Here is a 45,284-nt window from a genome sequence, read left to right as displayed (position 1 = left end):
CTATCTAACCTAATTAGTTTTGGCTCATTTGATTTGAAACCTAAGGATTGTTTTGATGTACAAACAGTAAAACTATTATCAGAAAACTGCATTAAACTGCTTATTTTTTTGCCTTTATCTGCTTCTACTTTATATTCAGTTGTTTGAGAAAAAGTAAATGAGGTTATTAGTATTAGTATTAAGGCTGATTTTTTCATGTTTAAATTTTTAGTAAAAATATCATTTATATAATTAATCTAAACTTGATGATTATAAAATGAATACTCTATATAGTTTATCTAAAACAAATATTAATTTCATATATTTGGGTAGAGTGTGATTAGAAATTGTTAATAAAAACGCAAAATTTCTATAGCATTCTTATTTTTTGTTCAAATATTAATAAAATTAATCTGATAAGCTGATTATGAATGTAAGCGAAACACTTTCCGAAGTAAAAAATTATATAGACGGTAAATTTGAAAGAAATGGTCAAAATTCTATGGATGTTTTAAGTCCTTTAGATGGTAGTAAAATTTCTTCTATTCCATTATCTACAACTCAAGATGTAGATGCTGCTGTACAAGCCGCAAAAAAAGCATTTCCGCAATGGTCAGGAATGACCTTTAAAGAACGTGTTCAAATATTCTTTAGGTATCGAAACCTTTTAGAAAAAAACATGGATGAACTCACTAAATTAGTGCAGTTAGAAAATGGTAAGACCTACGGTGAAGCAAAAGCAGAAGTCGAGAAGAGTATGGAGCTTTGTGAGTTTGCTGTATCAATGCCTCAAATAGTAGTTAATGAGGTCCAAGAAGTAAGTAAAGGTGTAGAATGTAGAATAGAACGAAAACCTCTTGGTGTAGTTGCTTCAATAACACCTTTTAATTTTCCAAACATGGTACCACATTGGACGTTGCCTAATGCTTTAGTGCTTGGAAATACTATGGTAATGAAACCTTCAGAATTGGTGCCACTCAGTACAGTTCGGATGGCTGAGTTGCTAAAAGAGGCTGGTCTCCCTAATGGAGTTTTTAATATTGTTAATGGTGGCAAAGAAGTAGTAGAAGCCATTTGTGATCATCCAAATATTGAAGCCGTATCATTTGTAGGCTCTACTAAAGTAGCGAAGATTGTATATAAAAGAGCAACGTCTAATTTAAAGCGATGTGTCGCATTAGGTGGTGCAAAAAATCATTTAATTGTTTTACCAGATGCTAACTTAGAAATGACAGCATCTAATGTTGTTGCTTCTATGGCTGGTTGTGCTGGTCAACGTTGTATGGCAGCATCAGTAATGGTGGGTGTGGATAAAGTACAACACATTATAGATCGTATGGTTGAAGATGCTAAGGCTATTGTTCCTGGAGATAATTTGGGTTCTGTTATTACTGCTGAATCTAAAGAACGAATTGAAAGGTATATTGATGAAGCTGAAAGAAATGGGGCGAAGATTTTATTAGATGGCAGAAACACAACTGTTCCTGGTAAGGAAGGCGGTTATTATGTTGGGCCAACAATTATAGATCATGTTACTACAGATATGTCTGTTGCTAGAGAAGAAATTTTCGGACCAGTTATTTCTATTATTCGTGCTAAAGATTTAGATGAAGCCATTGAAATTGAAAATGGTTCAAACTATGGAAATGCAGCTGCAGTATTCACGCAAAGTGGAGGCTTGGCCAAACAAGTAATGGAACGTGCAAGTGCCGGAATGATTGGAGTTAATATCGGAGTTCCTGTACCTAGAGAACCTTTTTCATTTGGAGGTTGGAACGAATCAAAATTTGGTGTTGGTGATATTACAGGTCGTAGTTCTATAGAGTTTTGGACTCAAAACAAGAAGACTACTGCCAAGTGGAATCCTGAAGCACAGACCAATTGGATGAGTTAATTAAATAGTTAGGTAAGGTGATTTAACTAATTAAAAATCAATATTTTATATTCAATGAATAATCAACAAATTGTAAAAGATAATTTAGACTATACGCTATTCTCTTGGGCAAAACAAGGTGGTCTTAATCCAATAAACGCATCATATGCTAAAGGTTCATATATTTATGATAGAGATGGGAAAAAATACTTAGATTTTTCTTCTCAACTCATGAATGTAAATATTGGTCATGGTGATCAACGGATTACTGATGCGGTTGCAAAGCAAATGCAAGAAGTCAGTTATGTATATCCTGGAATGGCAACTGATGTTCGTGGAAAATTAGGAAAGAAGATTGCAGAAATCACACCTGGAAACCTATCCAAAACATTTTTTACTTTAGGTGGAGCAGAGGCCATTGAGAACGCTATTAAGTTGTCAAGAATGTATACAGGCCGTCATAAAATTATTACTCATTATAGAGCATATCATGGCGCAACTTATGGCGCTATGACAGCAGGAGGTGATCCTCGACGGTTTCCAGTAGATAGCCAAGCGATGCCAAATGTGGTTCATGTAGAAAATCCTTATGCATATCGCTGTCCATGGAATTCATCATCTATAAAAGAATGTGGTGAACGTGCCTTAGCACATTTAGAACGTGTTGTTCAATTTGAAAATCCCGATAGTGTTGCCGCTATTTTGTTTGAAGGAGAATCTGGTTCTTCAGGATGTTTAAAATATCCTCCAATGTATTTAAAGCGTGTGCGAGAACTATGCGACAAATACGGAATTATGATGATTGATGATGAGGTAATGAGTGGTTTTGGGCGCACAGGGAAAATGTTTGGTATAGATCATCATGATGTAACACCAGATATTATGTGTTTAGCTAAAGGGCTAACCTCTGGTTACTTACCACTTGGTGGAGTTGTGGTAACTGATAAAATAGCAGAGCATTTTAATGATAATCCAATGGTTATTGGGTTAACATATTCAGCACATCCAACCTTATGTGCAGCAGCTTTAGAAAACGTTCGTATTATTCAAGACGAGAATTTAGTAGAACGCGCAGCAGAAATGGGATTATATATTGAAGCTGAAGTAGAAAAATTAAAAGCAAAGCATCCTTCTATTGGTGACTTTAGAAACACAGGGTTGCTAGGATGTATTGAGCTTGTAAAAAATAGAGAAACAAAAGAACCAACAGTGCCTTGGAATGCAAAACCTCATGAAATGGAGGCTACAGGAAGAATGGCTGCTAAAATTAGAGAATTAGGTATGTTTACTTTTGTAAGGTGGAATTGGATTTTTATTGCACCTCCTTTAAATGTGACTAAAGAAGAAGTTGACGAAGGCTTAAAAATCGTTTCACAAGCTATTGCTATTGCTGATGAATACTGTAATTAATATATGAATAAAGATATTGTAGAATTACAAGAAGACGTTTCCGCTTCACCTTTATATAGTGAGGATTTAGCGCCTGTACCTTCAAGTCAAAGGACATGGAGTAAGTGGCATTTAGCAGCGATTTGGGTTGGTATGGCAGTTTGTATTCCTACGTATCTCTTGGCTTCATACATGATTAAAACAGGATTGAATTGGTATGAAGCACTCATTATTATTGGGCTTGCTAATTTAATTATTACCATTCCTATGGTGCTTAATGGTCATGCAGGTGTTAAATATGGTATTCCATTTCCCGTTATTGGTCGTGCAGCATTTGGAACAAAAGGTGTGCATTTAGCTTCAGTCACTAGAGGTATTATTGCTTGTGGTTGGTTTGGAGTGCAAACTTGGATTGGGGGTTTGGCTATTTATGCCATTTTTAATGCAATTACTGGCTCTACAGGAGAATTAGGACTTTCAATTGGGAAATTTGTGAGCTTCGGAATTTTCTGGTTCATTAATATGTATTTTATTTGGAAAGGCACAGAAAGCATTAAATGGCTCGAAACCTATTCAGCACCTATTCTTGTTATTATGGGTATTGCTCTTATTTATTGGAGTTATGCTAAAGCGGAAGGTTTTTCGGTTGTATTAGATCAAAGTGTTCAGCTTGAAAAAACGGCTGCTACAATTACAGAAAAGGATGATAAATTTTATCTCAATCTTAATGTTTTAAAAAGCAAAGAAGGTCAACTAAAAGCTACCGAATATAATATTGTTTCTGATGAAGGTACAAATTGGACTTCTTTTACATCAGAACCAATTCAAATTGAAAACACTGAAAATGTGCAAGTACAATTCAGGAATAAAGATGTCGAGTCAAGCATTGTAAGTGCAAGCCTTATAAATACGGATGGGAATTCAGAAAGTAAACTATGGAGCTATTTATTATGGTTAACAGCTATGGTTGGCTTTTGGGCAACGATGTCCATTAGCATTGCAGATATTACGCGCTATGCTGCCACTCAAAAAGACCAAATCGCTGGTCAATTTATTGGATTACCAGCCACAATGATGTTGTATTCTTTTGTTGGCATATTTGTAACATGTGCAGCGATTATTAACTTTAAAGATATATTGATTGCAGATGATGCTCCATGGGATCCAGTGTCATTAATTGCTAAATTTAAAAACCCTGTCGTAGTTATTGTAGCTCAAATATTTATGATTATTGCGACGCTGAGTACTAATATTGCAGCTAATGTCATTGCGCCATCAAATGCGTTTTCAAATTTATGGCCTAAAAAAATCAGTTTTAAAAAGGGAGGAACTATTACAGGAATTATAGGTATCTTAATTATGCCTTGGTGGCTGTTAAACGAAATTTCAGGGTTTCTGATTTTTGTAAGTGGTTTATTAGGTCCAGTGCTCGGAATTTTAATAGCCGATTATTATTTAGTTAGAAATAAGAAACTAGAATTAGCCGAACTTTATAAAGAGGATGGTATTTACTCATATAACAAAACAGGATTCAACAAAGCAGCAATGATTGCACTATTTATTGGTGTTATTGCAGCTTTAATTGGGTATTGGGTGCCAGTCTTAAGCTTCTTGTATTCCTTATCTTGGTTTACAGGATTTATTATTTCGTTTGTGTTGTATTATTTATTAATGAAGAAAAAGTAAAATGTCTATACTAATTAAAAATGGTCGTGTTGTCACGGCTTCAGAAAGTTATATCGCTGATGTATATACTGAAGGCGAAAAAATAGTTGCTATTGGAAAAGACCTAAATTATCAAGCAGATAAAGTGATCGATGCTACTGGGAAATTAGTGTTTCCAGGGGGAATAGATCCTCATGTGCATTTAGATATGCCTTTTATGGGAACGTATTCTAGTGATGATTATGAAACTGGAACTAGAGCTGCTTTGCATGGTGGAACAACAATGGTTATCGATTTTATATTACAAACTCAAGGAGACACATTGCATAATGCACTAAAAATATGGCAAGATAAATCTCAAAAAGCGATAGGTGATTATTCATACCATATGGCTGTGACCGATTTTAATGATGATGTGGCTAAAGAAGTTGTTCAGATGATTGAAGAGGAAGGTATTTCGTCTTTTAAAACATTTATGGCTTATAAAGGTGCATTAATGATTGATGATGGACAAATGGTCCAACTCATGAAAGTTGTAAAAAAATCTGGAGGTTTAGTGACTGTTCATGCGACTAATGGAGATGTGATAGATTCGCTAATTGCTAAAAATAAAGCGTTAGGAAATATGTCGCCTCTATATCATTATTTATCACAGCCTGAAGTTACCGAATCTGAGGCTTCAGCGCGTTTTGCTGATATGTTGCATTATACAGATTGTCCTGGTTATATTGTTCATATGACTTGCGAAGGAGCTTTAAATGCCGTTAGAAAGGCAACACAACGCAATCAGAAAATATTTGTAGAAACCTGCACGCAGTATTTGGTGCTGGATGCATCACTTTATGAGAATGATTTTGAAGGAGCGAAATGGGTAATGAGTCCACCATTAAGAGAAAAGAAAGATCAGGTAGCACTTTGGTCTGGAATTAATCAAGGGCTTGTTCAAGTAGTTGGAACAGATCATTGTCCGTTTATGTGGGAACAAAAGAAAATGGGCAAAGATGATTTTTCAAAAATACCAAATGGACATCCAGCAATTGAACACCGTATGGAATTGTTGTTTTCTGAAGGTGTCAATAAAGGAAAAATATCACTCACAAAATATGTTGAAGTAAGTTCTACTAATGCTGCAAAGATCTTCGGAATGTATCCTAGAAAAGGAACCATTGCAATAGGAAGCGATGCAGATATCGTGATTTTCGATCCTAAAAAAGAACATACCATTTCTGTAGAAACACATCATATGAATTGTGATTACTCAGGATATGAAGGACATCAGCTTATAGGAAAAACCGAAACTGTAATTTTAAGAGGACAAGTCGCTATAGAAAATGAAGACTGTCTTTTAAAAGCAGGACACGGAGAATTTATTAAAAGAGGAAAAACATCAAAAACTGTAATATAAATGTAATAATTTGTCATTCCGACAGAGAGAGGAACGAACGACGAGGAATCTCATAATTAATTAGAGATTCTTCGCTTTGCTCTGAATGACACAAGCAGATAAACGATTAAACTCATCAACAAATAAACAGTAAAATTATGCCAAGAAAAGTAAAATCAGGATTGATACAAATGAGTCTTCCAATGACGGAAGGAGAAGGAACGATTCAAGAAATTATGGATGCTATGTACGATAAACATATTCCGTATATAGAAGAAGCAGGACGACAAGGCGTTCAAATATTATGTTTGCAAGAGATATTCAATACGCCATATTTCTGTCCAGGACAAGATAAAAAATGGTATGAGTCTGCCGAGTCAGTTCCAGGACCAACTACAGAAAAAATGCAAGTTCTTGCTAAGAAACATAACATGGTGATTATAGTTCCTATTTATGAAAAGGAGTCGCCTGGTGTATTGTATAATACAGCTGCAGTCATTGATGCCGATGGAACCTATTTAGGAAAGTATAGAAAAAATCATATTCCACATACAACTGGATTTTGGGAGAAATTTTTCTTTAAACCAGGAAATATGGGTTATCCAGTTTTTCAAACAAAGTATGCTAAAGTTGGTGTTTACATTTGTTATGATAGACATTTTCCTGATGGAGCAAGAGCATTGGGTTTAAATGGGGCTGAGATTGTTTATAATCCTTCAGCAACAGTTGCAGGATTAAGTGAGTACTTATGGAAATTAGAGCAGCCAGCACATGCGGCAGCCAATGGTTATTTCATGGGTTGTATAAATCGTGTAGGCGAAGAGAAGCCATGGAATTTAGGTAAGTTTTACGGACAATCGTATTTTGTAGATCCACGTGGGCAAATTTTTTCTGAAGCGTCTCGTGATGACGACGAATTATTAGTTGCAGAATTTGATTTAGATTTAATTGAAGAAGTGCGTTCTACTTGGCAGTTTTATAGAGATAGACGACCAGAAACTTATGGTAGGTTAACAGATCTCTAAGGATTTAATTATGAATTAAGAGTTAAGAATTTCCTTAATAATGAAACTCATAACTCATAACTTTTAAACTCATAACTCTCAAATGGCAGAATATAAAAGACCAAAAACGAAAGCGGAATTCGATAAGAATTTCAAGCAGAAAAAACCTTTAATGAATGATACTGAAGCCTATTACGAAGCTTCGCGATGTTTGTTCTGTTATGATGCGCCTTGTATACAAGCATGTCCTACAAGTATTGATATTCCGCTGTTTATAAAGCAGATTCATACCGATAACATAACAGGAGCATCTAAAACTATTTTCGATTCTAACTGGCTCGGAAATGCCTGTGGAGTTGTTTGTCCGACAGGAGTTTTGTGCGAAGGAGCATGCGTGTATAATCATCAAGATGTACAGCCAATTCAAATAGGTAGACTTCAAAATTATGCGACTAATAAAACAATGGATGCTGAAAAAGTCATTTTTAAAGTTGGTGAATCCAACGGAAAAAAAATAGCAATAATTGGAGCAGGACCAGCCGGAATTGCATGTGCCTGTGAAGCTAGAACTTTGGGTTATGACGTTGATATATTCGAAGCAAAAGATAAGCCTTCAGGTTTAACAGTTTATGGTATTGCACCATATAAAATCACAAATGAAGAAGTTTTGAAGGAAGTTGAATATCTTCAAAAACAGCTTGGTTTCAATATTAAATATAAAAATGCTATCAACTCAAAAGAAGAGCTAAAAAGTCTTGAGAGTAATTATGATGCCGTTTTTATTGGAGTTGGCTTAGGAAAAACGAGACATTTAGGTTTAGATGGAGAAGATAAAGAAGGAGTTGTTGGTGCTGTTGAGTTTATTGAAGAATTGCGCATGAAACAATACAAAGTCAATGTCCCAAAGAATGTTGTTGTTCTTGGTGGTGGAAACACAGCTATGGATGCAGCATCAGAAGCGGCAAGAATGGGAGCTCGAAAAACAGTATTGGCTTATAGAAACTCGAAAGAACGAATGGGAGCATACGGGTTTGAATATGATTTGGCGATAAGCGCAGGAGTCGATAGTTTATTTAATGTGACACCAATAGCTATTACAGGAAATGGTAAGGTTGAAGGTGTGAGGTTTGCTAAAACAGAAATGGTTGATGGAAAGCTAAAAACTAACATGAATAACACCTTCATTGTAAGATGTGATATGGTTATTAAAGCAACAGGTCAGGCTAAGCAAGGTCATTTGTATGATCTAATAAATAATTTGGATATAGATAATAAAACAAGAATAAAAATCAATGATGAATTTCAAACGTCAAATCCAAAGTATTTTGCAGGAGGTGATGCAGTTAATGGTGGAGCAGAAGTTGTAAATGCAGCTTATGATGGTAAAATGGCAGCACAAGGAATTCATAACTGGTTAACTAAATAATATATACCTCTCGACTGCGCTCGAGGAGACAAAAAGTAGACTAATGTCTGGTCGAGCGCAGTCGAGACCTATTTAAATATAAAAACATGATCGATTTATCAATAAATTTCGGAGGCATAAAAGCACCAAACCCGTTTTGGTTAGCATCAGCACCACCAACAAATTCAGGATATCAAATAATGAAAGCTTTTGATGCTGGTTGGGGAGGCGCTGTATGGAAAACACTTGGTGTTCCTGTGGTTAATGTGTCTAGTCGTTATGGATCAGTAAATTATAGAAATACCAGAATGATGGGTTTCAATAATATTGAATTAATTACTGATAGACCTTTGGCTGATAACCTTCGAGAAATTGAAGAGGTTAAAAAGTATTTCCCTGATCATGCAGTGATTGCCTCTTTAATGGTAGAAAGTAGAGCAGAATGGGAGCAAATCATAAAAGATGTGCAGAATGCAGGAGCAGACGGGATTGAGCTCAATTTTGGTTGTCCACATGGTATGTGTGAACGTGGAATGGGTTCAGCTGTTGGACAAGAGCCAGAAGTACTTAAAACCATTGTAGAATGGGTTAAGGAAGCTGCAAATATTCCTGTAATTACAAAATTATCACCTAATATTTCTCATATTACAGATCCTGGTTTAGCAGCGGTTCAAGGTGGAACAGATTCAATTTCACTTATAAATACGGTAAAAAGTATTGTCGGCATAGATTTAGATACTTATGCGCCTTATCCAGTTGTAGATGGTAAAGGAAGTAATGGTGGCTATTGTGGACCAGCAGTAAAGCCTATTGCTATGCACATGCTTAAAGATTTAGCACAGCATCCTGAAATTGGAAAAGTACCTTTATCTGGTATTGGAGGTATAGAAACGTGGCGTGATGTTGTAGAGTTTATATTACTTGGAGCAACTTCTGTACAAGTATGTACAGCTGTAATGCATTATGGTTTTGGGATTGTTCGCGAAATGGAAGCAGGTTTGCGTCAGTTTATGGAAGAAAAAAATTATCAAACTATATACGACTTTGCAGGTAAAGCCTTACCAAACGTCACAGAATGGAAACATTTAAACTTGAAGCATAAAGTGGTAGCCGAAATAAACGCAGATAAATGTATAGGCTGTGATTTGTGTTATATTTCATGTGATGATGGAGCGCATCAAGCGATTGCTTTACCAATTGATTTAACAAATAGAATACCAACTATTATTGAAGAGAATTGTGTGGGTTGTAATTTATGTTCTTTAGTATGTCCTGTTGAAGATTGTATTACTATGGTAAAACGAGATGACGGAACAGAAAGTTTAACATGGGATGAACGCACACTTAATGATGATATCCCTACAACTTTTGATGATGACAGAGCAGGAGGTAAAGGTCACTTTGTACCAACACCTCAAGATGCATTGAAGCATAGAAAATAATGCCAATAAAAGAGTCTACCTACAAAGCGCCATTTTGGGCTAGAAAAGGTTTTGTATCAACTGTTTTTTCGGGTTTAGCTCGAAAGATCAATGGTGTAGAACAAGAAAGGGAGCGTATTACATTACCTGACAGCGATTTTTTAGATTTAGATTGGAGCTTTGCTCAAGAAAAATCAAATAAGGTTATTATCCTACTTCATGGATTAGAAGGTCATGCACAACGTCCATATATTACAGGAACTGCAAAATTATTTAATGACAATGGTATTGATGCCATAGGTGTTAATTTTAGAGGTTGTAGTGGAGAACCCAATTTATTATTTCGTAGTTATCATTCTGGTGCAACGGAAGATTTAGATGCCGTTGTTAAGCATGTTTTGACTAAAAATCAATATGATAAAATCTACATAAAAGGCATTAGTCTTGGAGCTAATATGGCTTTAAAATATGTTGGTGAAGGCAATGATTTGCCAAAGGAATTAAAAGCAATTATTGCGGTTTCTAGCCCTTGTGATTTAAAAGGGTCTTGTGATCAATTACTAAGTTTAAAGAACAAACCTTATGCTGTTAGGTTTTTAGGACATTTAAAAGATAAACTAATACCTAAACTCGATCAGTTTCCTAATAATATATCTGTTGCAGATTTTAATAAAATTAAAACATTAATAGATTTTGACAATGTATATACATCCAAGGCACATGGTTTTAGAGATGCTTTAGACTATTATGAGAAAGCGAGTTGCTTACAATTTTTACCAAATATTAAAGTACCTTCCTTAATTATTAATGCGTTAAATGATTCGTTTTTATCTGCTGATTGTTTTCCTGTAAAAGAAGCAAAGCATAATCCAAATCTGTTTCTAGAAATGCCAAAGTATGGTGGACATGTTGGATTTATTGCAAAAGGGAATATTTATTATAATGAGCAACGTGCACTAGACTTTATATTTAACATTTAGCTTACCTATAATTTCCTACTTTTGAGGAAATTATGGATTGCTATGAAATCAAAACTACTTTTTTTACTTTTATTATGTGTTACGATATCTGCTATTGCGCAAGTTGAGTTCACAGAAAATGTTGTTATAGACCAATCATTATATATTAATTCACCTCAAGGTATTTTTTCAACTGATTTAGATGGTGATGGTGATATGGATGTACTAGCGTCCTCTTATTTTGATGACAAATTGGTTTGGTTCGAAAACTTAGATGCTGTAGGTGGTGATTTTACTCAGCATGTTATTTCTACTACTATAGATAATCCCTGGGGAGTTCATGCTGCAGATTTAGATGGTGATGGTGATATGGATGCGCTTTCGACAGCTTTAAATGGTGATCATATCATTTGGTACGAAAATATAGATGGTAATGGTACTTTTGCATTTAAACAGTACATTTCTGCATATGAAGTAAATATTGTAAGTACAGGTGATATGGATGGTGATGGAGATTTGGATGTCATTTGGTCATCTTCACAAGATGGAAAAATAAAATGGTCGAGAAACACGGATGGATTAGGAACCTTTGCAGGAACTTTAAATGTAGAAAATAGTACATCTAGTATTCCGACTTTTCATACAATAGACGTAGATGGTGATGGTGATTTAGATGTTGTTTCAGCTTGGTATTTTCAAGGTGGTTCGCAAGGAGTGTCTTGGTATAGAAATGAAAGCGGTACAGGTAGCTTTAGTAGTAGAATAACAATTGCCATAACTGAAAATGGTGTGTCTTCTGTTTTTGCAGGTGATTTAGATGGAGATGGAGATATGGATGTAGCTGCTGCATTATCTGGAGATGACAAGATAGTCTGGTATGAAAACACCGATGGTCTTGGTATGTTTGGTACAGAACAGATTTTAACAACTACTGCAGATTTTGCCGCACGTGTTCGTATTGCAGATGTCGATGGTGATTTGGATATGGATATTATAGCCACATCTAATGAAGATGACAAAATCACTTGGTTCGAAAACTTAGATGGTGCAGGAAACTTTAGTGGTGAAAACTTTATTGATTCTTTTATAGGCAATTTGCGCGATATTCATATCGCTGACGTTGATAGTGATGGTGATATAGATTTTGTGACAGCAACAGATTATGACGATAATATTAAATGGTATAATAATACGGATGGTCTAGGAAGTTTTTCGCCTTATACAATCACTAAAACTGTTATTGGAGGCAAGATTATTCATGCTGCAGATATAGATGGAGATGGAGATAAGGACGTACTTTCTGCTTCACATTGGGATGATAAAATTGCCTGGTATGAAAACAAAGATGGTCAAGGAAATTTTTATAATACACAAAAAATAATTTCTGAATCCATTAATGGAGCAGGTTCGGTATTGGCAGTAGATGTAGATGGTGATGGCGATAACGATGTTATAGCAACGTCTTCACTAGATTACGACGTGTTGTGGTATGAGAACACTGATGGCTTAGGCACTTTCGGTGATGCTCAAGTCATTGATGATGATTTATATAGTGTGACTAAAGCATTCGCTTCAGATATAGATAATGATGGTGATTTGGATGTCTTTTGTTTGGCAAGCGGAAAGGTTTTTTGGTTCGAAAACACAGATGGACTTGGCTCTTTTAGTACAGCACAACAAATTGATTCTATAGGGAATAATACACATTATTCTATGGATTTTGGTGATTTAGACGGAGATGGTGATTTAGATATTTCCGTGGCTTCAAGTTATAGATTAATCTATTTTTTAAATTTAGATGGTCAAGGTACTTTTGGTGCAAGGCAGCAGATAGATGATTATTTATTTGATGCTCAATCAACTAAAATTGCAGATATAGATGATGATGGTGACAACGATATTGTGTATGTAGGTGATAAAACTGACTCGGATTATGTCGGTTGGTCAGAAAATTTAGATGGAGCTGGCACTTTTAGTGATATTCAATTAATCACAACTATTATTAATAATCCAAAGGATATTAGTGTATTTGATATGGATAATGACGGTGATTTGGATGTCGTATCTGCTGCACAAGGTAATGGCGGAGTAATTGCATGGTATGAAAATACAGATGGACTTGGTGATTTTGAAAACACACAACAAGTTATTTCCACAAGTTTAAATAGCCCATTTGATCTTTTTGTTACAGATATAAACAACGATAATAACTTAGATTTAATATCAGTTTCAAATTTTGGTAATAAAATTCTTTGGTTTAATAATAACGGAGCAGCTTTAAGCAACCAAATTCGTGGCACTGCACGTTTTGATTTATTAGGTGATGGTTGTACTGAAGAAGATGATTTATTAAGTGGAGTAATGGTAGTGGCTACGAATGGGACGTCTTCTCAAGCGGCTTTTACACAAGAAGACGGTGTTTTTAGAATTTATTCTTTAGAAGAAGGGATTGTAAATACACAGATTACAGCACAATTACCTAACTATTATCAAGCTGCACCAGCAACATTTCAATCAGACTTCGCTGGTTTTGGAAACTCTGATAATATAAATTTCTGTATCGAACCTATAGCAGCGATTAATGATTTAAACATTAGTGCTTACTCAATACTTTTTGAGCCTCGACCTGGTTTTGATACGTCGTATCGAATAGTATATAAAAATGTGGGTACAACACAATTAACTGGTTCTGTCACTTTTGAATTTGATGGCTCTAAATTAAATTTTTTAACTGCAAGTGAAGTAGTAAGTTCTCAGACTGCGAATATGTTGACATTTGATTTCACGGATTTAAATCCATTTGATACTAATAGTATAGATATAGACTTTAACGTATTTCCACCACCAATAACAAATATTGATGATGTATTAATTACAACAGTGACAATAAATCCTGTAGTTGGTGATATAACCGAAGAAGACAATTCATTATCATTTGAGCAGACTGTAGTAGGTTCATACGATCCAAACGATATCACAGTTTTAGAAGGAGACGAAATCTTAATAGAAAATGCAGATAAATATTTACATTATTTAATTCGTTTTCAAAATACTGGTACAGCAAGTGCTATTAATGTGAAGGTAGATCATGTACTAGATGATAAACTAGATTGGTCTACTATGCAAATTGAAAGTCTAAGCCACTCTGGTCGTGTTGAAATTACAGACCAAACCGATGTTAGTTTTGTTTTTGATAATATCAACTTACCAGATAGCACTAATGACGAACCTAATTCTCATGGTTTCATAGCCTTTAAAATAAAGCCAAAAACTAATGTGGAAGTTGGCGATGTTTTTAGTGCAATAGCAGATATTTATTTCGATTTTAATCCACCAATTATAACCAACATAGCAAGTACAGAAATTGTTGTGCCATTAAGTGTAGATGATTTTAATATACAGACTATTATACTGTTTCCAAATCCAGCACAGGACAAAATTAGATTGACTTCAAGCCAAATCATTGATTCTGTTTCTATTAGTGATATTAATGGTCGTTTACTGAAGTCCATTTCTATTTCCGATATGGATTATAGCTTGAATGTTTCAAGTTTATCAAAAGGAGTTTATTTCTTAGAAATTCAGTCTAGAGAATCTAAATCGACTAAGAAGTTTATAAAAAACTAAACCATATTGCAGATGAATTAAAAAACCTTTCAAGATTATATTTTGAAAGGTTTTTTTTATGTTAAGACTTTATGATAAAAACATTATGAGGGTTGCAATAGTTCAATGGGTAGGAAGAATATATCATATTTATCGATTAAACGACTAATTCTCATTGTGAACTACGTGTTTTCGGTTTTGTCAATCATTTTAAATATTAGTATATTTCTTACTTTTAATTTTACGATATGAATTATATAAAATTACTAATCTTAGTATGCTTTTCTGTATGTGTAAGCCAATCATCTTTGGCGCAAATAGTGGATATTCCAGATGCTAATTTTAAAACAGCATTATTAAACCATAATCCAACTATTGATACCAATGGCGATAGTGAAGTACAAGTTACGGAAGCTCAAAATTACAATGGTATTTTAAATGTTGCTGCCCTTGAAATTACTGACCTTACAGGTTTAGGGAGTTTTATTTCAATTGTAGAGTTAGTTTGTAATAACAATTCTTTAACCGCAATCGAATTACCAAATAGTGCAGCATTACAAAAAATAAATTGTGCTGCAAACTCCTTGAGCGAATTAGATATAACTCAAAATATTAATCTAGAAGAACTTCAATGTAATGGTAATGGTTTAAGTGGACTTGTTACAAGTTCTAATTCTAATCTTCAGGTTTTAAATGTTGCTGCAAATTCAATTACTGAGTTAGATTTATCATCTAATAGTCAGCTAAAAGAACTACGATTAAATTTTAACCCTATTACTAATTTAGATATAAGTAGTAATATTAGTTTAGAGAGATTCAGCGCAACTTACTGCTATAGTTTGGGTAATATTGATTTTTTTAATAATAATTTACTAGAGCAAATTTCATTATGGCATTCTAACCAAACTACGATTGATGTTTCTAATATGGCCAATTTACAATTGCTATATCTTAGAAACCTTAATCTTACTAGTATAGATGTTTCAAACAATATCAATTTGTTTAATTTATATGTAACAGACAATTCTATATCTCAAATAGATGTTAGTAATAATATTAATTTAGTTTATTTATCAATTGATAATTTGTTTGTAGATACAGTAGATGTGTCTAATAACCCAAATTTGGTGTGGTTAGATTTAAGTGGATATCAATTAACTTCGGTGAATGCCAAAAATGGGAATAACGGCATATTTACAAATTATAGAATAGACAATGCGTCTTCTTTGGGCTCTATTTGTGTAGATGATGTAGACTATGCGAATGCCAATTTTATTAAACCAACAACAAGTTATTTTACCGAAATATGTAGTGCTGATGATTGTGTTGCTGTCGCCTTAAATTATACTCAAGGATTTGAAGCTACTACACAGCCTTTTATAGATGAGTGTTGGAGAAAGTTACCACTTACATCAACAAGTAGTAATTATGTAAAAACCACAAGTACAGCTTATTCAGGGAATAATGGTGTAGGTATGCGAATTTCGGGTGCCAATGAAGCCTTTTTGATTACGCCAGAATTATCAGATTTTGATGAGTCTAAGCGCATATCATTTTGGATGTATTCTGCTGAAATTAATCGGATTAATGTAGGTCCGCTTTCAGACCCAAATGATGTATTGACATTTGAAACATATAGGCAGATTAGCATAAATGATGGAAACGGTTACCAGTGGCGAGAATTTCATATAGATTTCGAAAATTATACAGGTAATTCTAATCATGTGGCTTTTCAACTAATTGGTGGTAATGCTTTTGTCTCTATTGATGATTTTGTGTATGAAACTTCTCCTAATTGCATTGCTCCAATAGATTTAAATACTGTGCCTTACGGTTCTGAAGCATTGTTGGATTGGACCGACTATGGTTCGCCAATAAGTTGGGATATAGAATATGGTATAGAAGGCTTTGTACAAGGAACTGGTACAACGGTTAATACTGTTACAAAACCAACATTAATTTCAAATTTAGATCCAGATACCGATTATCAATTCTATGTTAGAGCTATTTGCGGTGTTGATAATGAAAGTGATTGGTCTAGCGGATACCAGTTTACAACTGTATGTCAGGCAGAACCTGTAGGATACAATTATAATTTTGATGAAGGTTTCCCTTCTCAATATTACGATTGTTGGACGCAATATGGCACTGCATATCTTAACCCTGGAGGTAATAGCCCTTATTCTGAAAAAATGGTGGATTTTAGGGTAAATAATAGTGAAGGCGGAATGGTGGTGACTCCAGAATTAGAAAATTTATCTAATGATAAACGGATTAAATTTTGGGTGTATAATCTAGAAGGACTTTCTGGATTAACAGTCGGAACCGTACAAAACTCATTAGATGAGGAAACTTATACTGAAATACAAGCTTTTGACGCATCGCAATTACCAACAAATCAATGGGTACAGCTCATTGTTAATTTTGATACCTTTTCTAGTAATGATCGCTTTATAGCAATAAAACAGGTCTCTACAGATTATAATGCTAGGCTATATATGGATAGTTTTACATATCAAGAGATTCCTACATGCTTAGAGCCTTCTAATTTCGAAATTACTAACCTTGAGGACACGCAATTAGATTTACAATGGACAGAATTGGCTTCTGCTACGAGTTGGGAAATTGAGTATGGAGAAAGTGAATTTGCAACAGGTAATGGTACTTTAATGACTTTTAATGCAACATCAGGTACTATAAGTAACCTAATTGCAGACACCAATTACGATATTTATTTGCGTTCGGTTTGTTCTTCTGATGATAAGAGTGATTGGATTCCATTGTATAATATCACTACAGCATGTGGACCAATAACAGTAGATTATTCACAAAACTTTGACGTACCACAAATGGCTAATTGTTGGAGTACTATTCCTGCAATACCAACAGGTAATACTAATGCTGAAGAGGTTACAGCATCATCGAGTTATAGGCTTTTCGATTCTGGTTATAGTGCACGTTTTGCTGATTATACTTTTGAGAATGATTTATATCTCATCTCACCAGAATTAAGTGATTTAGGTTCGGGAAACAATAGAATTAAATTTTGGCTTCATCCAAGATATTTAGATGCAAATCTTATTGTTGGTACTATGTCCAATCCAGAGGACGAAACTACATTTACTCCACACACAACAATATTAAGTGCAGATATGACCTACCGTCAATGGAAGCAATTTGTTATAAATTTTGATGATTATACAGGTTCAGATAACTATGTAGCATTTAGAATGCAACTTACAGGAGATGCATCTAATATCTATGAGTTCTTGTATTTAGATCAATTTGAATATTCAGCAATTCCGACTTGCCAATTTCCAACAGCGCTTTCTAATGATTTAATCGTAAATGGAGAGTTAACATTGTCTTGGGAAGAAAATAATGGTGCAACACAATGGGAAATTGAATATGGAGAAGAAGGCTTTTGGCAAAGTCAAGGCACAATAATACAAGCTAATTCAAACCCATTTAATATTGCAGGTTTAGCAATTAATACAACCTACGATTTTTATGTGCGTGCAATTTGCGATAGTGAAAATACTAGCGATTGGTCAGAAAAAACAACAATTGATTTTGGTTGTGGTAATTCGTATAGCCTAGATTATACATACGATTTTAATGCATCAACTTTAGATGATTGCTGGTCGGCTTATGAGTTTCCTTCAAACCAATCATCAACAAGTTTTTCAATGGTTATCGATAATAATTTTGGTGACGATGGTTATTCTGCTTATTTAAGGGATACATCTCAGTATTCGAGTTCTGGAGTATTAATGGTTTCTCCATTATTTACGGATTTATCTAATGATAAAAAGATAGAATTTTATATCAGTAATTATAGTGGTGGATTGGTTGTTGGTACAATGACAAATCCAGACGATTATACAACTTTTGAGGCTCTTGCAACTATAAGTGGAGATGTAAGTGCTAATGCTTGGGAAAAGCGTATCGTTTATTTAGCAGATTATAATGGTACTGATCAATTTATAGCTTTCAAACAAAAGAAAACAAGTTCTAGTCATGGAAATCAAGTTCTTATTGATGATTTTACGTATTTACAATCTGTAATATGTAATATGCCAACCGATTTAACTATTGGTACAGTTTACGATAATAGTGTTGAGATTTTATGGACAGAAAGTGGAGAAGAGAACGAGTGGGAAATTGAATATGAGCAAGTTGGTGTTTTTAATTCTGACATAACAGTACCATTAACAACAAATAATTTTGTTTTAGAGAACTTATTAGAAGGTACTGAGTATAGTATAAAAGTTAGAGCAAAATGCGACGAGGATTCGTTATACTCGGATTGGACAGAAGAGATAACATTCTTTACAGGCTGTCTTCCCGTTGAAGCTAATTATTTTGAGTCTTTTGAATTTGAAAATGCAATAAGTCCATGTTGGACTAAAATAGTAGAGACAGAAAATACGATTACTAATATTTATGCTGTTGAGCAATTTGGTGTAAACTATAATGGTGTAGACAGGTCCGTATATCCTGTGACTGGTAATCAGTTTATTCGATTTGCCAATAATTTCGATAATTCTACAGACTCATCTGATAACTTAATATTGGTGTCTAGAGAACTTTTAGACATAGATAATGAAAAGAGAATAAGAATTCATTTGATTTCCAGACAGGGTACTACAAGTCTGCTTTATAACAGATCTAACTTGCATATCGGTACAATGTCTGACCCAAATGATAGTAGTACCTTTAATTTGGTGCAAACAATTACACCAGACGAGATGAATGAGTTTAAAAGCTATGAAAGGGGTGTAGTTGATTGGAAAGAGCATACAATATATTTTAATAACTATTCGGGTAATGACAGTTATATAGCTATTAAACATGGTGACGAATTTGTTGGAAGTGAGTTTTTTGTAGATGATTTTAAGTTTGAAGTGATACCAGACTGTACTGAGCCTTTGTATCCTATTGTGCTAGATGAACGCTATGATGCTGTTGATATTTCTTGGGAATCTTACGAGAATTCAAATTCCACATCATGGGAAATTGAATATGGTTTTACGGACTTTGAAATAGGAACAGGCACAACAATTACAGTAGACAATAGTTCGTTTTTTACACTTCAAAATTTATTAGAAGATACAGCTTATGATTTTTATATCAGAGCAAATTGTGGAACATCTTTTAGTGATTGGTCTGTAAAGCAAACGTTTACTACTAAATGTCAAGGCTTTGAAGTTGGTTATGTTGAGAGTTTTGAAAATCACCCAGTAGGTTTCTTAGAACACTGTTGGACAGGTTTAATGCCACAGGTTAATTCTTCTTATTGGGATGAAATAGAACAAATAGGAGTTATTGATAATAGCCTAAATTATACACCAGATGCATTAACAGGAGATAAATTAATTTGGTTCTTAAACGAAACTAATCATTCTTTAGGCGATAATGTTTCTGAGCAGACTATTTTAGTGTCGCCAAGACTAATTGATTTAGATAATTATAAGAAATTCTCATTTTGGATGCATCCTGTATCTAGCGCTTATGCTAGTCCAACAGAAATCATTGTTGGTACAATGTCAGATCCAGACGATTATACAACCTTTACGCCATATTATACAATTTCTGGAGCTTCTGAGTTTGAAGATGAGTGGACTAAGTATGAAATCGATTTGTCTAATTTCTATCTAGAAGATGAATATATAGGTATAAGACAAGTAGCTATTAATGAGCGTCAATTGATTCTTTTTGATGATTTTGAATACACAGAAAGTGGATGCGTAACGCCAACTAATTTAGAAGCAGCACAAAGTGGTGCTAATGAAATTACATTAGCATGGCAAGATAATAATACAGAGCAAGCTCCTGAGAGTTGGGAAGTAGCATATGGACCAGTTGGATTTAGTGAAGGTGGAGGTACAATAATACAAGCCGATACAAATCCTTTTACAATTGATGGACTTAGTTCATTTAGCGACTACGAATATCGTGTAAGAGCCTATTGTAATGTAGGTGACGACTATAGTAACTGGAGTGTGCCATATGCATTTACAATAACATGTGAAAAACAAGCTCCTTTTTATGAAAATTTCGATCAATATGATGCGTCTTATCAGTATAATGTAAGCCAGTCAATACCTAATTTTTGTTGGACACGAAATAATAATCAAGTCTCAGGTATAACAAATACAGAAAATTTGGTAGTAAGTCCGAGTTCATCTCCGAATGTTGCTTTTATCAATTTTTACGGGTCTGAACAAACACCTGTACCAGGTGTAATGGTATCTCCATATTTATCTGATTTCGACGCTAATAAAATTCTAAAAATTTGGATTAGAAACGAAACAACAGGTTCTACATATAATAAATCTGGTGTTGTTATAGGACTAATGTCTAATCCAATGGACATGGATACTTTTGTGCCATATACTACAATTGAAGCCGAAGAGATTCCGCGATTTGGAAAAGAATTTTTAATCGATTTTTCTTCATATACAGGTAATTCACATCACATAGCTATACTACATAATCAGGTTAATGATTATTCTTTAGTGATGTTCGATGATATAGAATACAAAGAAAACCCAACTTGTCTTGAGCCTATTAATGTGGACTTTGTTTCGGTTTCCGATACTAATGTGATGATCTCTTGGGAAAATTATAGTACGAGTTCAACATTTGACATAGAATATGGTGCTCAAGGATTTACATTGGGTAATGGGACTATAGTGCAAGCCAATGAAGATATAATTACGGTTGGTGGCTTAAACCCAGAAACGTCTTATGAATTTTATGTAAGAACTAATTGTGGAGGATTAGACGTTAGTGCATGGGTTGGACCAATTGAAGCAGTTACGTCTTGTGACATTGTGAGTTTACCTTGGGTTGAGAATTTTAATACCATGAGTAACTATGGCTCAAATATTTTACCAGAATGCTGGCAAGGAGATGATGTTTGGGTTTCTAGTAATACCAATTTAAGTGCTTATCAAGTAGGAGATGGAGATACACATTATTTATATGCAACTTATGATGATTTTGATATAGAAGCTTATTTAATCTCTCCAATGTTTAGTTTAGAAGCTGGTACTACCTATACGTTGTCTTTTAAAATTAGGAAAGAAGCAGGTGATTACAGTTCGCAAAGTGTTAAGATATGGACAGGACGAGGCAATACAACAGATGCTTTAGATAATTACATTAATTATTTTGGTGGCTTTGATTTTGGGTTTTATAATTATCATCCTGTTGAAACTACTTTTACACCTGTGATTTCAGGTGATTATTCTTTTTTGTTTGACTTTAGTTTTTCAGCACCAGTACATACCATTTCTATTGACTCGTTCAGTTTAAATGGAGATAATGATACGCCAATTGTGGTTACAACAGATACTACAACAGGTTTTGATTTTAATGGAACTTTACCTCAAAATATAATTTTAGAAGAAACCGAGAATACTCAATGTTCAGTATTTAGTGATGAAGGCGAAAATGTACTACGAATGTCTGGAGGTTCAAATGCTGCAACGTGGTTTGAGACAGGAAATAATGATCTTAATTGGATAGAGAATGAAAATAATATATCTAAAGTAAATTTTGAAGTTGATGCTACTAATGTGTCACAGCTATTTATGAATTTCGATTTAAAACAAACCTTCGTAAATATTGAGACAGAATCTTTATTTAGAGTGGTTGTTAATGGAGATATATTACAAACTTTTATAGCAGATAATACTAATGTGTATGAAAATATAGAAATAGATTTATCGCCTTATACAGGCGATGCTATTAGAGTGTCGTTGCAACACCTTGGACGTTTTGGAGGTAATGATTCGTCTCTGAGAGATAGAGCTTTCTTAGATAATCTTAGTTTTAATCAAGAGAGTTCACTTGGCTTAGACGAAAATAGCTTTTCTGAATTCCAGTTTCATCCAAATCCAGTTAAGGATTTTTTAACTTTGAGAAATTCATCAGCAATAGAAAGTGTTAGTGTATTAGATGTAATGGGAAGAACTTTAAAAACATTTAAACCTAATAGAGAAAATGTAGCTATCGATATGTCTGACTTGCCATCTGCAATGTTTTTTGTAGAAGTACATATTGGGAATGCAGTAAAAAGAATTAAGGTTTTAAAAGAATAGAAATTATTTAGTTATATAAAAGCCTTTCAATACTATATTTTGGAAGGTTTTTTTATGTTTCAAGTTTTTTTATAGAAGAGTAGAGGAATTGTTGTTATTTCCATATTAGAGATTATAATCTACGATCTCTTAGTTTTAAAAAAAAATAGTCATTCTCGTTTTATACCTGTAAATCTTTTCTTATTTTTAAGTTTCCTTGTTGAACCAAATAAAATTTATTTGGTATTTATCTCCCTTAATAGATTAGATTAACCCAAAAAATCGTATTTCAATGAAAACTGTTGATGCTATTAATGGTATAGATATGCATTATGCCAGAACCACTGATCATCCTTATGGATCTAAAGGTGTTAAGACCAAATTTAAGGTTGATGATGATTTTCTAAAAAAACTTAAAGTTGCTTTTAGAGAGGTTTTTAATCATTGTCCATTAGGCAAACCAGAGTGTATAGCTACAGCTGGCATTTTTGTTAATAAACCTGGTCAGCATGGAGTAGGAAAAGCGTTTGATCTAGACGCCATTTTCTGGAAAGACCATACGTTAATCACATTAGACTTTGTACATCAAAAAGCCTTGTATCTTGGTGTTGAGTCTTTTCTAAGAAAGCATTTTGGTATTGTGCTTAACCATTTTTATGATAATCACGAAGATCATTGGCATATAGGTACAAGTACTAATGTAGATTATCACGAAGCAGCACAATCAGAAACGTTTTATCTTCAAATGGCACTAAAGTATATTTATGACAAACCCATTATAATAGACGGAGTTTCTGGTCCTCAAACCAGAAGTTTTACTAAAAATGTATTTAATCGTTTAAATATTAAGACACCTATTACGACAAAAGTTAATTACTTAGAGTTTCTAGATATTACTGGTAAAATTGCCTTTAAATTAAGTGAAGAAAAGGTGTCTCCTTTAGTACTTATAGAAAACTTAGAATCTGTGATTGAAAATTTACCAACAGCAAACAAGCATAAAGTGAGTGAGGCATTAAATACGTTTTTGATTCATAACGACACATCAAATTGGTTATCATCAGTTTCAACAGAACACGATTTAGATGCAGTTATTGATAGTGTTATTATTTAGTGTTATATTTTTGATTTAATGATTAATTATGAGATAGTTATATGGATTTTTGAGTACAAGTTTTAAGACGTATTAATAAAATCGCTACATTTAAGAAAAGGAAATATACATGCTCAAAAAAATATTCGCAAGTGCCGTTTTTGGTGTTGAAGCCTCCACAATAACAGTTGAGGTTAATGTAGATAAAGGTATTGGTTATCATTTAGTAGGATTGCCAGATAATGCTATAAAAGAAAGTAATTATCGTATTGCTGCTGCACTTCAAAATAACGGTTACCGAATTCCTGGTAAAAAGATTACCATAAATATGGCGCCTGCCGATTTACGTAAAGAAGGTTCTGCATACGATTTAACCTTGGCGGTGGGAATCTTAACAGCATCCAAACAGATTAAGGCAGAAAATCTAGAGGATTATCTTATTATGGGAGAATTGTCTTTAGATGGAAGCTTACAGCCTTTTAAAGGCGCATTGCCAATTGCTGTAAAAGCAAGGGAAGAAGGCTTTAAAGGTTTTATTTTACCAATTCAGAATGCTAAAGAAGCTGCTATTGTTGATGATTTAAAAGTGTTTGGTGTAGAAAACATAATGCAAGTCATTAATCATTTTGATAAAGGAGAGGCTTTAGAGCAAACAATTATAAATACAAGAGAAGAATTTTATAAAAATCTCGATTTCCCTGAATTTGATTTTGCAGATGTAAAAGGGCAAGAAAGTATTAAGCGTTGCATGGAAATTGCAGCAGCAGGTGGGCATAATATTATTTTAATTGGCCCTCCAGGTTCTGGTAAAACTATGCTAGCAAAGCGTTTACCAAGTATTTTGCCGCCAATGACTTTGCATGAAGCTTTGGAAACCACAAAAATACATTCGGTTGTTGGTCGCGTTAAGGCTCATGCAGGATTGATGGCACAACGTCCTTTTAGAAGTCCACATCACACGATTAGTAACGTCGCATTAGTCGGAGGCGGAAGTTATCCGCAACCAGGTGAAATATCCTTATCACATAACGGAGTTTTATTTCTAGATGAATTACCAGAATTTAAGCGCGAAGTTTTAGAAGTAATGCGTCAGCCATTAGAAGATAGAGAAGTAACGATTTCTAGAGCGAAATTTACTGTGACATATCCAAGTTCATTTATGTTGGTGGCAAGTATGAATCCAAGTCCGAGCGGTTATTTTAACGATCCAGATTCGCCAATCACATCTTCACCTGCAGAAATGCAACGTTATATGGGAAAAATTTCTGGCCCTTTATTAGACCGAATAGATATTCATATTGAAGTCACTCCAGTACCTTTTGAAAAACTTGCTGATGAAAGAAATGGCGAGTATTCTGTGGATATAAGAAAACGAGTGACCAAAGCTAGAGAAAACCAAACCGAGCGTTTTAAGGGTTTAGATAACATCCATTATAATGCGCAGATGAATACTAAGCAAATTAGGCAGTATTGTAAGCTTGATGATACTTCTATGTTACTTTTAAAATCAGCAATGGAACGACTTAATCTTTCTGCTAGAGCTTATGATAGGATCTTAAAAGTATCAAGAACAATTGCCGATTTGGAAGGTTCTCAAGATGTTTTGGGTGCTCATATTAGCGAGGCTATTCAGTATAGAAGTTTGGATCGTGAGGGTTGGCTAGGGTAAGATTACCTTGTTTGGTTTAAAATCTTACTTAATAAAATGAAATTGTCTAAAAAAAATATCAACCGCTTTTTCTATTTGTGTAAGCGGTTGATACAGTAATACAGTTTAATAAAAATGTATTGACAATGATTTAGGCTGGAGATCCACCTCTTAAGAAGTCTAGTTTTTGCCCCTCTTTACAGGCGTAATAATAGGTTTGTCCATTTCTAGTTATTTGAGCCCCAAAGTGTTTCTCTTGACCAGGACTTGGGTCACTACCTAAACTAGAATTGTTTATTCTAAATTCGGCATTATTGGCATTAATGGCACTTTGTACTTCAGATTTTACATTTGCTGCACGATCACTACCTGGTTTGCTTCCGCTCACTAGAGCTCCATACACTGCAAAATCTACTGTTACTTTTGTTTCTGACATAATTTTAGGTTTTAAGAATTAATATTTAAAAGTTACTGCTCAATATTGTTTAATTAATTGATTAACAGTGTTGTAAATGTATGTCTGAATTCTAAATTATTTGAGGTAGGAATTACGTGAATATATATTAAAGTGTATTCTCGTAAGTATAAAATAATTATACCTAAGAACTTACGTACTAATACCTGATGAGATTTTAAGCTGTTGAGACTTTTGTTGTTGGGTTAATTGTCTTTTAAAAAATAATTTTTCACATCATCGTTATCTGTAAATTCCCATTCAAAACGTAAATCTTCACCTATAACGTAACTGTAGGCTTTTGAAGCCAATATTCCAGACGAATCTTCTACAAATTCCATTATGGTTCTTAATCGGGTTAAATCCATATAGCGATTCTCAGAAATAGGTAGTAGTTCAACTTTTACTAACTCAGTAGTTTCTCCTTTACGTTTATAATAGAACTTATTGTTTTCAACCCAAAATTTTCTTGGACCGTAAGCACCTGCAAATTTTTCGTTTTGCAGCTGTATAGAATCTGTTTTATTCTTTGTAATATATTTTATGTGCGCAGATATGTTTTTGAGATAACTATGTTTTGGGTTATGTTCAATAGCTGTTTTGTATAGTGAGTCGGCTGCTTTTAAGTCTCCATTTTCAAAGGCTTGGTTTGCTAAAAGAATATGGTTATCTAATTTCCAATATAAACGCTCACCAGTAATGTTCCAATTAAATTGATAGCTATAAAGTCCGATAGCCTTGCCATTATTATCCTTAACAAGTTTACTGTAAAAAGTTGTCCTTTGTATAAAACCACCTCCAAGTGCATCTGGTCCAGCAGGTATCATGATATCCATGTTTTGGTTTTTTACAAATCGCACTAATCTGTCCTTTTCAATCCAAAATTCTAGAAGAAGTTCGTTTTGCTCAGATCTGTAAGTACCAATAAATTGTTTTAAATCTTCAATTTTTGGTTTTTTGCCGTTTAAATAATCAAATATAGAATCATAAGCTCTATTTCTATTAGTATTATTTGGATTAGATAATTTGTGTTCTTCAAAAACAGATCTAGCTCCTTTTATGTCTCCTTTTAATATTAAAGGTTCTATCTTTAAAGCACTAATTTCAGGTTGTATGATTTCGTAAGTTTTTATAGCTTCAATGATTTTATCTTCTTCGCCATTTACCATTGCTGCTTCTGCTAAGTTAAGTCCTGAATAAGGATTAGGATCATCATTGAATAATTTTTCAGCAGCTACCATTAAACTTTCTGTATTCTTGGTTTCACCATAAATGGAGAATAATACCCTGTTATAGAATTTGTTTGTAGGATCGACTTCTAGTTGTAATTTTACTTGTTTTTCAGCTTCATCATAGCGTTCATAAGCCAAACTTCGTTGAATATAAACTTCAAGTTGTTTTTGTAATGGTAAATCGTTTTTTAGTGAAAAGGCTATGTCTATAATATCTTGAGTCTCAAGTTTTCCTCTATTATAAATAGTATTTATTTTAGCCTGTTCTAAAAACGCTAAAGCAAAATATTTATCAATATCATAGGCCTTGCTATAATCAGTTTTAGCATAAGCTTCTAATGCTGGTAAAGAATTACTCATAAACTCATCTATAGGTAAGTCAATATATTTAAGACTATTATTACTTTCAACAAGACCTGCCTCTGAAGTAATGAATATGCTGATATCATCAAGTAAACTCGTGAAATTATTACCGGTAAACGTTTGTTTTTTTATGGATTTTCCGTTGTTAGCTTTTCTTATGTGTGTTATTATTTCATAAGTATCTCCTGTTTTTTCATAGCTACCGTCTACATAAAAATCATAAAATAAAGAGGATTCTCTAATTTTGGTTGTTGTATTGGTTAGGTTCTCAAACTCAGGGCTTAGGTTTTTATTTTGTAATAAATCTTCGTACAATAATTTTCCAATACCATATCGCATCCAATCAGTAGCACTGTCCTTAACAATCTGTTTGAATCCATAAATAGGTATGCCAACTCTAAATTCTTCTTTTGTGATGGTTTTTGTTTCTAATTCACCTGAATCATTTTCAAAAGAAATATCTTTAGTTGTAGCACCAAGATCACTATTGCCAAATCCAAAGTATAGTCCAATAATTAGGATTATTATATTGAGTGGGATAAAAATCTTTTCACGAAGTTTTATTATGCGCTTACTTAGGCGCTCTTGGTGATAGAGGTATATAATTAATGAAGGGCTAATACCTATAAAGAACCAAAGTAAAATATCTACCCAATGTGGTGAAATATTATAACGATTTAATACCCAATCCACAAATTGTAAAAACGTCCAAGCAGCAACAAGATATGCGGCAAAAAACTTTAAGGTATTAATCCATTTCTTTTTATTAGCTGGCTCCATCTAATGGCTTATTATAGATTAAGGTTAGGTTTTTGCTATCGAATTTGAAAGATAAATAATTAAAATGACACTGTTTGTTAAGGTATTTTATTTTTTCTTAGTCATTTGCTTCAAAAGTAAATATTGTATTTTTGAGATGGATGAAAACTATGAGCTTAATGAAAAACTATTTTCTAGTGCTATTTGGTCTATTGATTTTGAGTTGCAATGATACTAAGAATGAATCTCCTAAGTCTATTGTAGAGGTGGAAATAGCAGCGATTCCTGTTTTAAACTTAGTTGAAGCAAACAGACTTGCACAATTACCTTTACAGTGTATGAATACCGAGTATCCTAATAAGCTGAATCAAACTATTGGAAGTGATTCAGATTTAAAATCACCAAAAGAATTACATCCAGCTTTTTATGGTTGTTTTGATTGGCATTCGGCAGTTCATGGACATTGGAGTTTAGTGAGTTTATTGAAGAATTTTCCTGAGTTAGAGAATAAGGCTGAAATTCAACAAAAACTACTTCAGAATATATCTAAAGAAAACATAGAGCTAGAGCTCTTATATTTTGAAGGCAAATACAATAAATCCTTTGAGCGTACTTACGGTTGGGCATGGTTGTTAAAGCTTGCTGAAGAATTGCATACATGGAATACTAAAACAGCAAGAGAGTTAGAGACTAGCCTACAACCAATGACAAATTTGATTGTCAATAAATATTTAGAGTTTTTGCCTAAACTCAATTATCCAATACGAGTAGGTGAGCATCCAAACACAGCTTTTGGATTAGGCTTTGCTTATGATTATGCGGTTGCTGTGAATCATAATGAATTAAAAACTTTAATTGAAAATAGAGCTAAAGATTTTTATGCTAATGATAAAGGTTGTCCTATAAAATGGGAGCCAGGCGGCTTCGATTTTTTATCACCTTGTTTAGAAGAGGCAGCTCTCTTAAAACGTGTATTGTCTAATAAAGATTTTAAACTTTGGATAAATGATTTTATGCCAGAGTTGAATAATAAAAATTTTGAGTTAGCTGTTGGTGAAGTTTCAGATAGAACAGATGGGAAATTGGTTCATTTAGACGGCGTCAATTTTTCGAGAGCTTGGAGTCTCAACTACATAGCTAAAGACTTGCCAGAATATAAACATCTTACAAATGTAGCTAATCAACACATTAATTATTCATTACCGAGTATTGTTGATGATAGTTATGAAGGTGGGCATTGGTTGGGTAGTTTTGCTATTTATGCATTGAATTCAATTGATAAATGATAAGGAATTTCTTCAAGAATATCGGACCAGGTCCGTTGGTGGCTGCAGCTTTTATTGGCCCAGGAACAGTTACGGTCTGCACGCTAGCAGGCGTTAATTTTGGATATGCCTTATTATGGGCAATGGTGTTATCTGTTTTAGCAACCATTGTGCTTCAAGAAATGGCAGCGCGTTTAGGAATCGTTTCTCAAAAAGGATTATCTGAGGTTATAAGATTAGAAATAAAACATCCAGCACTAAGAGGTTTTGCAATTCTCTTAATATTAAGTGCGATAGTTATTGGTAATGCCGCATATGAAGCAGGAAACATTAGTGGTGGTGCTTTGGGTATGCAAACTTTATTTGGAAACCCTATAATTGAATTAGGAACCTTAAAACTCAATATTATGAGTTTAATTATTGGTTTTGTAGCCTTTGTATTGTTATATATAGGAAACTATAAAGTATTAGAGAAAGCTTTAGTGTTTCTTGTGATACTGATGAGCATAGCGTTTTTAACAACAGCCATTATTACCAAGCCAAACCTAATCCAAATTGTTAAGAGTATAGTTATTCCAAAATTCCCAGAAGGTAGTATTTTAACTATTATCGCATTGATAGGAACTACAGTAGTACCTTATAATCTATTCTTACATGCGTCACTAGCTAAAACAAAGTGGAAAGACAAGAGCGATTTAGGCTTTGCGAAAAAAGATACCATTGTTGCCGTGGTTTTAGGAGGTATTGTGTCTATGTGTATTATTATTTCTGCTTCTTCAATTACAGACATAGAGATTTCTAATGCTTCTGATTTAGCTAAAGGTTTAGAACCATTATTTGGTGCTTATGCCAAATATTTTCTTGCTATTGGTTTGTTTGCAGCAGGAATTACAAGTGCAATAACAGCACCTTTAGCCGCAGCTTTTGTGGCAAGTGGTTGTTTGGGTTGGTCAACGAATTTAAAGTCAGTAAAGTTTAGAGCGGTCTGGATGTTTATTTTAGGATTAGGAGTTTTGTTTTCTACAATAGGATTTAAATCTATTGAGATTATAAAGTTTGCTCAAGTTGCTAATGGTATGTTGTTACCTGTAATTGCAGGCTTTTTACTTTGGGTAATGAATAGATCTTCTGTACTTGGAACCTATAAGAACTCAAAGCTTCAGAATGTATTTGGAATAGTAATTCTGGTAATCACTATATTTTTAGGTGTGAAAGGTGTTCTTAGTGTTTTTAAATTAATATAAATGGCAGAAACGTTTCAGATAGATATTAATGCAGATGTTGGTGAAGGTATAGATAATGAATCTGAGATTATGCCATATTTATCATCTTGTAATATTGCTTGCGAAGGACATGCTGGTGATGATTATACCATGAGAGAAGCTGTAAGACTTGCTAAAAAGCATAATGTAAAAATCGGAGCTCATCCATCTTTTCCTGATAAGGTAAACTTTGGACGAGTTGTTTTTGATATTTCAGATGTTGATTTATATGTGAGTATATTAAGTCAGACTTTAGTCTTAAAGTATATAGCTGAAGAACAAGGTGTAGTTTTAAATCATATAAAGCCACATGGAGCACTATATAATTTAGCAGCAAAAAACGAGAAAACTGCAAAAGTAATAGTGAATGTTATAAAAAGAATGGAACAACCAGTAAAACTTTATGCTCCTTACAATTCAATTATTTCTGAAATAGCAAAGAATGAAAACATAGAAGTGATTTATGAAGGTTTTGCTGATAGAAATTATAATGAAGACTTATCGTTAGTGTCTAGAAAAAACGATAATGCATTATTGAGTAATAAAGATGCTATTTTGCAACATGTTTTAAGAATGATAAAGTATCAAAAAATAAAAACAATAAGTGGAGTAGAAGTGTCAATAAAAGCATCAACTTTATGTGTGCATGGTGATACTAAAAATGCAATAGAAATTCTAAAATATTTGAACCTAGAATTACCAAAAAATAGAATCAAAATTCAATAGTAATTTTATGACCTACGAGCTTCAATATTCGCAATTCAATGAACGTTCTATTTTAATAGAATGGCCAACGATTATTGATGATTTAATGCTGAAGAATATTTTGAATTTCAAAAAGATTATTCAAGATAATTATATTAAACAAAAAACTGAAGTAATAACTACATATAATTCAATATTAATTGTTTATGAATTCACTATTGATAACATCAATAATGAATTTTTAAAACTAAAAGCATTGTTTTTACAACAAAATAAATCTGAATATAATGAGTCTTCGATTTGGGAGATACCAGTATGTTATGATGATGAATTTGGAATTGATTTGGAGAGATTTTCAAGTGTGAAAAATCTTTCAAAACCTGAAATTATTAAGCTGCATTTCAAACCTGTTTACACTGTTTTTTTTATAGGATTTTTACCTGGATTTTTATACTTAGGAGGCTTAGATTCAAAACTGTTTTTAGATCGCAAAACAACACCAAGTCTTAATGTGAGGAAAGGGGCTGTTGCGATTGGAGGGCAACAAACTGGAATCTACCCACAAGATAGTCCAGGTGGTTGGCATATTATTGGAAATTCACCTATTGAGTTATTTTGTGCTAACCAAAATCCTCCATGTTTTATTAAAGCTGGTGATAAAGTAAAGTTTGTTTCTATTGAAAAATCAGAGTATGGAGACATCCTAAATGCTGTAAATAATTCAAAATATCAATTAAAATCAACTGCTATTAATGCTTAAGATTATAAAATCTGGTTTTTATACAAGTGTACAAGATGCGGGTCGTTTTGGACAAAGAGATTATGGTGTGTCAGTTTCTGGTGCAATGGATTTGTATTCGAGTCAGTTTGCAAATGCAATTATTGGTAATGCTATAGATGCTGCTTTATTAGAAATAACAATGACTGGTCCTGTATTGCAGTTTTTAGAGCCTACTCTAATTGCTATTTCTGGAGCAGATATGCAACCAAAACTTAATAGTATTACAATTAAAATGAATACGAGTATTTCAATTAAAGCCAATGATATACTAAGTTTTGGTAGATTGATTAGTGGGTTTAGAAGTTATTTAGCTGTTAAGGATGGTTTTTTGAGTCAATTGGTTCTTGGTAGTAGAAGTATGTGTATACCAATAACTACTACAAATAGAATTATGAACGACGATACATTAGAGTATAACAGCTTTGAAGGTAACCAACTGAGCCTAAATGCCAATGTGAAATATAATTATAAAATTATTGAAGATTATATATTGGATGTATTTAAAGGACCAGAATTCCATAAACTGCCAATTGAAAGGCAAGAATTGCTTTTAGAAGCAAGTTTTAAAGTTTCTAAGCTTAATAGTAGAATGGCATACCAGTTAGAGCCAATTTTTAAAAACAATTTAGATCAAATTCTAACATCTCCAGTCTTACCAGGAACAGTTCAGTTAACTCCTTCAGGACAATTAATTGTACTTATGAGAGATTGTCAAACAACAGGTGGTTACCCTAGAGTATTGCAATTAACGGAAAAAGCGATCAATATTTTAAGTCAGAAAAATACAAGCAACAGTCTAAAAATCAGACTAAAAGAATAAAGTTGTAAGAAAAAATACAGCAAGTTCTTGTTGTCTGCAATAAATTCTATATTTTTAAGTATAATAATTCCTTTACCCTCAACCCTAATAACAAAAACTAACTACTAACTTTTTTAAATTAGCAAAAATGGAAAACCCTAAAGGTTTAATTACGCCTGAGCAGGCAAAAACTTTAAACGATGCTTACACTTCTCGCTGTGAACTTGTAAGCAAAGAAATAACAAAACGTGATGATAACAGATCCTCTTGGTATTCTTTAGATGATATTAAGACATTTTTAGAATTGGCAGAAAAGCAAGCCAAAGAATTAGGTTATGAAATGGATGGCATCCGAATTTATTGTGGAGCTTACCCAACGGTGAAAGGTGAAGTAGGATACTCTACGTCATTTATTATCCCTACTGCAACTAATAAGATTGGTGAAGAAGGTGATGGCTCGAGCCAAGATATAACTGATGCTAACGGTTTAAATTTGGGAGGACATGGTAAACCGCCAAGTGCGAACTATCCTCAATAATTAAAAACAGCTATTAATTAATTCAAACGACTTATTATGAAAAATTTAGGATTACTCATTCTAGGAATTATCTTAGGAGCCTTAGCAATGTATTATTATTGCTGTAATGACCAAATGGAGGTGACCTCAGAACCTCCACTAACTACTCTCAAAGGAATTATTACACCAAAAGAAGCAAGCATACTAGATACTGCTTATAATGTAAAACATCGAATTATTAATGATTCGCTTTACAGAAAATCTGCAGATGGTGGTGATAGTAGATCGTCTTGGTGGTCTTTAGAAAACATTCAGAACTATATTAATTATGCAGAAAATCAGGCAGGCGAGCAAGGTTATACTATGGATGGTTTACGTATCTATTTAGGTGCTTATCCAGATATTGATGGAGAAACTGGTTTGACAACTATGTTTTTTATTCCTACTGGTTATAAAAATACATCCGAAGGTAGTATGTTTTACATACCACAAGGAGGTGGAGATTTAACAGGTTCTGATGGTTTAAATTTAGGTGGTCATGGTAAGCCACCAAGTCATAATTACCCTCAATAAGCCTTTTTAAATAAAATTATGTGGTTTGTAAATGTTTGATTTTCAAATGCTTTTCCATTATCTTGAATTGGTGGCTGCATTGTCAGGTTCTTATTATTGGTTAAAAACCAAAGATAATTCAGTAAAACCATTTGTTTGGTATTTATGGTTTACTGTTTTTGTCGAAACACTTTCAATGTACACCTATTTATATGAGTATTTTGATACTCCATTAATTAATTGGATTGAAAACTCGGTGTTTTTTAGAAATACTTGGCTTTATAACATTTATAATTTTGTATCATTAATCTTAATTGGGATGTTTGTTATTAGAAACATCGATAATTCTACATCCCAAAAGATTATAAAGCTCATTATTATTGCTTGCTCAATTTTTTCAATTTGGTTTTTTGTTCTAACTGGTGAGTTTTTTATAATGTCAATTCCATATGATTTAGCAGTTCAGACTTTTGCAATATTTATTATGGTATTATTGTATTTGCGAGAATTAATTCAAAGTGAACAGTTTTTAGATTTTTATAAATCACATGTATTTTATATTAGTTTGGCTATAATGTTATGGCATATTTGTTTAACACCATTATTTATTTTTGACGAATACTATAGGTTTGGTAATGACGATTTTATAGCTTTTAGGGGGATTTTTCTTGATACTTTTAATATACTACTTTATTCATGCTACACATTTGCATTTTTATATTCACTATTTCACAAGAGGAAATTAGTAATGAGCAAATAGCTCTAATTTCTTATGTCATTTTTTTTATTTTGGCATTGCTTGTTGTTTTTGTCGTATTTTTTATAACATTTCAACGACGTAAAAATCAACTTTTGTTAGATAAATTTAAGCAACAACAAAAATTCGATGAAGAACTTGTCAAAACCCAACAAGAGATTCAAGAAGAAACTCTAAAGCATGTTGGTAGAGAGTTGCATGATAATGTAGGACAACTGCTCGCAGTAGCTACAATGCAAATGAATGCTGTGGAAAAAATTGTAAAAGACGAAGTAAAATCTAAAGTAGATAATGCTTCTGAAGCTTTAAAAGAGACTTTGGCAGAGGTAAGAGCCTTGTCAAAATCTCTAAATAGTGATGTTATTTTTAATTTAGGTTTTGATGCTACTGTTAAAAACGAAATACAACGCTTAAACAAAACGGGCTTAATTCAATCTAGTGCTACTATATCTGGTGAGAAGGTGAATTTTGAAAACAAAAAAGATGAGGTTATTTTATTTCGTATTCTTCAAGAGTTTTTCTCTAATACTTTAAAATATGCTGAAGCCAAAAATTTAAAAGTTGCTGTGAATTATCTTGAAGATAAACTAGAAATTATTACAGAAGATGACGGTATTGGTTTTGATATTGCTTCAGCAGAAAAAGGTTCTGGTTTAATTAATATGAAGAAAAGAGCTGAATTGATTAATGCTAAATTTCAGTTAGAATCTCAGCCAGAAAAAGGGACAACCCTCAACTTAGTTTATCCTTACAAAACAATTTAAATTGTACAAGCATTCCACAAAGGATTTTTAGGTAATGGCGCTGTAATATTAATGTCTTCTTTTTTTACAGGGTGCACAAATCGCAATGTTCTGGCATGTAAACTGATACTTGCATCTTTATTACTGCGATCAAAACCATATTTCAAATCTCCTTTAATTGGGCAGCCAATCGATGCTAATTGTGTGCGTATTTGATGATGCCTTCCTGTTTCTAAGTCAATTTCTAAGAGAAAGAAATTATCAAGTTTTTTAATAATTTGGTAATGTAAAATAGCTTTTTTACTGCCATCTACCTCTTTACAATATGCTGTAGATTTATTATTTTTCGGGTTCTTTTTTAACCAATGTACAAGTGTGTCTTTAGATTTAGGTGGTTCATTTTTTACTAAAGCCCAATATGCTTTTTTAGCAGTTCGTTCTGCAAACAATTTATTTAATCGAGGCAATGCTTTACTTGTCTTTGAAAACAAAATAATACCTGTTGTTGGTCTATCTAAGCGATGTACAACACCAAGATATACGTTTCCTTCTTTATTGTATTTCTCTTTTAAATAAGATTTTACAACCTCGCTCAAGGGTTTATCTCCAGTTTTGTCACCTTGTACAATATCACCAGCACGTTTGTTTACTATGATAATATGGTTGTCTTCATGTAATATTTGTAAGTTAGATTTATTGGAGAGTGTCTTTGACATAATAGATTTTTCGATTGCTCGAATTATTTCAGAGTAGATTTTTAAACAATCGAAAGATCAAACTAATCTAAGTTAATATTGTTCATTCTCATTAGGAAAATCCTCAGACTTTACATCACTAGCATATTGAGATATAGCCTTCGTCATTTCTTCATAAAGATGCATATAACGTCTTAAAAAACGAGGGTTAAACTCATGTGTCATACCAAGCATATCGTGTAAAACAAGTACTTGTCCATCAACACCATCACCAGCGCCAATACCAATTACAGGAATTGAAACACTTTCGGCAACTTCTTTGGCTAATTCAGCCGGAATTTTCTCTAAAACAATACCAAAACAACCCGCTTTTTCAAGCATTAAAGCATCTTCTTTTAATTGTTTAGCTTCTTGCTCTTCTTTAGCTCTTACTGTATAAGTTCCAAATTTATATATAGATTGTGGTGTTAATCCTAAATGTCCCATTACCGGAATTCCAGCATTTAAAATACGTTTTATAGACTCTTTAACTTCTTTTCCACCTTCCATTTTTACGGCATGTCCTCCAGACTCTTTCATTATTCTAATAGCAGACCGTAAGGCTTCTTTAGGATCACTTTGATAACTCCCAAAAGGTAAATCAACAACAACTAAACAGCGGTCAATAGCTCTAACCACAGAAGACGCATGATAAATCATTTGGTCTAAAGTAATTGGTAAAGTCGTTTCATGACCTGCCATCACATTACTCGCAGAATCACCGACTAAAATAACATCTATACCAGCTCCATCAACAATTTTAGCCATTGTATAGTCGTATGCTGTAAGCATAGATATTTTTTCGCCTTTAGATTTCATGTCAACTAAAGTCTTAACTGTAATTCTTTTATATTCTTTTTTTGCTACGGACATAGTGCTTATTTTAGTATTCGTAAAAATAATGAGTTTTGTTAAACTTTTGTTTATTTAAACAAGAAATACCATTGAATCCTTATTTTGAAATAAAATCATATCAATCATGAAACAATTAGTACTTATGTTCATCTTATCCATTGGCTTAAATGTAAACGCTCAAAAGTCTGAAACCGAAAATGTAAAAGCAAAAATTATAGAATTCTTTGATGCTTTTCATAAGCAAGATACAACAGCTTTGAAGTCTATGGCTAAGGGAGATATAAAATTGCAGACCATATCTGTTAATAAAGAAGGCAAGACGGTTTTACAAGAAAGTAGTTATAAAGAGTTTATTACGAGCATTGCTAGTATTCCTAAAGACCAAACATTTGAAGAGAAATTACTTGATTTCAATATTCAAGTAGATGGTAGTATGGCAAATGCCTGGACACCATATGAGTTTTGGTTTAATGGTAGTTTTAGTCATTGTGGAGTCAATTCATTTCAACTCATTAAAGAAGGAGATGATTGGAAGATTATTTATTTAGTGGATACTAGACGTAGAAAAGGATGTGATAATTAGATTTTCGATTATTAGATTTTTAGACTGGTTAGATAAGTTGTTTAAAATCGAGTAATCTAAGAATCGAATAAATTTAAACTAACAATCCGCCATATTTACACCAACAGCTAAGCCTCCTTCAGAAGTTTCTTTATACTTATTGTTCATGTCTTTTGCGGTTTCCCACATGGTGTTTACCACTTTATCTAATGGTACTTTTACATTATTTGGGTCTGTCTCAAGCGCTAATTCTGTGGCATTTATCGCTTTAATAGCTCCCATAGAATTGCGCTCAATACATGGTATTTGGACTAAACCTCCTATAGGGTCGCAGGTTAAACCTAAGTGATGCTCCATAGCGATTTCTGCAGCAACTAAAACTTGTTCTGGTGTTCCTCCTAATAATTCACACAAAGCACCTGCAGCCATTGCCGAAGACACGCCTATTTCCGCTTGGCAACCTCCCATTGCAGCACTAATAGTAGCACCTTTTTTAAAGATACTACCAATCTCGCCAGCGACTAACAAGAATCTTTTTATATGTTCAAAATCAGCTTCATGGTTTTCTATCACCAAATAATACATAAGCACAGATGGAATAACACCAGCACTTCCATTAGTAGGAGCAGTAACAACTCTTCCTAAAGATGCATTTACCTCATTAACACTTAAAGCAAAGCAGCTTACCCATTTTAAAATCTGACGAAATTTAACTTCTGTTTTTCGAATGGTTTCAAGCCATTCTTGTGGGTTTTTATATTGATGTTCTCCAATTAAATTCTTATGCATATCATAAGCGCGACGTCTTACATTAAGACCTCCAGGTAAGTTTCCTTCTGTATGGCATCCAGTGTACATACATTCTAACATGGTATTCCAAACACGTTGTAGTTCAAAATCTACTGATTCTATTGGTCTTATAGACTTTTCATTCTCTAGTACAACACCAGAAATAGGTAAATCTAACTGATGACAAAATTTTAATAACTCATCTCCATAAGAAATAGGGTAAGGAAAGGTGCAATAGAAGATAATTTTGTTGGCTTTAGAAACTTTACGTTCTTCTTGTACTACAAAGCCACCACCAATAGAGTAGTAGGTAGATTTGTATTTTCTGCCATTAATTAGTGCACTAAAAGTCATTCCATTGGAATGGAATGGTAAAAACTTTCGATTGAAAATAATCTGATCTTTTATATGAAAAGGAAGCTCTTTTTCATTATTAAAATTGAGCGTATTGGTGTTTTTTATTTTCGCAATAGTTTCATCAATACTATCTACAGGTACGTATTCTGGATCTGCACCACTCAATCCTAATAAAACAGCATAATCTGTAGCATGTCCTTTTCCTGTTAGTGATAATGAACCGTATAAATCTACTGTGATATTTTCTACCTTATCAAAACGGTTTTTTTCTTTGAGTTCTTTTATCCAGCGTTCAGCTGCACGCCAAGGTCCTAAAGTGTGAGAACTCGAAGGGCCAACACCAATTTTAAGCATGTCGAAAATAGAAATACATTCCATTCAATCCATAGTTTTGTTACACGCAAATATACATTTTGTTTGACTTGATAGTATAAAAAAACAGCTTTGACTATAAAGTCAAAGCTGTTTTTAATTTGCTGTAATTTTGTTTAAGCTTTTAGTGTCTTGGGAAACTTTGAATATTATATTTAGTTATTACATTCTGTATATCTGTATAATCAGTACGACCTACATTATCTGCAGGCACTACAACAACTCTAAATACTTGAGCTAAAGTATACGAATCATCTAAAGCTGAAAAATCTGTTGTACCATCTAAAAAGAAACGAACATCTGTTTGCGTAAAATCATAGTTGTATACTAAATAACCATTATCAAATTGTACTGTTTGTGGAGTCAATCTCCATACATCTTGTCCGTTTAATGTTTCCCATAAAACATATACTAAAGTGACATCAGTAGGTAAAACTTCAAAACCATAAGCTTCAATAAATTCGTAATTATTGGTTTCTGTGAAGTCGAGTTCAATTTCAAAAGCAGAAGATGCTATAATAGTTCCATCTTGTCCATCGAAACCATCAAAACCTGGAGGTCCTTGGTCTCCAGTACAAGAAGTTAATAATAATGTAAATACTGTAATAAAGGATAGTATACGTTTCATGTGTAAATATTTTAAATTATTTGTTATGGTCACATGGTACATCCATATGAACATTTCTTTTTTGTAACCATGTTTTTAGTCATGGATGTTTCATAATTTCTAATGTTTTCTTTTAATCTATCAAAGCGTGTACCAAAGTAGGAGGTAAGAGAGATAATTTTAATAAATAAAATCTGACATCATGTCACATTTTTTGTCATGGCATAATCATTGACTTATTGTAATCGAGTTTAAAAATTTAAAACACAACATAACATACATATTATTATGAGTAAAATTATTGGAATTGATTTAGGTACAACCAACTCTTGTGTTTCTGTAATGGAAGGTAATGAGGCCGTTGTAATCCCAAACGCTGAAGGTAAGAGAACAACACCTTCGGTTATCGCTTTCGTAGAAGGTGGAGAAATTAAAGTTGGTGATCCTGCAAAAAGACAAGCAGTAACTAACCCAACAAAAACAGTTTATTCGATTAAGCGTTTTATGGGTAACAAATATTCTGAATCTAAAAAAGAGGCAGAACGTGTGCCATATACAGTAGTTAAAGGAGACAACGATACACCAAGAGTAGATATCGATGGTCGTTTATATACTCCACAAGAATTATCAGCTATGATTCTTCAAAAAATGAAGAAAACTGCTGAAGATTATTTAGGACAAGATGTGGCTGAAGCAGTAATTACAGTACCAGCATATTTTAATGATGCACAAAGACAAGCAACTAAAGAAGCTGGTGAGATTGCAGGTTTAAAAGTTCGTAGAATTATTAACGAACCAACTGCAGCAGCATTAGCTTACGGAATGGATAAAAAAGGTATTGACCAAAAAATCGTAGTATTTGATTTTGGTGGTGGTACGCATGATGTATCTATTTTAGAATTAGGTGACGGAGTATTCGAAGTATTATCTACTGATGGTGATACACACTTAGGTGGTGATGATGTTGATCAGCGTATTATCGATTGGTTAGCAGAAGAATTTATCGCTGACGAGTCGATGGACTTACGTAAAGACCCAATGGCTTTACAACGTCTTAAAGAAGCTTCTGAAAAAGCAAAGATTGAATTGTCATCTTCTGCACAAACAGAAATTAACTTACCTTATGTAACGGCTACTGCAAGTGGACCAAAACACTTGGTACGTACATTAACACGTTCTAAATTTGAGCAGTTGATTGACGATTTAATCAAACGTACAATTGAGCCATGTGCTTCTGCATTAAAAGCAGCAGGTTTATCTAAGAGCGATATTGACGAAGTTATTTTAGTTGGTGGTTCTACAAGAATCCCAGCTGTACAAGAAGCTGTAGAGAAGTTCTTCGGAAAAGCGCCAAGTAAAGGTGTAAATCCTGATGAAGTAGTATCTCTTGGAGCTGGTATCCAAGGTGGTGTATTAACAGGTGATGTAAAAGACGTTCTTTTATTAGACGTGACTCCATTATCTCTTGGTATCGAAACTATGGGTAACGTGAAGACTAATTTGATCGAAGCTAATACTACGATTCCTACAAAGAAGTCACAAGTATTTTCAACAGCAGCAGATAATCAGCCATCAGTAGAGATTCACGTATTACAAGGTGAACGTCCAATGGCAGCAGATAATAAAACGATTGGTCGTTTCCATTTAGATGGAATTCCACCAGCAAGACGAGGAACACCTCAGATTGAAGTAACGTTTGATATCGATGCCAATGGTATCATTAAAGTATCTGCTACAGATAAGGCAACAAACAAAACGCAAGATATTCGTATCGAAGCATCATCTGGATTAACAGAAGATGAAATCCAAAAGATGAAAGCAGAAGCTGAAGCAAATGCAGAAGCTGATGCTAAAACAAAAGAAACAGCTGATAAGTTAAATGCTGCTGATGCTATGATTTTTCAAACTGAAAGTCAGCTTAAAGAATTTGGTGATAAATTATCTGAAGATAAGAAAGCACCAATTGAAGAAGCACTTGAAGAATTGAAGAAAGCTTACGAAACAAAAGATATCGAGGTTATCGATCCTGCTTTAGAGAGAATCAACGAAGCATGGAAAGTAGCAAGTGAAGAAATGTATAAAGCACAAGCAGAAGCTCAAGGTGGAGCAGCTGGTCCTGATGCAGGAGCACAAGGTCAACCAGAAGCAGAAGGCGATAATGTTGAAGATGTAGACTTCGAAGAGGTTAAATAAACTTTAATTTGTCATTCTGAACTTGTTTCAGAATCTAACATAAAAAAACGCAACCATAATCTGGTTGCGTTTTTGTTTGAACTGTCATTATAAAGACGAAGGACGTGGCAATCTTTTCATTTTAAATATCAATTAACAGATTGCTATCCTATGCTCGCAATGACGGTTCAATTTTTGTACTTTCGAAATCTAATAAATAAGCATGCCATTTTTAGATAAAATTAAATCCAACTACATACCAAAACGCTTAGCTGTAAAGCTAAACGCTAAAGGAGAACAATTTGTAGTTAAAGACCATCCTTGGGTGTTTTCAAATAGTATTGTGAAGATTAATGACGATGCTAAAACTGGAGACTTAGCTATTATTTTTAGCAAGAATAAAAACAAAGTAGTCGGTTTAGGTTTATACGATGCCAATTCACCAATCCGAATTAAGATTGTTCATAATGCAGAAACTAAAATAGAAATTAATCCAGTTTTTTTTCATCATAAAATTGAAATTGCTTTTGAGAAGCGTTTCGACCTATTAAATACTAACACAAATAGCTATCGTTTGTTATTTGGCGAAAATGATGGATTTCCAGGATTGATAGCAGATGTATATGATTCAGTATTAGTTGTAAAGTTATATTCTGAAATATGGTTACCTTATTTAGAATCTATTCTTGAAAGTTTACAGAAAATTTCTAATGCAGAGACTGTTGTGATGCGATTAAGTAGAAATCTTCAGAACAGTAATAATCACGCTTTAAAAGATGGTGATATCGTTTTTGGAGATTTAAAAAATGAAGTTGTTCAGTTTGTAGAACATGGTGTTAATTTCAGTGCTAATGTTATTAAAGGGCATAAAACAGGTTATTTTTTAGACCATCGTGCTAATAGAAAACGTGTTGGTGAACTAAGTAAAGATAAGTCGGTTTTAGATGTGTTTTCTTATGCTGGTGGTTTTTCGGTACATGCTTTAGCTAATGGAGCAACGGAAGTTACGAGTTTAGATATCAGTAAGCAAGCTTTAGATATAGCTCGCGAGAATGGAAAGTTGAATGAATATTCTGGGATGCATAAAACCATTTCTGGTGATGCTTTTAAAGAAATGAGAATTTTAATAGAAAAAGGAAAGACGTTTGATGTAGTCGTTATAGATCCTCCAAGTTTTGCAAAACAACAATCCGAAATAGAATTGGCAAAAAAGAAATATGCTCAGTTGGCAGAACTAGGTGAGAAACTGACTGCTAAGAACGGACTTTTGGTTTTAGCATCTTGTTCCTCTAGAGTTTTAGCTCAGTCTTTTTTCGATTTGAATGTGCAAGCTCTAAATTCGCGGTCTAGATTATATGAAACAATACTTAAAACTAAACACGATAGTGATCATCCTATCAGCTTTCCTGAAGGCGCATACTTGAAGTGTGGTTATTATCGTTTCTTAGAATAAAAGTGTTATGCATGCATAATAAAATTTAGTATATTTGAAGAAATTTTCAAATACTATGCAGACTAAGCTAACTCAACTCCTAAACATAAAACATCCAATCATCCAAGCTCCAATGTTCTTGGTATCAAACGTAGTTATGGTAACTGAAGCTATGAAAGCTGGTATTGCTGGTTGTATTCCTGCGTTGAATTATAGAACGCTAGATGAGTTAAGAGTAGCAATAAAAGAATTAAAGGCTAATAAAGTAGATGGAGGTTCATTTGGGTTTAACCTTATTGTGAATAAATCTAATATTAAATATAAAGGTCAGCTGGAAGTGATTTGCGAAGAAGGTTGCGATTTTATTATTACCTCTTTAGGAAGTCCAGAAGAAACCATTAGACAAGCACATGCAGTCGGAATCAAAGTGTTTTGCGATGTTACCGATTTAAAGTTTGCTAAAAAAGTAGAACAATTAGGTGCAGATGCAGCAATTGCAGTGAATAATGAAGCAGGAGGACACAGAGGAAATTTAACTCCAGAACAATTAACCAATTTATTAAGTACAGAATTATCTATTCCTGTAATATCTGCAGGTGGAGTAGGTTGTAAAGCAGATATCGATAACATGTTAAGCTACGGAGCAGAAGGAGTTTCTGTTGGTAGTCCATTCATAGCTTCAATTGAAGCTAGTGTTACTGATGATTACAAACAAGCTTGTGTAGATTATGGTGCTGAGGATATTATTATGACAGAGCGTATTTCTGGAACACCTTGTACAGTTATAAATACGCCTTATGTTCAGAAAATTGGAACAAAAGCCACTTGGATAGAAAACCTTTTAAATAAAAACAAAAGCCTTAAAAAATGGGTGAAAATGGTACGCTTTTCAATTGGTATGAAAGCCACAGAAAAAGCTGCTAAAAAAGCCACTTATAAAACTGTTTGGGTTGCTGGACCTAGTATTGAGCATACAACTGCTATTCTTCCTGTTAAAGATATTGTTTACAAATTGACAAACTGAATGATGACATTTTAGTTTTTATACGATGTATAGATAGACATCTAACCATTATGAAAACGAAATATTTTAAACTCATTACGTTTATTTTTTTTGCCTATTTATTTTAAATTATTGTTTTAGTCAATCACAGTTTCAAAAACTCTACAATGAGGATATCTATTCGTAATGCTAATGGACAACAAAGAGCATTAAAGTTTATTAAAAATTAAGAAGTTATAGTATAAAAACGGAAGTAAAACGAGTTATTAAATGCTTAATTAGTTAATGAAGCTTGTTGCTCTTTCTTCTTTTTATTTTTCTTTCCAGTGAATATATTGAACGTGTAACTGGCAACGAAGCCTCCTACCATTGTTGATGCTAATTCACCAGTATCAAATCGTCCAGAGATAATATATCCGTCGTAAATTTCTTTAGAAAGCCCAGCTAAGGTTGAAGCACCTAAGCTATACCAAAACGCTTTTGATTTGTTTTTGGTTTTTGCATAAACCAATGAATAAGTAGCTCCAGAAATAACTGTACCAACAGCAAAATGCTTTAAATCATCGTCAGATATAAATTGTGCATTTCCTGTTGTTAAGAAAGATAAAGCTAAAATTATAAAAATAGTTTTCATTGGGTTTTCTCTTTAAAAGAGGGAAAATATACTATTTATATTTAAAGTATATACTATAATCG

At 33.4% G+C, this 45,284-nt stretch carries 33 protein-coding genes; 25 read left to right on the top strand and 8 right to left on the bottom strand.

Annotated features, from left to right (window positions below; genetic code table 11):
• Positions 1 to 197: hypothetical protein (locus QZZ53_RS06840; protein ID WP_296382903.1), on the bottom strand; the 197-nt coding region annotated here is incomplete at its 3' end.
• Positions 198 to 406: 209 nt separating this feature from the next.
• Between QZZ53_RS06840 and QZZ53_RS06835 the strand changes: the two genes are divergently transcribed.
• The 12 genes from QZZ53_RS06835 (at position 407) to QZZ53_RS06780 (ending at position 25,537) form a co-directional block, all read left to right on the top strand.
• Positions 407 to 1,873 carry a CoA-acylating methylmalonate-semialdehyde dehydrogenase gene (locus tag QZZ53_RS06835; protein ID WP_296382902.1) on the top strand — a complete coding sequence of 489 codons (1,467 nt, stop codon included), beginning with the start codon at positions 407 to 409 and terminating at the stop codon, positions 1,871 to 1,873.
• Positions 1,874 to 1,927: 54 nt separating this feature from the next.
• Positions 1,928 to 3,262 carry an aminotransferase class III-fold pyridoxal phosphate-dependent enzyme gene (locus tag QZZ53_RS06830; protein WP_296382900.1) on the top strand — a complete coding sequence of 445 codons (1,335 nt, stop codon included), beginning with the start codon at positions 1,928 to 1,930 and terminating at the stop codon, positions 3,260 to 3,262.
• Positions 3,263 to 3,265: 3 nt separating this feature from the next.
• The gene (locus tag QZZ53_RS06825; RefSeq protein WP_296382898.1) at positions 3,266 to 4,927 is read left to right on the top strand and encodes an NCS1 family nucleobase:cation symporter-1; all 1,662 of its coding nucleotides are present in this window, start codon (positions 3,266 to 3,268) and stop codon (positions 4,925 to 4,927) included.
• 1 nt (position 4,928) lies between these two features.
• Positions 4,929 to 6,311 (top strand): dihydropyrimidinase, encoded by a 1,383-nt coding sequence (gene hydA / locus QZZ53_RS06820; RefSeq protein WP_296382896.1) that lies wholly within the window; start codon positions 4,929 to 4,931, stop codon positions 6,309 to 6,311.
• Between the two features lie 137 nt (positions 6,312 to 6,448).
• Positions 6,449 to 7,315: a nitrilase-related carbon-nitrogen hydrolase gene (locus QZZ53_RS06815; protein ID WP_296382894.1), complete on the top strand. Its 867-nt coding sequence runs from the start codon at positions 6,449 to 6,451 to the stop codon at positions 7,313 to 7,315.
• Between the two features lie 82 nt (positions 7,316 to 7,397).
• Positions 7,398 to 8,720 carry an FAD-dependent oxidoreductase gene (locus tag QZZ53_RS06810; protein WP_296382892.1) on the top strand — a complete coding sequence of 441 codons (1,323 nt, stop codon included), beginning with the start codon at positions 7,398 to 7,400 and terminating at the stop codon, positions 8,718 to 8,720.
• An 86-nt stretch (positions 8,721 to 8,806) separates the two neighbouring features.
• Positions 8,807 to 10,141: an NAD-dependent dihydropyrimidine dehydrogenase subunit PreA gene (gene preA, locus QZZ53_RS06805; protein ID WP_296382890.1), complete on the top strand. Its 1,335-nt coding sequence runs from the start codon at positions 8,807 to 8,809 to the stop codon at positions 10,139 to 10,141.
• Positions 10,141 to 11,100 carry an alpha/beta fold hydrolase gene (locus tag QZZ53_RS06800; RefSeq protein WP_296382886.1) on the top strand — a complete coding sequence of 320 codons (960 nt, stop codon included), beginning with the start codon at positions 10,141 to 10,143 and terminating at the stop codon, positions 11,098 to 11,100. The genes preA and QZZ53_RS06800 overlap by 1 nt, the downstream gene beginning before the upstream one ends.
• 42 nt (positions 11,101 to 11,142) lie before the next feature.
• On the top strand, positions 11,143 to 14,706 hold the full coding sequence (locus QZZ53_RS06795) for a T9SS type A sorting domain-containing protein (protein WP_296382883.1): 3,564 nt from the start codon (positions 11,143 to 11,145) through the stop codon (positions 14,704 to 14,706).
• A 227-nt stretch (positions 14,707 to 14,933) separates the two neighbouring features.
• On the top strand, positions 14,934 to 22,796 hold the full coding sequence (locus tag QZZ53_RS06790; RefSeq protein WP_296382881.1) for a fibronectin type III domain-containing protein: 7,863 nt from the start codon (positions 14,934 to 14,936) through the stop codon (positions 22,794 to 22,796).
• Between the two features lie 271 nt (positions 22,797 to 23,067).
• Positions 23,068 to 23,889, top strand: a complete 822-nt coding sequence (locus tag QZZ53_RS06785; protein WP_296382879.1) for a hypothetical protein — start codon at positions 23,068 to 23,070, stop codon at positions 23,887 to 23,889.
• A 109-nt stretch (positions 23,890 to 23,998) separates the two neighbouring features.
• Positions 23,999 to 25,537, top strand: a complete 1,539-nt coding sequence (locus tag QZZ53_RS06780; protein WP_296382877.1) for a YifB family Mg chelatase-like AAA ATPase — start codon at positions 23,999 to 24,001, stop codon at positions 25,535 to 25,537.
• A 130-nt stretch (positions 25,538 to 25,667) separates the two neighbouring features.
• Here the strand turns inward: QZZ53_RS06780 and QZZ53_RS06775 are convergent, their stop codons facing one another.
• Together QZZ53_RS06775 and QZZ53_RS06770 are read right to left on the bottom strand one after the other, a co-directional pair.
• On the bottom strand, positions 25,668 to 25,952 hold the full coding sequence (locus QZZ53_RS06775; protein ID WP_296382875.1) for a hypothetical protein: 285 nt from the start codon (positions 25,950 to 25,952) through the stop codon (positions 25,668 to 25,670).
• A gap of 224 nt (positions 25,953 to 26,176) precedes the next feature.
• Positions 26,177 to 28,345 carry a hypothetical protein gene (locus tag QZZ53_RS06770; protein WP_296382873.1) on the bottom strand — a complete coding sequence of 723 codons (2,169 nt, stop codon included), beginning with the start codon at positions 28,343 to 28,345 and terminating at the stop codon, positions 26,177 to 26,179.
• A gap of 158 nt (positions 28,346 to 28,503) precedes the next feature.
• Here QZZ53_RS06770 and QZZ53_RS06765 point away from each other — a divergent pair, with 158 nt between their 5' ends.
• From QZZ53_RS06765 to QZZ53_RS06725, 9 genes are all read left to right on the top strand, one after another.
• Positions 28,504 to 29,610, top strand: a complete 1,107-nt coding sequence (locus QZZ53_RS06765) for a DUF2891 domain-containing protein (protein ID WP_296382871.1) — start codon at positions 28,504 to 28,506, stop codon at positions 29,608 to 29,610.
• Positions 29,607 to 30,833: an Nramp family divalent metal transporter gene (locus QZZ53_RS06760; protein ID WP_296382868.1), complete on the top strand. Its 1,227-nt coding sequence runs from the start codon at positions 29,607 to 29,609 to the stop codon at positions 30,831 to 30,833. Before QZZ53_RS06765 ends, QZZ53_RS06760 begins: the two co-directional genes overlap by 4 nt.
• Positions 30,834 to 31,577 (top strand): 5-oxoprolinase subunit PxpA, encoded by a 744-nt coding sequence (gene pxpA / locus QZZ53_RS06755; RefSeq protein ID WP_296382866.1) that lies wholly within the window; start codon positions 30,834 to 30,836, stop codon positions 31,575 to 31,577.
• Between the two features lie 7 nt (positions 31,578 to 31,584).
• Complete coding sequence (gene pxpB, locus QZZ53_RS06750) at positions 31,585 to 32,316, top strand: 5-oxoprolinase subunit PxpB (RefSeq protein WP_296382864.1); 732 nt, start codon at positions 31,585 to 31,587, stop codon at positions 32,314 to 32,316.
• A complete protein-coding gene (locus tag QZZ53_RS06745; protein ID WP_296382862.1) occupies positions 32,309 to 33,157 on the top strand; it encodes a biotin-dependent carboxyltransferase family protein in 849 nt (282 codons plus the stop codon). The genes pxpB and QZZ53_RS06745 overlap by 8 nt, the downstream gene beginning before the upstream one ends.
• Positions 33,158 to 33,284: 127 nt before the next feature.
• Complete coding sequence (locus QZZ53_RS06740) at positions 33,285 to 33,674, top strand: hypothetical protein (protein ID WP_296382859.1); 390 nt, start codon at positions 33,285 to 33,287, stop codon at positions 33,672 to 33,674.
• Positions 33,675 to 33,710: 36 nt separating this feature from the next.
• Entirely contained in the window at positions 33,711 to 34,226 is a 516-nt protein-coding gene (locus tag QZZ53_RS06735; protein WP_296382857.1) for a hypothetical protein, read from the top strand.
• A 31-nt stretch (positions 34,227 to 34,257) separates the two neighbouring features.
• Positions 34,258 to 34,965, top strand: coding sequence for a hypothetical protein (locus QZZ53_RS06730; protein WP_296382855.1), 708 nt, complete (start codon positions 34,258 to 34,260; stop codon positions 34,963 to 34,965).
• A 92-nt stretch (positions 34,966 to 35,057) separates the two neighbouring features.
• Complete coding sequence (locus tag QZZ53_RS06725; protein WP_296382852.1) at positions 35,058 to 35,726, top strand: histidine kinase; 669 nt, start codon at positions 35,058 to 35,060, stop codon at positions 35,724 to 35,726.
• Here the strand turns inward: QZZ53_RS06725 and QZZ53_RS06720 are convergent.
• Together QZZ53_RS06720 and panB are read right to left on the bottom strand one after the other, a co-directional pair.
• On the bottom strand, positions 35,723 to 36,421 hold the full coding sequence (locus QZZ53_RS06720) for an RluA family pseudouridine synthase (protein WP_296382850.1): 699 nt from the start codon (positions 36,419 to 36,421) through the stop codon (positions 35,723 to 35,725). The two genes, QZZ53_RS06725 and QZZ53_RS06720, sit on opposite strands and share 4 nt — an antisense overlap.
• Positions 36,422 to 36,493: 72 nt before the next feature.
• Positions 36,494 to 37,312: a 3-methyl-2-oxobutanoate hydroxymethyltransferase gene (gene panB, locus QZZ53_RS06715; protein WP_296382848.1), complete on the bottom strand. Its 819-nt coding sequence runs from the start codon at positions 37,310 to 37,312 to the stop codon at positions 36,494 to 36,496.
• 106 nt (positions 37,313 to 37,418) lie between these two features.
• On the opposite strand from panB, the gene QZZ53_RS06710 reads away from it, so the two are divergent.
• The gene (locus tag QZZ53_RS06710; RefSeq protein ID WP_296382846.1) at positions 37,419 to 37,877 is read left to right on the top strand and encodes a nuclear transport factor 2 family protein; all 459 of its coding nucleotides are present in this window, start codon (positions 37,419 to 37,421) and stop codon (positions 37,875 to 37,877) included.
• 78 nt (positions 37,878 to 37,955) lie between these two features.
• On the opposite strand, the gene QZZ53_RS06705 is transcribed toward QZZ53_RS06710, so the two are convergent.
• Positions 37,956 to 39,380, bottom strand: a complete 1,425-nt coding sequence (locus QZZ53_RS06705; RefSeq protein WP_296382844.1) for an L-serine ammonia-lyase — start codon at positions 39,378 to 39,380, stop codon at positions 37,956 to 37,958.
• Between the two features lie 118 nt (positions 39,381 to 39,498).
• Positions 39,499 to 40,002 carry a hypothetical protein gene (locus QZZ53_RS06700; protein ID WP_296382842.1) on the bottom strand — a complete coding sequence of 168 codons (504 nt, stop codon included), beginning with the start codon at positions 40,000 to 40,002 and terminating at the stop codon, positions 39,499 to 39,501.
• Between the two features lie 267 nt (positions 40,003 to 40,269).
• Here QZZ53_RS06700 and dnaK point away from each other — a divergent pair, with 267 nt between their 5' ends.
• The 3 genes from dnaK (at position 40,270) to QZZ53_RS06685 (ending at position 44,609) form a co-directional block, all read left to right on the top strand.
• A complete protein-coding gene (dnaK, locus tag QZZ53_RS06695) occupies positions 40,270 to 42,174 on the top strand; it encodes a molecular chaperone DnaK (RefSeq protein ID WP_296382840.1) in 1,905 nt (634 codons plus the stop codon).
• 202 nt (positions 42,175 to 42,376) lie between these two features.
• On the top strand, positions 42,377 to 43,606 hold the full coding sequence (locus tag QZZ53_RS06690; RefSeq protein ID WP_296382838.1) for a class I SAM-dependent rRNA methyltransferase: 1,230 nt from the start codon (positions 42,377 to 42,379) through the stop codon (positions 43,604 to 43,606).
• A gap of 55 nt (positions 43,607 to 43,661) precedes the next feature.
• Positions 43,662 to 44,609, top strand: a complete 948-nt coding sequence (locus tag QZZ53_RS06685; RefSeq protein ID WP_296382904.1) for a nitronate monooxygenase — start codon at positions 43,662 to 43,664, stop codon at positions 44,607 to 44,609.
• 253 nt (positions 44,610 to 44,862) lie between these two features.
• Here the strand turns inward: QZZ53_RS06685 and QZZ53_RS06680 are convergent, their stop codons facing one another.
• Entirely contained in the window at positions 44,863 to 45,222 is a 360-nt protein-coding gene (locus QZZ53_RS06680; RefSeq protein WP_296382836.1) for a hypothetical protein, read from the bottom strand.
• Positions 45,223 to 45,284 lie beyond the last annotated feature (62 nt).

This window comes from Winogradskyella sp., from assembly GCF_016744625.1.
Classification (GTDB): Bacteria; Bacteroidota; Bacteroidia; order Flavobacteriales; family Flavobacteriaceae; genus Winogradskyella.
This window is presented reverse-complemented; position numbering and strand designations above follow the sequence as displayed.

What these genes read in the sequence shown, in the direction of transcription:
- QZZ53_RS06835 (WP_296382902.1), top strand. Translation starts at nt 407, where the DNA reads ATGAATGTAAGCGAAACACTTTCCGAAGTAAAAAATTATATAGACGGT.
- QZZ53_RS06830 (WP_296382900.1), top strand. Translation starts at nt 1,928, where the DNA reads ATGAATAATCAACAAATTGTAAAAGATAATTTAGACTATACGCTATTC.
- QZZ53_RS06825 (WP_296382898.1), top strand. Translation starts at nt 3,266, where the DNA reads ATGAATAAAGATATTGTAGAATTACAAGAAGACGTTTCCGCTTCACCT.
- hydA (WP_296382896.1), top strand. Translation starts at nt 4,929, where the DNA reads ATGTCTATACTAATTAAAAATGGTCGTGTTGTCACGGCTTCAGAAAGT.
- QZZ53_RS06815 (WP_296382894.1), top strand. Translation starts at nt 6,449, where the DNA reads ATGCCAAGAAAAGTAAAATCAGGATTGATACAAATGAGTCTTCCAATG.
- QZZ53_RS06810 (WP_296382892.1), top strand. Translation starts at nt 7,398, where the DNA reads ATGGCAGAATATAAAAGACCAAAAACGAAAGCGGAATTCGATAAGAAT.
- preA (WP_296382890.1), top strand. Translation starts at nt 8,807, where the DNA reads ATGATCGATTTATCAATAAATTTCGGAGGCATAAAAGCACCAAACCCG.
- QZZ53_RS06800 (WP_296382886.1), top strand. Translation starts at nt 10,141, where the DNA reads ATGCCAATAAAAGAGTCTACCTACAAAGCGCCATTTTGGGCTAGAAAA.
- QZZ53_RS06795 (WP_296382883.1), top strand. Translation starts at nt 11,143, where the DNA reads ATGAAATCAAAACTACTTTTTTTACTTTTATTATGTGTTACGATATCT.
- QZZ53_RS06790 (WP_296382881.1), top strand. Translation starts at nt 14,934, where the DNA reads ATGAATTATATAAAATTACTAATCTTAGTATGCTTTTCTGTATGTGTA.
- QZZ53_RS06785 (WP_296382879.1), top strand. Translation starts at nt 23,068, where the DNA reads ATGAAAACTGTTGATGCTATTAATGGTATAGATATGCATTATGCCAGA.
- QZZ53_RS06780 (WP_296382877.1), top strand. Translation starts at nt 23,999, where the DNA reads ATGCTCAAAAAAATATTCGCAAGTGCCGTTTTTGGTGTTGAAGCCTCC.
- QZZ53_RS06775 (WP_296382875.1), bottom strand. Translation starts at nt 25,952, where the DNA reads ATGTCAGAAACAAAAGTAACAGTAGATTTTGCAGTGTATGGAGCTCTA.
- QZZ53_RS06770 (WP_296382873.1), bottom strand. Translation starts at nt 28,345, where the DNA reads ATGGAGCCAGCTAATAAAAAGAAATGGATTAATACCTTAAAGTTTTTT.
- QZZ53_RS06765 (WP_296382871.1), top strand. Translation starts at nt 28,504, where the DNA reads ATGAAAAACTATTTTCTAGTGCTATTTGGTCTATTGATTTTGAGTTGC.
- QZZ53_RS06760 (WP_296382868.1), top strand. Translation starts at nt 29,607, where the DNA reads ATGATAAGGAATTTCTTCAAGAATATCGGACCAGGTCCGTTGGTGGCT.
- pxpA (WP_296382866.1), top strand. Translation starts at nt 30,834, where the DNA reads ATGGCAGAAACGTTTCAGATAGATATTAATGCAGATGTTGGTGAAGGT.
- pxpB (WP_296382864.1), top strand. Translation starts at nt 31,585, where the DNA reads ATGACCTACGAGCTTCAATATTCGCAATTCAATGAACGTTCTATTTTA.
- QZZ53_RS06745 (WP_296382862.1), top strand. Translation starts at nt 32,309, where the DNA reads ATGCTTAAGATTATAAAATCTGGTTTTTATACAAGTGTACAAGATGCG.
- QZZ53_RS06740 (WP_296382859.1), top strand. Translation starts at nt 33,285, where the DNA reads ATGGAAAACCCTAAAGGTTTAATTACGCCTGAGCAGGCAAAAACTTTA.
- QZZ53_RS06735 (WP_296382857.1), top strand. Translation starts at nt 33,711, where the DNA reads ATGAAAAATTTAGGATTACTCATTCTAGGAATTATCTTAGGAGCCTTA.
- QZZ53_RS06730 (WP_296382855.1), top strand. Translation starts at nt 34,258, where the DNA reads ATGTTTGATTTTCAAATGCTTTTCCATTATCTTGAATTGGTGGCTGCA.
- QZZ53_RS06720 (WP_296382850.1), bottom strand. Translation starts at nt 36,421, where the DNA reads ATGTCAAAGACACTCTCCAATAAATCTAACTTACAAATATTACATGAA.
- panB (WP_296382848.1), bottom strand. Translation starts at nt 37,312, where the DNA reads ATGTCCGTAGCAAAAAAAGAATATAAAAGAATTACAGTTAAGACTTTA.
- QZZ53_RS06710 (WP_296382846.1), top strand. Translation starts at nt 37,419, where the DNA reads ATGAAACAATTAGTACTTATGTTCATCTTATCCATTGGCTTAAATGTA.
- QZZ53_RS06705 (WP_296382844.1), bottom strand. Translation starts at nt 39,380, where the DNA reads ATGGAATGTATTTCTATTTTCGACATGCTTAAAATTGGTGTTGGCCCT.
- QZZ53_RS06700 (WP_296382842.1), bottom strand. Translation starts at nt 40,002, where the DNA reads ATGAAACGTATACTATCCTTTATTACAGTATTTACATTATTATTAACT.
- dnaK (WP_296382840.1), top strand. Translation starts at nt 40,270, where the DNA reads ATGAGTAAAATTATTGGAATTGATTTAGGTACAACCAACTCTTGTGTT.
- QZZ53_RS06690 (WP_296382838.1), top strand. Translation starts at nt 42,377, where the DNA reads ATGCCATTTTTAGATAAAATTAAATCCAACTACATACCAAAACGCTTA.
- QZZ53_RS06685 (WP_296382904.1), top strand. Translation starts at nt 43,662, where the DNA reads ATGCAGACTAAGCTAACTCAACTCCTAAACATAAAACATCCAATCATC.
- QZZ53_RS06680 (WP_296382836.1), bottom strand. Translation starts at nt 45,222, where the DNA reads ATGAAAACTATTTTTATAATTTTAGCTTTATCTTTCTTAACAACAGGA.